Origin of the sequence: Shinella sp. WSJ-2 (assembly GCF_003432075.1) — a bacterium.
GTDB lineage: Bacteria > Pseudomonadota > Alphaproteobacteria > Rhizobiales > Rhizobiaceae > Shinella.
Window position 1 is genome coordinate 1 of the sequence record NZ_QWBU01000016.1, and the last position, 57671, is coordinate 57671.

The window sequence follows — 57671 nt, forward strand, 5'->3', positions numbered from 1 at the left end:
TCGAACGGGTTCATCGACATCTTCACATTCGCAAGCTCAACGCCTGACCCATCCGCCTTGACGCGGATCTTTACGTTGTAATCAACAACGCGCTTCACTGGGACCAAGATCTTCATGGCTTCCTTCCCACTCGTTACATGCGGCCGCGCAGGGCTTCAGGATCGTAGGGCGATTCCGCGATCACCCGCGCCTTGCGGCGTTCGCCGAGGATCGGCACTTCCAGCTCCGTGCCGGGCGTGCCGAGCGCAACGGGCAGCAGGGCGAAGGCGATATCGTGCCCGACCGTATAGGCATAGCTGCCGGAGGTAACGCGCCCGACAAGTTTGCCCTCGTGATAGACGCCTTCATGGATGAGCGAGCTAGCACCGTCCGTATCGATGGCGATCGTTACGGAGCGTTGTTTGACGCCCTCCTGCTGCTGGCGCACGAGCGCCGCCTTGCCGATGAAGTCACCCTTATCGAGCCGGATGAAGCGGTCGAGGCTGCTTTCCCACGCTGTCAATTCCGGATTCATGTCGCGATACATGGCGCGGTAGGACTTTTCGAGGCGAAGCGATTCCAGCGCATGGTAACCGATGAGGCGAAGGCCGTGCGGCTCACCCGCCGTAAGAATCGCCTGCAAGAGCTGCCGCTGATAGGGCAGCGGATGATAGAGTTCCCAGCCAAGTTCGCCTTCATAATTGACACGCAACATGCGAACGTCAGTCGCCAGGCTGACTGTGCCGGACTTGGCGCCGAACCACGGGAACGCCTCGTTGGAAAGATCCATCTCGGTCAGGCCCTGCAGCACGTCGCGCGCCTTGGGGCCGACGACCGTGAAGCAACCGCGCTCGTTCGTGACGTTGCGCAGCTGCACGCTGCCGTCCTTCGGCAGAAGCTTCGACAGGTCGTCAAAATTCCAGCGTTCGGCGCGCGGCGTGGAGATCAGGTAGAAGCTGCCGTCTTCAAGGCGCGCCACGACATATTCCGCCTGCACGCCACCGTTCTTCGTCAGATGATGGCTGAGGTTGACGCGACCGATTTTCGGCAGGCGATTGGCAAGAATAGTGTCGAGCCAGGCTTCGGCACCGGGGCCCGAGACTTCGAACTTCGTCATCGGCGTCATCTCGACGAGACCCACCGCCTCGCGCACCGCGCGTACTTCTTCGGCCACGTAATGGCCCTTCTGCGTCCAGCGCCAGCTATACTGGTCCTTGGCTTCCACCCCCTCGGGCGCAAACCAGTTCGGTACTTCCCACCCGTTCAGAACGCCCCAGACGGCACCGCGCTGCGATAGAATATCGTAGGAGGGCGCGGTCTTCTGCGGGCGGGCAGCAGGCATGTCCTGCCCCGGATAGTGCAATTCCGCATGCGTACCCCAGCTCTCCTTAACCTTGTGACGCGTCCATTCCTTGTTGGCGTAGGTGCCGAAGCGGCGCGGATCGAGTTCCGACGTATCGAGACTGTTGGCACCTTCGACGATACGTTCAGAGAGATAGTAACCGATGGCACCGCCCCACAGGATGCCGCCCGGAACACCCTCGGCGATCCAGACATTTTCCAGCCCCCAGGCCGGGCCGACGAGCGGCAGCTCGTCCGCCGTCATCTGGAAGGGGCCACGCACATTCGCCTTGATACCGACGCGGCCGAGTGCAGGCACCATTTCCATCGCGGCTTCCCAGTTCCAGGCGACCGCGTCGAAATCTTCTTCGACGAGATCGGCACCGAACCACTCTGGCACACCGTTTTCGGCGAAAAGCTTCAGGTGCTCGGTCTTTTCGTAAGGACCGAACATCAGGCCGTCGCCCTCCTCGCGCAGATAGCCCTCGAAACCTTCATCGCGAAGGATCGGCATTTCCGGCAAACCCTGGCGCTTGCGCTCGATGATCTCGGGCACCGCATCGGTAATCCAGTATTGGTGAAGGATCGGGATCGCGGGGATTTCAAGGCCAAGCATAGCGCCGGTCTGGCGGGCATAGTTGCCGGTCGCCGAGATGATATGCTCGCAGATGATCTCGCCATTGTTGGTGATGATCTTCCATTCGCCGTTGGCGAGGCGCTCGAAACCCTTGACCTCGGTGTTGAGATAGATCTTCGCGCCGCGGTCGCGCGCGCCCTTTGCCATGGCTTGCGTAACGTCGGCGGGGGCGATGTGGCCGTCGTCGGGATGGTAGAGCGCAGCCAGCATATCCTTGTTGTTTTCGAGCAGCGGCCAGAGCTCGCGTGCTTCCTGCGGCGTCACGAGTTCGGCGCGGATGCCCTGAACGGCGGCAACGCTCATATAGCTCTTGTATTCGTCCAGGCGGTCGCGCGTGTTGGCGATGCGCAGCTGACCGCATTTGTGCCATCCGACATGCTGACCGGTTTCAGCCTCGAGGCCTTCATAGATCTCGATGGTCTTGGCAATCATGCGGCCGATATTGATGCTGCGTGCATAGGAGGGGATGAGACCGGCAGCGTGCCAGGTCGAGCCGGCAGTAAGCTGCGTGCGCTCCAGAAGCGCGACATCCGTCCAGCCGCGCTTGGTGAGACCGTAAAGAATGGCGGCGCCGACGCAGCCACCGCCGATAACGACGGCGCGAGCATGAGTTTGCATGAAAAGGTTCCCTCGAATTGGTTTTCACCAACCTACAAACGCCCTTTCGGCCTGTAATCTTGCTAAAAATTGCCGAGGGGCATAACCTCAGATTATGCACAGACTCCGCTCCCTCATCCCGTCCGCCAACTATCTCTTCTGCTTCGAAGCCGCAGCCAGAAGGCGCAGTTTTACGGCCGCCGCACAGGAGTTGAATGTCAGCCAGCCAGCCGTCAGCAAGACCATCCGCCTGCTGGAAGAGGCGACCGGGCTAAAGCTCTTTCGCCGCGAACATACACGGCTGGAACTGACGGCAGAGGGACAGCGACTCTACAAGGAGACGCAGGAAGCCTTCGACCATCTGCACATGGTAATCTCGTCGCTGCAGAAAAAGCACTCCAACGATGTGGTGCGTGTTTCCTTTTCCGCATCGTTCGTGCAGCTGTGGCTTCTACCGCGACTGAAAGACTTCAAGGCCAAACACCCAGATGTTTCGTTGCGCATCGAAGAAAGCAGCCGCGACGATCAGGATTTGGTGGAAGAGGACATCGATCTTTCCGCTCGCCTCGGCAACGGCAAATGGCCGGGCATTCACTCCTGGCGTTTTGTGACGGAGGAAGTGCTGCCGGTGTGCAGCCCGGACTATCTGAGGGACCATGGGCCAATCCATGAGCCGGCTGATCTCCTTCAGCATACGCTGCTGAATTTCGAGGAAAGGCACCGCACCCGTCTTGGCTGGCGCGAATGGCTGGAGCGCCATGCAGTCCCAGTTGCCCGCCTGAAGCAGGATTTCGTCTTCACCGATGCACTGGGCTCCATCGAGGCGGCGGTGCTTGGCCAGGGTATCGCGCTCGGCTGGAAGCATCTCGTTCACGACCATATAAGGGCCGGACGGCTGGTTCTCCCCCTGCAGGAATCCTATCGGTCGGGGCACGCGATCCACATCATCATGCCGGCACAGCGCCCGCCGAAACGCGGGACGGAACTTTTCCGCGACTGGCTGATCGAGCAGGATGCCGATGCCGGCGTTCTGCAGCCCACGGGAAATGCTGATACCGGCTAAAACCTTTCACCCACGAAATGGGCAGCTTGCGCGCCCGCTTCGTAATAGAGCTCCTTCAGTGGACGCAAGCCCGGTTCCTTTGGATCGCTGAGCGGCAAGGGCAGTTCGGCTTCGGTCTTCTCGCCAAGGACCAACTGTGCCAGCGTGCGCCCGAATACGGTGCCCGGCGCGATACCGCGGCCATTGTAGCCGGAAAAGCCGACCACCTTGTCGGCGAAGCGATGGAAGCGCGGCAGGGCATTGTCGGTCATCCCGATCTTGCCGAACCATTCACATTCGAATTCGACGGGACCGAGTTGGGGGAAGAGCCTTTTCAGCGCACGTTTCGCCCACGCGACATGGATAGCGCGGCCGGTATTGCGCAGCGCACCGACACTGCCGAAAATCAGCCTGCCAGCCTGGTCCATGCGGAAGGACGACAAAATCTCTTTCGTGTCCCAGACGCCCTCGCGCCCCGGCAGGATCGACGACAGGAGGTCCGGTGACAGTGGCTGCGTTGCCAAATTAAAATATGGCAGATGCACCTGCTCTTGACGAACATCGCTCCAGGGACCTGTGCTGTAAGCATCCGTCGAGACGATCACCCAAGGCGCGGTGACGGAACCACGGTCGGTACGCACCCTCCAGCCATCCCCGGAACGTTCGCAGGCGACAACGCGCGAACCCGTATGGATGACAGCGCCGGCAGCAATCGCGACCTTTGCCAGACCGCGCACATAGGCGAGCGGTTGCAACGTACCTGCCCGCATGTCGAGCAGCGATCCGGCATACGCTCGGCTTCCGATGCGGCGCGCCGTCTCCGCCGCGTCGAGAAGCATGACGGGCGCGCCGCGTTTTTGCCACTGGTTCGCCCGTTCTGTGATCTCCTTGAGGCCTTCGGCACCTACCGCGCAGTGCAATGTCCCCTTGCGCTCCAGCTCGCAGGCAATTCCGTGTTTTTCGATGAGGTCCATGACCAGTTGTGGTGCATTACCCAACATATCGAGCAGACGTTCGCCGTGGATATCGCCGAGCGCACCGGGCAAATCGTCCGGCATCACCCACATGCCGGCATTGATCAGCCCGACATTACGGCCGGCCCCGCCAAAGCCGATTTCCGCCCCTTCGAGTACGACCACGCGGCGTCCTGCCTCGGCCAGATGGAGGGCCGCGGAAATCCCGGTAAACCCGCCGCCGACAATGACGACCTCTGCCTGCCGATCGCCCATCAACGGCTGTGTTGCCGGAGCAGGCGGTGCCGTTTTTTCCCAAAGGCCGTGGGAGTGCGGGTCGGTCAGCATGGTCTCGGTCCTTCCAGGTCCTTGCTATTTCTGATTTTTCGGCTGACCGAAAACATAGTCGGCCACCTTCGGCAGGAAGCTATCGGACCGATATGTCTTTGGCTTGTCGCCAACAGAGCTGCCGGTGTTGAGAATGCCCGCCTGATAGTCGTCGGCAAAGAGGCTGTAGGGGTAAGGCGCTTCGGTGGCGCTGGCTGCGTCGAGCGCGGCGCGTTGCTCGACAGCTAGCTCGAAGTCGAGTGACGCAATATTGTCTTCGAGTTGATCGAGCTTGCTCGCCCCAACGATCGCAGCAGCTACGCCTGGGCGATTGACGACCCAGTTGAGAGCCACCTGTGCCATGCTGCGTCCCACTTCCGCAGCCGTTTTCTCGAGAGTGGAGACGATGCGGGCATTGCGTTCGTTGAACAGGCCGAGGCCGGTGCCGGAGGCATCCAGCGCAAGGCGCCCTGCCTGTGCGCCGGCGCGGTATTTGCCGGAAAGCAGCCCCATGGCAAGCGGGCTCCAGGCGGTAATGCCAAGTCCAAGCGTTTCGGCAAGCGGCACGAATTCGTGCTCGATGCTGCGTTCGACCAGTGAATAGGGAAGTTGCAGGCTGATCGGCGTGGTCAGCGCATGGGCTTCCGCCCAGGTCTGCGCCCGCGCCGCATACCAGCCCGGCACGTCTGACAGGCCCGCATAGCGGATCTTGCCGGCGCGCACGAGATCATCGAGCGTGCGCATCACCTCTTCCACCGGGGTCATGCGGTCCCAGGTGTGCAGGAGATAGAGGTCGATGTAATCCGTCTTCAAACGCCGCAGCGAAGCCTCGACCGCGCGCATGATGTTCTTGCGCCCATTGCCGCCAGCATTCGGATTTCCGGGTGAAAGGTTGTTGGAGAACTTTGTCGCGATGACCACCTGGTCACGAAGCCCCGCATCGGCAACGAAACTGCCGACGAGGCTCTCGCTCATACCCCCCGCATAGGAATCCGCCGTGTCGATGAAGTTGCCGCCCGCCTCGACATAACGGTTGAAGATCGCACGAGCGCTCGCCTCGTCACTGCCCCAAGAGCCGCCAATACCGCGGATACCCGCATTGCCAAACGTCATGGTCCCGAGCGCAAGGCGGCTTACCCGCAATCCGGAACGGCCTAGAAGATAGTAATGATCGAGCGACATCGTCGGTCCTTCATTGTGCGTGACGCACCTGCGCTACATGGCGCCCATATAAGGGCGGCGTGCGGTACTCTGCTGCACATAGTTGATCATGGTGATGAAGTCGAAGACCGGTCGGCCGGTCGCCGCCTGCACGGCATGGGCATAGGGCGGCAAGTCACTGCACTCAAGCAGAATGGAGCGGACATCGGGATTGTCCTCCACGAGACGCCGGGCAACCTCCGTCACTTCCCGCTCGATCGCAGCGGAATCCAACGTTCCGCGCTCTTCCAGAATGGCCTCTCGAAATTCCGTCTGCTCTTCCATACCGGCAACCGCAAGAGGAACGTGGTCGGCGACGTTGCAGGCGGCAAAGTGGCGCGGGGTCAATCGCGTGGCATTGGCGGTAATGACGCCGACCCGCCCACCGCACAGAGCATGCATGAAAGGAATCTGCATCAGGCTCGAAAGGAAAACCGGAATTTCGACAGCGGCCGCGACTTCTTCCTGAAAATAGGCCATGAAACCGCAAGCGCCCGTGATTGCCTTGACACCTCGGTTCTGCAGTTCGACGGCAGCCTCGATGAAGACTTCCTTCAGCGCAGGATCACGCTGGTTGAGCAGGCGGTCGATCGACGCACCCCGCACCTCCTGGAAGCGCACGGGATAATCATAGGTCGTCGCATTGCCGACATTGCCGGGCACACAGGGATAAGCGGCATCGAGGATCAGGATGCCGATCTGCTCACCGTACCACGACTGCGTCTTCCGCGTGACCGTATAGACAGTCATCGTTGTTCTCTCCGATTTCCATGTCAGGGAAATGCGGGAGAGTTCCCTCTCCCGCCTTGTGGTTCGTTACTCGACGAGACGCGGCGCGCCCGTATCGGCGGCCGTGCCATCCAGGCCGTAGGACTTGAGGATGGTGACGATCGTGCCGTCCGCATGCATTTCGGCAATCGCGGCATCCAGTGCAACGCCGAATTCCTTGGCGTTCAGCGAATAGGGGAAGGCTGCCTGCGCAGCTTCCTTCGTCGCCTTCACACGCTCGTCCGGCGCAGCGACATTGACCTTCACGTCGCCAAGAGCGCCCTTCTGCGCCGCGACGACGCCCGTCGAATATCCATCGACCGCCACGTCGATGCGGCCCGACGACAGGTCCTGCTGCATGTTGACGGAGTTCGGATAAAGCTTCAGCGAACCGCCGAGCATCGCCTTCAGGTCGGCAACCCAGAGATAACCCTGCACCGTACCGACCTGCTTGCCTTCGAGATCGGAAACATTCTTGAAGTCTTCCTTCGAATAGATGCCCATCTGGTCAGTGTAGAGCGGAGCGGAAAGGCTCATCACCTTCGCGCGCTCGGCCGTGCGGTACCAGTCTCCGGTCGCGATGTCGGCTTGACCGGACAGGACATACTGGATAGCCGCGGCCGGATCGACCGCAACGGCCTTGACCTTCAAGCATTCGCGCTTGGCGAATTCTGCGGCGATGTCACCGTCGATGCCCTTCATGTTGCCGCTGTCATCGACGAAGGAATGGGGAACATAGGTGGTGACCGCCACGGTCAGCGTGCCCGCCTCGACCGTCGTGAACTGATGCTTGGGCGTGCACTCCTGGGCGGATGCGGCACCGACCGACAGGGCCAGACCGGCAATACCGGCAAGGAGGAACTGCGTGGTGGTTTTGGTTTTCGGCATGCAGGTATCCTTTCAGCTTGGTTTCAACGTTGCGCGTAGAGACCGGCACGCTTTTCGACGTGATTGACGAGAAACGCGGCGGGAATGGAAATGGCGGCGTAGAGCACCCCCGCGGCAAGCAGCGCAGGAAAATAGCGGAAGGTGGTCGAACCGATCTCGTAGGCCCGGCTCACCAGCTCCGGTAGCGCGATGGTGAAGCAGAGCGAAGTTCCCTGGAAAATAAGGATGGAGAAACCGAGCAGCGCTGGAAGCGCGACCCGGAGGCCCTGCGGCAGCAGTACGTAGCGCAGCTCGTCGAATCGGCTGAGGCCAAGCGCTTCGGCTGCCTCGCGCTGGCCAAGCGCGACGGACTGCAGGCTGGCGCGGATGATCTCGCTGGTATAGGCGCCGGTGTTCCAGGCGAGGGCGATGATTGCGGCCGAGAAGGAGCTAAGCGTCAACCCGGTCGAGGGCAGGCCGAAATAGATGAACTGCAGAAGCACCAGCGCCGGCGCGCCGCGACCAACCTCGACGAGAAAGAGGCTGACACCTTTCAGCAAGCGGTTCTTGGCGAGAACGCCCAACGCCAAAACAAGCCCGAAAGGAATACCGATCAGCAGGCTGAGGCCCGTTACCTGGAGACTGATGGAGAGGCCGCCCAGAAGGTCCGGGAGCCAGGCGGAGATTTCGTCTTGGGTCGGAAACATCAGCGTGCCACCTTTGCCCGGAGATAACCGTCTGCGACGCGCGAGAGCCAGGCGATCGGCAGGCTCAGGAGCACGTAGAACAGCCCGACCAGCGCGAAGACTTCGAGGCCGCGGAACGTCAGCTGCGAAAGCTGGTTGCCCTGATAGGCAAGCTCCGCCACACCGATGGTGGAGGCAACCGCAGTCTCCTTCATCAGGCCGATCAGATAGCTCGCCGCCGACGGCAGCGCGACGCGGAAGGCCTGCGGCGCAATGATATCGCGGAAAATCGACCAACGGCCGAGATCAAGCGCCGCGGAGGCCTCCCATTGACCGAAATGGATAGAAGCGACGGCGCCTCGGTAGATTTCCGCCATGTTCGCGGCCGCGATCAGCCCGAGGCCCATCAGAGCGGCATTGAAAGGGCTGATCGGCATCACGCCCATGCCGAGGCCAAAGAAGATGATGAAGAGCCATAGGATCGGCGGAATGGCGCGCACGATCTGGATAGCAGTCATCGCAAGGAAACGGAGCGGCCAGAGGCGGCTTTGGCGCGCCGCAAGCAGCGGGACACCAAGTACGGCGCCGATGAGAAACGCGCCAGCTGTGAGTGCGACCGTCCAGGTCAGACCTCGCAGGAGTGGCAGAAGGTCCGCCGCGCTCATCGGTCGTGTACCGCACGAAGGAAACGCTTCGTGCGTTCCTGTTGCGGATTGCGCATGACGTCCTTGGACGGTCCCTTCTCCACGATATGTCCGTCGGCCATGATCATGACCGTATCGGAAACGTTCTCGGCAAACCCCATCTCGTGGGTGACGACGATCATCGTCATGCCAGTCTCTGCGAGTTCCCGCATGACGGCGAGAACCTCGAGCCCGAGCTCTGGATCAAGCGCCGAGGTCGGCTCGTCGAAAAGCATGATCTCCGGGTCGAGGGCAAGAGAGCGCGCGATGGCGATGCGCTGCTGCTGACCACCGGAGCAACGGACCGGGAACTGTCCCGCCTTGTCCGCGAGCCCGACCCGCTTGAGAAGTTGCATGGAGCGTTCATCGGCTTCCGCGCGGCTGCGACCAAGAACACGCTCCTGCGCAAGGCTGACATTGCGCAGAACCGACATATGCGGGAAGAGATTGAAGGACTGGAACACCATCCCGACCCGCCGACGAAGACCGGAAAGCTCCGCCCGCGCAACCGGACGGGCAGCGTCGATCGTCATCGAGCCGATCGTTATGATGCCGCCATCCGGCGGTTCGAGATAGTTGATGCAACGCAGCAGCGTGCTCTTGCCAGAGCCGCTGGGCCCTATGATGGCAAGCACCTCGCCAGAACGCACATCGAGATCGATACCGTCAAGAACGATATGGGTGCCGTAGTGCTTGCTGAGAGACTTGAGGCGGATGAGGACATCGGTCGAGGCTGGCATCATCGCGGGTTGCACCCTGCCATGCAGCCGATCGTCTTCCCGCAGATAAAGGATGGCACCATCCATATCATCGTGACCCCCAATAGATCAGCACTCCGCGCGCCGCCTTTGCGGGCTGGTTATCGCCTGAGCTGCCTGGTTATGATTTGGCCGTCGGAATTTCCGCTTCCGGCCCTGTTCCCGTTGTTATTGAGAGAATGTTAGCATTCTACCGCGCGCTGAGCAGGGCGAAAAAATTGCCTCCTCACCAAACCTGAAGTTATGCACTGGTGGCGAGACATTGCGGAAAAACGGGCAGATCAGATAATTTGTCAAACGACGCGCGGGAGGCATAATCCAGTCTATATTTTCAGGTGTACCAGCCTCGAAATCTTTGGATCCCCTCGCGTGGGTCGTAGCCGCTCGGCCCTGGACTCGCCAACTTGGCCGAGGTTGGTCAATACTCCGTCGGCACGGTCAACAACTCTGCAGGAGGGCCGTCGAGGAAGCTCCGCACCGTTGGCGGCAACTGTCGCGCGTTCAGCGGTAGCACACCACAGCGGGACAGTGTCGCCCGCAGGTTGGGTTTCGTGCCGAGGTGGCGCCAGATCATGCGTGAGGCATAGGGCAGGTTTCCCTGTCTCCATGCGACACCTAGGGTAACACCACGCAGGTAGACGCGTTGGTGCGCCGCCTCGAAGGGAATAAGGATGGTCTGCGACAACATTGGATTCACCCCGAGGCTGCGTTCGGTGATGAAGATACGGTTACGCCAGAAAGCGGCGAGGCCGGTATATTTCGAATCCTGGCGAATCTCGCTGTCGCTGTCGCGAATGCGCTCCATGGACTTCACGCGCATTTCGCCATGCTCCTCGTAAATCCGGCTCAACGAGCAGATCACGAGATCGGGCCAGGAGGGAGAGCGATGATAGGTCTGGAAATAGCCAGTGTGCCGGCGAAGCGCTTCGATATCACCCGGAAACCCCTCGAGCAAACCGGCCCGTACCGCAACAGGTGGCTCCAGCTTCTGCAGGCGTTGGCGGAAAATCGCCGGCGGCAGCGAGAAATCGCCGGCCGCCAAACCGAAGTAGTCAGCTATACGGGCGAGATTATACGCGGAAGGTTGTGTGTCACCGTTGATATAGCGGTTGAATTGCTGACGATTGATCGCGACCTGCCGGCAAATATGCGAAATCGAGCGTTGCGTGGCGCAGGCCGACTTCAGGTTTTCCAGAAAATTCTCCAAGCATCAACCTATTTATCATAGCTTAAACTCGCTTAAAGTAGCATCAACTTGCGAAGTTGCACAACATTCCCGCAACGCTAGGCTCGGTTCCGACAACACCATAATGGGAACCACGAAAAAATGTCAGACTTCGGCAAGACTCCCAGTGCAACCATGCCCGCTGGCGCACTCGACCGTCGCGCATTCTTGGGCGCCACCGCTGCCTTTGGCGCCGCGATGACGTTGAGCCCAGGTGGCATCTTGATGCCGAAATCCGCCCTCGCGGCCGATGAGCCAAAGCGCGGCGGTAATCTCAAGCTCGGCATGAACGGCGGCGCAACCAGCGATACGCTCGACCCCGCGGGTTATAGCGCTTCCGTCCTCTTCGTTGTCGGGCGTCTGTGGGGCGACACGCTGGTCGAATCCGACCCGAAAACCGGCGCGGCACTCCCCTCCCTCGCCACCAGTTGGGAACCTTCGGCGGATGCCTCCGTCTGGACCCTCAAGCTGCGCGACGACGTCTCCTTCCACGACGGGACCAAAATGACGGTCGCTGACGTCGTTGCCACGCTGAAGCGCCACGCGGATGCCAACTCGAAATCCGGTGCACTCGGCCTTCTCTCCTCCATCAAGACCATAGAGGAGAAGGCGGGTGATCTGGTCCTGACACTTTCGGAAGGCAATGCCGACCTGCCGCTGCTTTTGACCGATTATCACCTCATCATCCAACCCAAGGGCGGGGTGGAAAACCTCAACGCTGCCATCGGCACCGGGCCCTATGTACTGAAGAGTTTCGAGGCGGGCGTGCGCACGACCTTCGAAAAGAACGCCGCCGACTGGCGTTCGGATCGCGGTTTCGTCGACAGTGTCGAAATCATCGTAATGAACGACACCACAGCACGCATTGCCGCCCTTTCCTCAGGCCAGGTGCACTTCATCAACACCATCGACCCCAAGACCGTGCCGCTGCTGGAGCGCGCACCAACGGTGGAGATCGTGCGTAACGCCGGCAAGGGCTTCTACGCCTTCCTGATGCATTGCGACACCGCCCCCTTCGATAACAATGATCTCAGGCTAGCCTTGAAATATGCCATCGACCGGCAGGCGATCCTTGACAAGGTGCTGGGCGGCTACGGCACCATCGGCAACGATTATCCGGTGAACGGCAACTATGCGCTGGCTCCGGACGACATCGAGCAACGGACCTACGATCCGGACAAGGCCGCATTCCACTTCAAGAAATCCGGCCATGAGGGTTCCGTCCTGCTGCGCACCTCCAGCGCAGCCTTCCCCGGCGCCGTGGACGCCGGCGTGCTCTTCCAGGAAAGCGCAAAGAAGGCAGGCATCGACATCGAGGTGCGACGTGAGCCGGAAGATGGCTACTGGACGAATGTCTGGAACGCCCAGCCCTTCTGCGCCACCTATTGGGGCGGCCGCCCGACGCAAGATTCCCGCTACTCGACCTCCTACCTCTCGACAGCGGAATGGAACGACACCCGTTTCAAGCGCGAGGATTTCGACAAGCTGGTACTGCAGGCGCGCTCCGAGCTCGACGACACCAAGCGCAAGGCTCTTTACCGCACCATGGCGCTTATGGTGCGGGACGAGGGCGGACTGATCCTGCCGGTCTTCAACGACTATGTCATGGCGCAGAGCCGGAGCGTTAAAGGCTATGTCAACGACATCGGCAATGACATGTCGAATGGCTATATCGGTAGCCGCGTCTGGCTCGACGCGTAAGCTCAGCAACCCAGTACCCTATAGGACTTCGGAGCGTTTGCGCGGCAAACGCTCCCGAATGGAGTATCCAGAACTATGTCTGGCAAACGCCCCTTCAGCATCATCGAGAATGAATGGATCACGCTTGCCGACGGCACGCGCCTCGCCGCCCGTATCTGGATGCCGGAGAATGCCGAGAGCGATCCGGTGCCCGCCGTTTTCGAATTTCTGCCTTATCGCAAGCATGATGGAACCTGCCTGCGAGACGATTCCACCTATCCGGAATTCGCAGCCGCGGGCATTGCGGGTGTGCGTGTCGATATCAGGGGCTCCGGCGAGTCCGACGGCATCATTGACGGCGAATATACCCCGCTGGAACTGGCAAACGCCTGCGAACTCATCGCCTGGATTGCTGCCCAGCCCTGGTCGAACGGCTCCGTCGGCATGATGGGCATCTCCTGGGGCGGTTTCAACTGCCTGCAGGTCGCAGCCCTGAGGCCGCCCGCGCTGAAAGCCGTCATTTCCATTGCCTCGACCGTCGATCGCTACAATGACGACATACACTACAAGAACGGCACGCATCTTTCCGCCCAGCTTTCCTGGGCTGCGACCATGCTGGCCTATCAGTCGCGCTCGCCGGACCCCGCACTTGTCGGTGACCGGTGGTGCGAGATGTGGCTCGAGCGGCTGGAAAAAGAGCCTTATTTCATGGAGGAGTGGCTGGCACATCAGCGCCGCGACGCCTTCTGGAAACACGGCTCCATCAGTGAGAATTTCAGCGACATAGAGATTCCGGCTATGGTTATCGCCGGTTGGGCGGACGGCTACCGCAACACGCCTCTGAAGGCGGTGGAAGGCCTCGGCGACAAAGCCAAAGCCCTGATCGGTCCTTGGGTGCATAAATATCCGCATTTTGCCTGGCCAAAGCCGCGTGCTGACTTCCTTGGCGAGGCGATCCGCTGGTGGAACCGGTGGCTACGCGGCGAGGAGAACGGCATCGAAACCTTGCCACAGGTGCGCGCCTATATCATGGACGATATCCGCCCTGCCCCTCGGCGCGATTTCGACAACGGCTTCTGGATCGGAAAACAGCACTGGAGCAAGCCGGAGGCAGCGCATTTCTACGTCGACCGGTTCGGCATGCTGAACCCTGGAAACCCGATCCCCGGCGCCCGTGGACATGACCGTTATATCCGCTCGCCCCTCGACACGGGCACGGCTTCGGGAGAATTCTTCACCCTCAAGCCCGATGCGGAAATGGCGCTCGACCAACGCGGAGATGACGCCGGCTCGATGGTCGTGGAAACGGCCGTGCTTGAAGAGGATACTGATATCCTCGGCCGCCCGGTGCTGACGGTCGAGGTCGCCTGCGATGAGGATTGGGCCAATCTCTGCGCGCGTCTTGTCGACGTGCACCCCGATGGCACCGCGACGCGTGTGTCATTCGGGGTCCTAAATCTTGCCCATCGCGATGGATACGAAAATCCGAGCGCCATTCCCCAGAAGGAGAAGACCAAGATTCGCATCGAACTCGATGCTTGCGGCTATCGTTTCCGTAAAGGCCACCGCATCCGCCTGTCGATCTCGACCGCCTATTGGCCGATGATCCTGCCTGCGCCGACGGATCCGGGTGTAACTCTCGATCTCGCCTCGCTCGGCCTTGCGCTTCCAAAGCTCGGCGCACACGAGAAGATCACGGTCAAGGAACCGGAAAACCCCAATCCGCTGCCGAAGTATACCGAGCATACACCCGGCACCACGCGGCGCTTGGTGACGAAGGATATGACGGCCAATCGCACCGACTATCACATCAAAGAGGACACCGGGCTTTCAGAGCGCCCCGGCACGGGTCTCTCGACCCGTCAGGTGCGCGAGGAAGTATGGTCGATCAGGTCAGACGACCCGCTGTCGATGAACGGTCAGTCCACGTGGACCTGTGACATGCAGCGCGACGGCTGGTTCCTGCGAACCATCTCCACCGCCCGTCTCTCCTGCACTGCGGAAGAATGGGTCACGACCGCCGAACTCGTCGCCTACGAAGGTGAAAACGAAGTCTTCCGCAAGACATTCGAAAAGCGCCTCCCCAGAGACTTCATGTAGGAAGCGAGGGCTTATAGTTTCATCGGAGAGGCAATTTCCCCTTCGACGGAACTCGATTGATTATTTTCCGCCCCGACGTTCGTGATGCTCGGCAGTTGCTGGCAGCCACACGGGTTTCTTGCAGCAGCGATATGCGGTTCAACCCTGTGCCCGCGATCTGGACGCGATTTCACCCCGCGCGAGAACCTTCGAATAGGAAGCAAGGCAAGCTGCCTAGCTCCAAGCGTGAAGCGGCGGCTTTTCATCGTTGAGGAAATAGTTGCCGAGAATGGCATATTTCCAGCGCACGGGATCGTGCAGCGTGTGGGTGCGGGCATTGCGCCAATGCCGGTCGAGATGATGTTCGGCGAGCGTCGAGCGCGTGCCGGCAAGCTCGAACAGCTTGTTGGTGGCGGAAATCGCGATTTCCGTCGAGAGGATTTTTGCCTCGGCGGTCACGATCTGGGCCTCTGCGACCGTGTCGGCATTAGGGTTCTCGATGGCCCGATCAATGGCGTAACCTGCCTTTTCGAGCAGCGCCTGGGCGGCGTGAAGGCGCAGCGTCAGGTCGCCGATGGCCTGGATTGTGTAGGGATCGTCTGAGGCGCGCTCCAGGCCGCTGTCCACCCAGGCGCGGCTCTTGGTGCGCACGAAGGAGACGGTCTCGTCGATCGCCGCCTGCGCGATACCAGTGTCGACCGCCACCTGGATGATCTGGAAGATCGCGCCATCGGCCGTCGGCACAGCATAGCCTTTGTAACCGGGCACGAGATGGGTCTTCGGCACCTTTACATTGTTGAGGATGACGGTGCCCGACAGCGTGGTGCGCTGACCGAAGGACGACCAGTCGTCGATGACGGTGAGGCCCGGCGCGTCGCGCTCGGCAATCGCATACCAGGCGCGGCCCTCCTCATCGAGCGCGACGATCGGCACCAGATGGGCGAGCAGTGCGCCGGAGGAATAGAATTTCTGGCCGTCGACGACGACATGGTCGCCGGCATCGGTGAACTTCGTCTCGAAATCTGCGGCGCGCTTGGAGCCGAATTCGGAGAAGGCGTTGCCGAAGCGCGTGCCGCGCAGCACCTCGGCGAAGAGCAGCTTCTGCTGCGCCTCGTCGGAGACCGTGCGGATGGCCGCAACGACACCGAGATGGTTCTGGGCGATCTGGCCGATGGACGAATCCGCCGCCGAGACGATCTCGATCACCTTGGCGAGCGTTGCATAGGAGACTTCCGGACCGCCGAATGCCTTCGGCACGTTGATCGACCACAGGCCGCTCTGCGAGAAGGCGTCGAGCTCCTTGACCGGCCAGATGCGGTCACGGTCGCGGATCGCCGCTCCCGGCGCGATTTCTGCCGCAAGCGCCTTCGCGACCGCGATCGCCTCGGCATCGCTTTTGATGATATGAGCCGGCTCGCTCGGCCGCGGCACGGCCGGAACGCCCTCGACGGCGCCCTTCGTGTTGACGTTCGAAATGGTCATCGCAAGTCTCCTCTTGAGTTGGGTTTCAATGGACAAAGGCAGGGGCAGCCGCGGCGGGTTTCTGCCCGAGATAGAAGGCCTTGACGTCGTCGCGCGCCTTGAGATCGGCAGCGCTGCCCGAGAGCACGCTGACGCCGTTTTCGAGAATGACCGCCCGGTCGGCATAGGTGAGCGCCACCGCCGAGTTCTGCTCGGCGACGAGGATCGACAGGCCTTCCTCCCGGTTGAGCCGTTTTAGCGTGCGGAAAATGTCCTGCACGACGAGCGGCGCGAGGCCCATGGAGGGCTCGTCAAGCACCAGCAGCCGCGGGCGTGACATCAGCGCCCGGCCGATCGCCGTCATCTGCTGCTCGCCGCCGGAGGTGAGACCTGACAGCACCCGGCGCTTCTCCTTGAGCCGCGGGAAATGGGCATAGACCTTTTCGAGATCGTCGGCGATTTCGGCGCGGGAAGCGCTGCGCCCAAGCCCGCCGGAAACGAGGTTTTCCTCGACCGTCAGCGACCTGAAGCAGTGCCGTCCCTCCAGCACCTGCACGAGGCCGCGCCGCACCAGGCTTGCCGGCGCCTCACGCGTCACGTCACGGCCTTCGAACCGTACGCTTCCGGCAAGGATCTGCCCGCGTTCGGCCGGCAGCAGGTTCGACACCGCCTTCAGCGTCGTCGTCTTGCCGGCGCCGTTCGCGCCGAGAAGGGCGACGATTTCGCCGCGGGCAAGCGACAAGGTCACACCATGCAGGGCGGTAATGGAATGATTGTAGGTCGCATGGACGCCCTCCACGGCGAGCAGCCGGTTCTCATCAGTCATGTCGAAGGCTTTCCTTGGTTTCCCGGGATGTGCGGCCGGGCATCCATCCGGTGCCCGGCCCAAGACATCAGTTCGTCGCAGCCTCGGCATCTTCGGCCGTGCGAAGCTTGATGCCCTTTTCGGCGGCATAGGCTTCGGAGGACTTTTCGATGATCGGCCGCAGCAGCGCCCAGTCCGGGGCGATCCAGTCGGAGACGACGTTCCACTTCTTGCCGTCCCATTGCTGGAAGGTCACGTAGCCGTTGCCCTCATGGTTGTCCCAGGTCACGTTGATAGAGTGGAACAGGCCCTTGGCGCCGAGCGCCTCGACGCGGGCCGGATCGAGCTGGAGATGCTCGAAGCCCCAGCGCACCTCGTCGCCGGTCAGCGTGCGCTTGCCGAACTTTTCCTGCGCGATGCGCACGGCCTCGACGTTCAGGATACCGTTGACGATACCGAGATTGTGGTAGACGGAACCGATGCGGTTCTTGTCCTCAAGGTTGCCCTTGCCGGCGTCATAGACCGTCTTCACGATCTCCTTGACGACTGGATATTCGGCACCCGACGCCTGCGTGGTGATGGCCGTATAGCCCTTGGCCGCATCACCCGCCGGGATGACGTCCTCTTCCGAGTTCGACCACACATTGCCGATGATGTGATCGACCGGGAAGCCGGTCTTTGCGGCCGTCTTCAGAGCGACAGGGTTCATCACGCCCCAGCCGCGCAGCACGACATAATCAGGCTTGGCGCGGCGGATCGTCAGCCACTGCGACTGCTGCTCGTTGCCCGGATGCGGCACTTCGATCTGCTGCAGCTCGAAACCGTATTTTTCGGCGAGCAGTTCGTAGATCGGGATGGTTTCCTTGCCATAGGGCGAGCCGTGATAGAGCACGACGATCTTCTTGCCCTTCAGGCTTTCGAGGCCGCCTTCCTTCGAGGCGATGTAGTTCACGATGCCCGAGGTCTCGCTGTAGGGGTTAAGCAGCAGCGGGAAGACATAGGGGAAGACGCGGCCGTCGGTCGAATCCGTGCGGCCGTGGTTGATGGTGATCAGCGGCACCTTGTCCTGCGTGATACGGTCGATCATGGCATAGGCGATGCCGACCGAAAGCGGGTTCCAGGCGGCGATGCCCTGGTTGCTCTTCAGGCGCTCATAGGCCTCGACGCCGCGCTCGACCTCGTACTGGGTCTCGGCTTCCGACCAGGTGAGCTTCACGCCGTTGACGCCGCCGTCCCTGGTATTGATGAGGTTGAGATAATCGATGAAGCCGCCGAAGAAACCGGTGCCGCCGGCCGCATAGGGGCCGACGCGGTAGCTCTGCAACGGGAAATGCTGCTCGTCTGCCGCCGCCGGAAAAGCGATGGCGGCAAGGCCGATGCCGGCGGCGAAAGCGGCGGCTCTGATCTTGGTGTAAAGGGTCATTCTGGACACACTCCGTCTGTCGGCGGCGCTCGGCCGTCCGGTTGCTGTCAGGGTTCAAGAGTTTTTGTTGTTGGAAGCCGGAAGCTTCGAGGTTTCACGCCCGCCGGAGGGCGGCCGTTATGCGTGATTTCAGGCGGTCCCACAGCGCGACGAGGCCATCGGGCTCAAGCACCAGGAACAGGATGATGAAGGCGCCGATGACGATGCGCTGCGTCATGTCGAGCACGCCGGAATCGAAGACGTCGCCGAGCAGGAAGGACCCGAGCCGGGAAAGCACCAACGGGAAGACCACGATCAGCGCCGCACCGAAGAAGGCGCCGCGGATCGAGGCGAGGCCGCCGATGATGACGATGAACAGGATCTGGAACGACCGGTCGAGATTGAAGCCGGCCGGCTCCACCGTGCGCAGATAGGCGAAGGCCCAGAGCACGCCGGCAACGCCGATGATGAAGGAGGAAACCCCGAAGGCGAGCAGCTTGGTGCGCAGCACCGGCACGCCGATGATGCGCGCAGCGGTCTCGTTGTCGCGTACCGCGATGAAGTTGCGGCCGGTCTGCGAGGAGACGAGGCGGTGGGCGAGGAAGGTGAGGACCGCCACGACCGTCAGCGCGAAGAGATAGCGGCCGACCGGGCCTTCGAAGGAAAGGCCGGCAAGCGACAGCGGCGGCGCATCGATGACGCCGGAGGCGGAATTGTTGGAGAACCAGCCGAATTTCGTCAGCGCCCATTGCACGAAGAACTGCGCGGCAAGTGTCGAGACGGCGAGGTAGAAACCGCGCAGGCGCAGGCTCGGCAGGCCGAAGACGATGCCGATCGCCGCCGCCGACAGGCCGGCGAGCACGATCGAGGCAATGAGCGGCAGCGCCTCGACGCGCAGGTTGAAATTATAGGCCGCGAAGGCGCCGACGGCCATGAAGGCGGCCGAGCCAAGCGAGACCTGGCCGGCATAGCCTGTCAGGATGTTGAGCCCGACACCGGCAAGGCTCAGCGCCAGGAAAGGCAGCAGGATCGCCTCGAAGAGATAACTCGAGCCGATGAAGGGCACGACCAGATAGGCGACGGCCAGCACCGCAAGCGTTCCGGCGCGGAACGGCAGCGAGAGGGGCGGAGAAAGATCGGCTGTGACGGCGGACATGTCAGACCCTTTCCACGAGCTTCTGGCCGAACAGGCCGGAGGGGCGGACAAGCAGGAAGGCGAGTGCCACGACATAGGCGAACCAGCCCTCGATGCCGCCGCCGAAATAATCGCCGATATAGACCTCGGCGAGTTTTTCGGATGCGCCGACGATCAGACCACCGACGATGGCGCCGAGAATGGAATCGAAGCCGCCGAGGACCAGCACCGGCAGCGCCTTCAGCACCACCAGCGACAGCGAGAACTGCACGCCGAGGCGCGCGCCCCAAAGCAGGCCGGCGACCAGCGCGACGAGGCCGGCCGCCGCCCACACGCTCGCCCAGATCCAGGGCAGCTTGAGACCGACGGCAAGGGCCGCGAACTGATCGTCCGCCACGGCGCGGAAGCCGAGGCCGATGCGGGTGTAGCGGAAGAAGGCCGAGAGCGCCGCCACCATGCCGGCCGCGACAAGGGCGGCGAAGATGTCGAACTGGCTGATGAACACGCCGCCGACATCGAAGGGGATATCCTCGATGCCGAGATCGAGACCATGAACCTGCGTGCCCCAGATGAGCTGCGCCGCCCCCTCGATGATGTAGGAAAGGCCGAGGGTGGCCATGAACAGCGTGATCGGCGGCTTGTTGGTGAGCGGCCGCAGCACCGTGCGCTCGATGGCGATGCCGATGACGACCATCGCCGCGAAGGTGATGGCAAAAGCCACGGCGAAGGGCACGCCCTTCTCTACGAGGCTGACGAAGGTGAGCGCAGCGAAGAGGAGCAGTGCACCCTGCGAGAAATTCAAAACGCCCGAGGTCTTATAGATCAGTACGAAGCCGATCGCGACGAGGGAATACATCACGCCGGAGAGCAGCCCGCCGATCAGCACCTCGGTAAAGAAAAGCCAGTCGAATTCGGCCATCAGATGCCCTCCCCGTCTTCGTTTTCCGGCGGTACGCCGAGATAGGCGTCGATGACACGCTGGTCGCTCGCGATCTCCTGCGGCGTGCCGTCGGCGATCTTGCGGCCGTAGTCGAGCACGGCGATACGGTCGGACAGGCCCATGACGACCCCGATATCGTGCTCGATCAGCACGACGGTGATGGCGTATTCGTCGCGGGCGAGGCGCACGTAGTCGGCAAGCTCGTTCTTCTCCGTCGCCGTCATGCCCGCCATGGGTTCGTCGAGCAGCAGGATGCGCGGTTCGGCAGCCAGCGCACGGGCGAGCTCGACGCGCTTCTGCAGACCATAGGGCAGCGTGCCGGCGAGCCGGTCGACGTAAGGTGCCAAGTGCAGGAAATCGATGACGCGGCGCGCCCTTTCGCGCGCATCCGCCTGTTCGCGGCGCGCATTCGGCAGGCCGATGATCTGGCTCAGGAAATTCGAGCGCCCGGCATAGGCACGGCCGGCGGCGACATTGTCGAGCACGCTCAGCCCCTTGAAGAGGGCGAGATTCTGGAAGGTGCGGGCGACGCCGAGCTTGGCCAGCTTCTGTGTCGGCACTGGCCAGTAGGCGGCGCCGTTGATGGCGACATGGCCGCGGTCCGGCTTATAGACGCCCGAGATGACATTGATCAACGAACTCTTGCCGGCGCCGTTCGGGCCGATGATCGCGCGGATCTCGCCATGACGAACCGAGAGATCGACATCCTTGAGCGCCACCACGCCGCCGAAGGACAGATCGATGCCGTGCAGTTCCAGCGCAAGCGCCGCGTCCGTCCGGGGGCCGGGCGCCTCCGCAGCCGCACCCCGCAGAGCAAGATGCTCCGCGATGTCGGGCGGGACAGCCACCTCGCTGCTGAGGCCGACGAGCAGAAAATTCGATGCCGACATGGTCCGTTCCGTCCATTGCCCACCGGGCACAGGATTCCCTTCGCGGACACGATCGCGCCCGCGTTGCAGGGAGCGGCGGCCGAGCCGCCGCTCCGTTTGTTCGTTTGGCTTATTCAGCCGCGATGGCGGCGCTCTCCTCGGCCTCTTCCAGCGCGCGCACCAGCGGAATGACGTGCTTGCCGAAATACTCGACCTCTTCCTGGAAATGCAGGAAGCCGAGCAGGATGAGATCGGCGCCAGCGCGTTTCAGGCGCACGATACGCTCGGCCACCTGCTTCGGCGTGCCGATGAGGTTGGAACGGAAGCCGTCATTATACTGGACGAGGTCCTCGAAGCTCGATTTCGCCCAGTTGCCCTCGCCCTCAGGCGAAGACTTGCCGGCATTCTTCACCTCGTGGCCGAAGGCGTTGACCGCTTCGGGATTGGCCTTCTCGATGATTTCGGCAAGAACGGCCTTCGCCTCTTCCTCGGTCTCGCGCACGATGGCGAAAGCATTGACACCGACCTTGACCGAATGGTTGTTCTCCCGCGCCTTCGCCCTGATATCGTTGACCTGCTTGGCGATTTCCTCCGGCGTGTTGCCGTTGGTGAAGTACCAGTCGGAGACGCGCGATGCCATGTCGCGTGCAGCGCGCGATGAACCGCCCTGGAAGATTTCCGGCTGCGGATCGATCGGCTTAGGCTTCAGCGAATAGTTGTTGAAGCGGTAGAAATCGCCGCGGAACGTAAAGTTGTCTTCCGTCCAGATACCGCGCAGCGCGCGGATGAACTCTTCCGAGCGGCGGTAGCGCTCGTCATGGTCGAGCCAGGGCTCGCCGATGGCGTGGAATTCGCCGCGGAACCAGCCGCTGACGACGTTGACGGCGACGCGACCGTTCGTCAGGTGGTTGATCGTGGCGATCTGCTTGGCGGCGAGCGCCGGATTCCAAGGGCCGGGCAGGATCGCCGCGATAACCTTCAGTGTCGTCGTCGATTCCAGCAAGGCATGGCTGAACGAGACGGATTCATGTTGGAACTCCGCGCCGTATCCGGCCGTGAAGCGGATCTGGCTCAGCGCATAGTCGAAGCCGCTCGCTTCCGCGATCTGGGCGAGCTTGCGATTGTAGTCGATCGTCCAGCTGGTGCGCTGCTCGATATTGGAAATGACGAGACCGCCGGAGACATTCGGCACCCAATAGGCGAATTTCACGGCGTCCCTGCTCTGTTCAGTCATGGGGTACTCCTCTCTTCCTGTGTCAGTTGGCGGCCGTTTCGCGCGCAACGACGCGAAGGGCCGGATGGGTGTCGCCGGCGGCAAGGACCGTGGCGGGCAATAGATCGAACAGGTCGGCGACGGCGCGCTCGATGCGGGCTTCGACGGCCGGGTTCGAAAGCGTGTATTCGGTGAAATCGGCCTCGACGGCGTAAACCGTCGTCGGCACGGTGACGGCGCCGAAGAAGCCGAGCAGCGGGCGAAACTGGTGCTCCAGCATCAGTCCGTGCAGTGGCGTGCCGCCGGTCGCAGCAAGGACGACGCGCTTGCCCTGCAAGGCCCGAAAATCGACGAGATCGAAGAGATGCTTGAGCGCGCCGGTATAGGAGGCACGATAGACCGGCGAGCCGACGACGAGCACGTCCGCACTTTCGACGGCATCGATCAGCGCCCTTCCGGCGTCGTCGAGCTGGTCGGCACGCAGCGCCCGGAACAGCACCGGCGCGGCATCGGCAAGGTCGATTACCTCGGCCGATACATCGGCCACCCGCCCGATCGCGGCCACAATGCGCTCGACAACATGCGCCGTGCGTGATGGCCGCTTGACGCTGCCGGAAATTCCCAGGATCTTCATGACGCCCTCACACTTTTATAATTTATATTTTCCATGGATTTTGTGGATTATCAAAGACGGCAATTCCAATATTTGCGTCATTCGTAAAATGCATTGGCGTTCATGCCCGCGCAGGCAAACGATCTCGCATCACCGAGGGACGGTGACGAGAAGGGACAAGGTCCCTCCCTGGCTCCCGATACAGCATTGGACGGTCGTCTAGCCGCCTGGCATCCTGGGCGTGCTGGCAAGCAGTTTTTGGGTATAGGAATGCTTAGGGCGGGCAAGGATTTCCCGGGTCGCGCCTTGCTCGACGATCCTGCCTTTTTCCAGCACCACCAGTCTTTCACACAGCAGAGCCACGAGGGCGATATCGTGCGAAACAACGATAAAAGTCATTCGTTCAGAAAGCGTGCGCAGCAGATCGATGATGCGGGTGCGCGTGGTCAGATCCAGGGCACTCACCACCTCGTCGGCGATGATCAGATCGGGTTTCGCGACGATTGCCCGCGCGATGGCGATCCGCTGGCGCTGGCCGCCGGAAAATTCGTGGGGGTAGCGCACGGCGGCATCGGCGGGCAGATCGACATCCTTGAGGGCCTGCATTACCGCCGCGGCGATGTCGGTGTCGACCTTGAGGGAGCGCAGCGGTTCCGCGATGATGTCGAAAACACGCTGGCGCGGATCGAGCGAGGAATAGGGATCCTGGAAAACTGCCTGCACGCTGCGCCGGAAGCCGCGCATGAAGGCGCGATCGGACGTATCGAGAGGATTGCCGCGAAACGCGATCGCACCGGTGGAGACGCGCTCCAGCCCAATCAACAGCTTCAGCAGGGTCGTCTTGCCGGAGCCGGATTCCCCAACGATGCCGAGATTGTCGCCGGCGGTCACGGTGAGGTCGATACCATGCAGCACCGGCTTCGTCTTCGTGTAGCCGAAGGAAACACCGGAGAGGTCGAGCAGCGTCACAGGGTGGTCTCCAGGGCTTTGTCAAAGGCGCGAGCGGCCGCGACCAAACCTTGCGTATAGGGATGGGCGGGGTGCTGGAAGAGCGGACCGACCAAGCCGGCCTCGATCAGCTCGCCATGGCGCATCACCAGCGCCCGTTCCGCGATGGTGGCGACGACCGGCAGGTCGTGACTGATGAACAGAAGCCCCATCCCCTCGTCACGCACCAGCCCCTCAAGCAATTTTAGCACCTCGGCCTGGGTGGTGACGTCGAGCGCCGTCGTCGGCTCGTCCGCGATCAAAAGTTTCGGCCGGCAGGCAAGCGCCATCGCGATGGCCGCGCGCTGACGCTGCCCGCCGGAAACGCCATGCGGATAGGCTCGTGCGATGCGCTCGGGTTCCGGCAACGCAACACGATCGAGAAGTGCGAGGACACGCCTCCGCACCTCGGCCTTGCCTGGCCTTTCGCCATCACGGAGCGCGCGGCGGCGCACCACTTCCCCGACCTGATCCCCGATCCGCATCAGCGGATCGAGAGCGGTGATCGGTTCCTGGAACACGGCGGCGATGCTGACGCCGCGCAACGGCACGAGATCGCGGTCGCGCGCGCCGATCACCTGATGCCCGTCGAGGCGGATCGAGCCGCCGACGCGCATGGTGTCCGGCAAAAGGCCGAGCACGGCGAGCGCCGTCAGCGACTTGCCGGAGCCGGATTCGCCGATCAGACCGACCCGCTCCCCGGCGCCGATCGAGAAGGACACGCCGGAGACGAGCGTGCGCCCGGCGGCGCGGATGTCGAGGTTCTCGACGGACAACAAGGCGCTCACCGGCTTCTCCTTCGGGTCGGGTCGGCGACGTCACGCAGCCCATCGGCAAAGAGATTGAGGCCGATTACCAGCGAAACCAGCGCAAGACCGGGCGCGATAGCGCCAAAGGGGGCGGTATAGACGGAGGCCTGCGCCTCCTGCAGCAACCGTCCCCAGGAGGCATTCGGCGGCGGGGCACCGAGGCCGAGATAGGAGAGCGACGCCTCGGCGATGACGGCAAGCCCGAACTGAAGCGCGAAATTGACGATCAGCGTCGGCCAGATATTGGGCAGGACATGGATGCGCACGATGGCGGGCCAGGACGTGCCGGAAATCCGCGCGGCGGTGATGTAGTCCATCGCGAGAATGCGCTTGGCGAGAATGCGCGTCAGCCGGGCGACGATGGCAGAACCGGCAATGCCGATGGCGAGGATCGCGGTGCCGAGGCTTGCGCCATCGCTGGAGGCGACGATCAGCATGGCGAGCAGCAGCGTCGGGAAGGCGATGAGAATATCGAGGGCGGCGGCCAGCACATCGTCGAGCGTGCGCGTGGCAAAGGCGGCGAACACGCCGACGGTAACGCCGATCAACGCGCCAAGGAAGACCGCACCGCAACCGACGACGAGCGCGATACGCGAACCGATCATGATCTGCGTCATCAGGTCACGGCCGAGCCGGTCCGTACCGGCCCAATGAAGGAACGACGGCCCCTCGAGCCGGCCGCCCACCATGTCGCCGACACCATAGGGCGTCCAGACGAGCGAAAGCAGCGCCACGACGACGTGCAATCCCACCAGCAGACCGCCAACGACGAGCGGCCACGGCAGCGCGGACTTTTGCGGCACATGTGCGTCAAGCGTTTCCGGCACAGTCATGCCGCACCTCCGGCCATGCGGCCACGCAGGCGCGGATCGATCAGGCGCTGGAGAAGATCGGCGGCAAAGCCGAGCAGCAGGACCAGCAGCGTCGAGACGAAGAGCAAGCCCTGCACATTGGGATAGTCGCGCTGCTCGATGCCGAGCAGAAGCATGGAGCCGAGGCCCGGCAGCGCAAAGACCCGCTCCACCACGACAGCACCGAGCAGCGTCGAGGCCAACTCGATGCCGAGCACGGAAATCACCGGCACCGCGCCGTTGCGGATACCATGGCGGATCAATGCCTCGGAAAAGGTCGCACCCAGCGCCCGCGCCGTGCGCAGGTAATCGCTGCCGAGCACGTCCTGCGTCGCCGAGCGCACATAGCGGATCAGCGAAGCCGACATGACGATGGCGATGGTCGCGACCGGCAGGACGAGCGCCTGCAAAGCGACACCGGGCGATTGCCAGCCGCGCGAGGGAAATCCGCCGGAGGGGAAGAGCCGCAGATTGACCGCGAAGAGAGTGACGAGAAGGATGCCGATCCAGAACACCGGCACCGCGATGCCAAGCTGCGAGACGACGGAGATCAGCCCGCCATACCAGCGGTTCTGGCGCACCACCGAGAGGATGCCGAGCGGCACGGCGACGGCGATGGCGACGATGAAGGCGAGCAGCGTCAGCGGCACGGTAACGATGAGGCGCTTGCCGATCTCAGCCAGAACGGGTGCGCCCGAGACGAAGGAATTGCCGAGATCGAAGCGGGCCAGGCTGCCGGCAAAACGCAGGAACTGCTCATAGAGCGGCAGGTCCGAGCCGACCTGCTTGCGCGCCGCCTCGATCTGCGCGGCATCCGCCCCGACGGAGACCAGCGCATTTGCGGGATCGCCCGGCAGGAGGCGCAGCAGCACGAACAGAATGACGGCGGCAATGACGACCGACAGCGCCAGAATTGCCGAGCGGCGGATTATGTAGGAAAATATGGTGGTTACCTCTCACAAGCGCGGACGCCGCCTGAAAATAGGTCAGGCGGCGTCCGGTGTCGAGCTTGCCTTTGCGGGACAGTTTATTCTGCTTTGGTGATACCGTAGGCGAAGAACTGCGAATTGAGACCGTTCACCGGGTAGCCGCTGACCGTTGCCTTCGACACGACGATCTGCGGATAGAGATAGAACCAGTTGCTGGCCGCATCTTCCGCGATGAGCGTGTTGGCTTCCTTGAGCTTCTCGGTCTGCTCGGCCTCGGTGGCGCTCGCTTCGGCTTCTTTGATCAGGTCAACGACCTTGGGATTGTTGTAACCCCAGTAGAAGTCCGGATTGCCGTAGAAGACGATGTCGCGGTGGTTGACGTGTTCCTGTAGCGTCGCCTGGAAATCGTGCGCCTTGTAGATCTTCGTGTACCACTCGTTGGCGGTGATGACGTTGATCTCGACCTTGACGCCGATCTTGGCCAGTTCGCTCTGGATGAACTGCGCGGCGATCGGGTGCGGATCGTAGTTCGGCGTATCGATGGTGAAGGTGAAACCATCGGGATAACCGGCTTCCTTCAGCAGGGCCTTGGCGCTTTCCGGGTCATAGGCGTCGGTCTTGGTAAGATCGGCATACCAGGCATCCGTCGGAGGCACGAAGGAGCCGATCAGCGTGCCGTAATCGCCCCAGACGGCCTTCAGCAGCTTCTCGTCGTCGATGGCGCGGGTGAGCGCCTTGCGGACCTTCACATTGTCGAAGGGCGCGACGCGGTCGTTATAGGCGAGCAGCAGCTTCGTCGTCGACTTGCCTTCGCTGACGGTGAATTCCGGGTTGTCCTTGAACTGCGCCAGCGAATCCGGGCTCTGCACGGAGGTGATGATATCGACCGAGCCGGTAAGCAGCGCGTTGTTCAGCGCCGTCGCCTCGGTGAAACACTGGAAGACGACCTCGCCGTTTTTCGGCTTCGCGCCCCAGTATTTGTCGAAGCGGGCAAGCGCCAGCGACGAGCCGCGGCGCCATTCCTGCAACGCATAGGGACCGGTGCCGTCTTCCTTCGCCTGGAAATCCGTCGCCTCGTCATTGGCGATCCAGACATAGCTGAGGTTATAGGGCAGCGAGATCGAGCGGGACGCGAGCTTCACCACGACCGTCGCGTCGTCAGGCGTTTCGATGCCGGCGATGGACTTCAGGCTGTTCTTGCGCGAACTCTTGGAGGCCTCGGCCGTCACGCGTTCGATGGAGAATTTCACGTCCTTCGCTGTGAGCGGCGCGCCGGAATGGAAGGTGACGCCCGGCTGCAGCGTGAACGTATAGGTCAGGCCGTCCTCGCTGACCTTGGTGTCCTTGGCAAGAACCGGCTCGACCGCGCCCGCATCCGTCAGGCGGAACAGCGCTTCATAGACATTGCCGTTGAAGGCTTCGTTGATGCCCTGGCCCGCACCCGCCGTGTTGTCGAGGTTCTGCGGCTCGTAGAGCGAACCGATATTGATCGTGGCGTCCGGATTGGCCTCCTGGGCCAGCGCGGGGCTAAGGACCCCGGCGGCAAGGACGGCCACAAGCGCCGTCGTCAGTGCCCGGTTGCGGATTTTGGAACCGCTCATGTCATTCTCCTGTTTGGCGATCGCCGTCTGCCGGCGTTCTGGTGGCGATTGTATTTGCCCTTGCGGGAGCATGACATCCTCGCCCACTCCAATTTGCGGAAATTAAAGGGAATTGTCTTTCAACGAAGGCTAAATCCATGGATAGTTTTCGCGCCCGCGATGCGGCCATTACATAAGAGCATGAGGACGACATGAGCGACATCGATCGCGCAAGAGCGGAAAAGCTGCTGGCAGCGGAAGGGCTGGAGGGCATGGTCCTCTTTCGGCCGGAGGCGTTTCGCTATGCGACCGGCCTTGCCGCCGGGGTCGCGACGATGTGGGGCCGTGCCGGCTCGGCCATCGCGCTGGTTCCGGCCGATGCGGACGCGCCGCTCGCCGCCGTCATGAGCGACCATGCCGCCGGCAACGCCCGGCCCATCGATATCCGCACGCACCGCATCTGGATCGACGGCGTCACCGTCGCGAACGCCACGTCCATCGATCAGGTCGATGCCGCCTACCGCGCCGGCGGCAACACCGGACCCCGGCCGGAGACGTTCGACCAGGATGCCTGTTTCCGCCTGCTCGCCGATCTGCTTGCCGAACGCGGCCTCTCCCGTGCGACTCTCGGCGTCGATCTCGATTTCATGCCGGCCGCCGATTTCGCGCGATTGAAGAGCCTGTTGCCCGATATAGACTGGCGGGATGCTTCCGACGTGCTGCGGCGGCTGCGCCTCATCAAGAACCCGCGCGAGATCGAACGGCTGCGCCGGGCGGCCGCCTGCGCCGAGGCCGGGCTGGAAAACCTCGCCCAAGCTGCCCACCCCGGCCTGCGCGCCGCCGATCTTTCGGCCGCCTGGCTTTCCGGCGCACGGAACGAAGCGGCGCGCAACGGACACGCGCTCTCAGGCCACTGGGATTACATCTCTGTAGGTGCCGACCTGCAAGATGCTGGCGCAGCACTCGGCGACGGGGATCTCATCAAGGCCGATGTCGGCACGCTGGTCGATGGCTATTCCTCCGACGGTGCCCGCACCTTCGTCTGGGGCAAGCCCTCGCCGCTTGCCGCGGATATCTACAAGGCGCTGCTGGAAACCTTCCTGGTCGGTGTCGAGGCTTTGCGGCCCGGCCTGCGTTTTGGCGAGGTTCACGAAACGATGCTCGCCGCCATGCGCCGGCGCGGCTTCAACGAGTACTATCGCGGCCATTTCGGCCATTCCGTGGGGGCCGCCGCCGGAATCGAGGAATGGCCGTTCCTCTCGCATGACAATGCCATCGTTATCGAACCCGACATGGTGCTGGCACTGGAGGCGCCCTTCTATGCCAATGGCATCGGCGCGCTGATGATCGAGGAACAGTTCGTTATCACCAGGGATGGCGCGCAGACGATGAACCGGCTGCCCCGTGAACTCATCTCGCTCGGCTAGGACCGCTCCCATCCGACAGGTAGGACACTAACTAAAATCTCCTAATACGCCAATTGATGAGCCGCCTAGAACATCTGGCAAATCCTCATGTGAAGTTTGGGAAACGATCGCTGTCAGGCGCATTTGCCCAGCTTTGCAGCGTTTGGCCGCCGTCGATCAGCCAGTCGACACCCGTCACATGTTTGGCATCGTCGGACGCAAGAAAGGCGACAGCAGCGGCAACATCCTCGGGCTGGCCGATGCGGCGCAAGGGAATGCGGTGGGCAAAGCGCTCGATGCCCGCGGAGTAGGCCGCTTCGTCCTCTGCCGGAACACCCAGACGAGTTTCGATGACGCCGGGGCAGATGGCATTGACGCGGATACCGTAAGGCGCCGCATCAAGCGCTGCGATACGCGTGATGCCGACGACACCGTGTTTGGTTGCGGCGTAGCCGACCCCACCGGACAGAACGTCCCAGCCCGCCATCGACGACCCCATATTGACGATGGCACCCTGTCTTTTGCCGGCAATCATGGCGGCGAGGGTCGCGCGGAGAACATAGAAGATACCGTTGAGATTGATGCCAACAATCTTCTGCCAGTCTTCAATCGACAGCTCGTGCACGGGCGCGACCGTGCCGGAGATGCCGGCATTGTTGAACAGGACATCGATGCCGCCGAAATGAGCGGTGACGGCGCCGACCATGGCTTCGACCGCAGCCGGATCGGCCACATCGACAGCGAACGCCTTGGCACGATCGCCGAATTCAGCCGCAACCTCCTCCGCCTTGGCACCGTTGAGATCGGCTATGGCGACGCGGGCACCTTCCGAAAGAAAACGACGCACCGCGGCAGAGCCGATAACGCCGGCAGCACCGGTCACGAGCACGGTCTTGTTTTCAAAACGCATCGTCATTCCTTCTCAAATCGTGGCCGGGCGCCGGCGGGTAGTCGCGCCAGGAACATCGTGGAACAAATCCGAGAGCATCGCGCGCGACGCCGGTATCGATGAGCGACGCAAACCCGACAAGAGGCTGGCGATGGGCGACGCCCGGATAGGCCGCCTCGGCTAGCCCGGCCGATGGCTGGTCCATATAACTGTCCGCAGCGCTCAGGAACGCGCGAAGATGTCCCTCCACCGGCCGCTCAACGGCGGACAGGAAAGCAGAAGCGGCATCGCGCGCATCGAGATACGCCCAGAGATCACGGGCGGCTTCAGCCTGCGCGCGCCGCGGGCCGATCTGGGCGTGAAAGCTCTCCGGTGTCTGGATCCAGGGCATGCGCAGACTGACAGCCGAGAATACCCCGCGCCGGACCGAGGCATCGACCATTTCTTCACCGAGCCATTTCGTAATGGCGTAAATATCCTGCGCTCCCACGGGATGCCCCTCGTCGATCGGCAGGTAAGGCGGCACGACAGGCTTTTCAAAAAAGGGATAACCAAGCACGCTGAAGGACGAGGCATAGACAAACCGCCGTATACCAGCGATACGCGCAGCCTCGGTCGCCGCGTACATGGCCCCCATATTGACCCGAAACACGTCGGCAGCAGCACGCCCCGTGGGTCTCGGGATCGCGGCGATGTGCACCAGCACATCCTTGTCGGCCGCCAGTTCGGCAAGCACGCCGAGATCGCCAGCGTCCGCCGTGATATGCGCCCAGCCGCAGTCCGGCGGCGGGGCCATCATATCGAGACCGGTTACGACGTGTCCCGCATCCCGCAATGCCGTAGCGACGTGCCGGCCCAGGAGGCCGCTCGATCCGGTGACGAGGATGCGGCTCATGCCTGCCCTCCCTTCGGCCTTACGGGCAGTGCCCTGATGATGCGCTCGGCCAACTCGAGATCATCGAGCCCCCCCTGAAGCGGTGTGATAGGTGCGGCCTTTCCTTTAACGCAGGCGATGAAATGCCGCCATTGCCGGCGGAACGCGGTTTCCGGCGTGCCGGGCAGAATGCGCTCGCTCGGCCCCTCGCCGGCAGCCTCGCGCAGACGCACCGTCGCCGCGGCATTCCGCACATAAGGGTTCTGGAAATCGATGCGCACTTCGTCCTTCTCGCCGTGAACGGTCATCCATTCGTCCCACCATTCATACTGCGCGCCGAACGCCACTTCCAGCAGCGCCGGAACACCATCGGGGAAACCGAGCACGGCCATGATATGTGTCGGTCCCACCGCCTGCGCATAATCGACGCGCTCCGCGACGCCGAAAGCACCGCGCAGAACCGCAAGATCATGACTGCCGAGCATCAGAAGCGTCATGTAGAGGTCAGCGTAACCGGCATGGTCCTGTCCGAGTCCGGCTGCGACGCGCGCAGCCACATCCGCCTGGGTCGCCTTGATAAGCTCGATATCGCCGTCCTTGCCGCGCACCTGCGTATAAAGCTGCTGATAGCGATCGAAACGGCCCGCGAAATCATGCACCTGGATCATTTTCGGCCGGCCGATCTGGCCGATCTTTTCGAGGCCGAGCCGATAGCCGGGATCATAAAGCTTCATGTAGCCGACAAGACCGACCAGCCCGCTTTCATTCGCCGCCTTCACAAGCGGACGCGCCTCCTCGGCTGTGAAGGCCAGCGGCTTTTCGACGATGAAATGTTTGCCGGCCTTGATGGCGGCCTCGACAACCGGGCCATGATCGAAGGTGCAGATGACCACAGCATCGACGGCCGGGTCGTCAAGCAGCGCCTGGTATTCCCGGTAGCAGGCGGCGACGCCATATTGCGCGCTCAGCGTCTCGAGAACCGTCCGGGAAAGATCGCAAAGCGCTGCCAGACGCAGCTCCGGAAGTTCGTGAATAACAGGAAGGTGCATCAGCTGCGCGATTTCGCCGCAACCGATCACGCCGACGCCGATCGGCGTTATGGGGTTGGAAGCCGTCATTGTGAACTCCTTATATTCCGGTCACGACTTGACCGCGCCGGCGGTCAATCCGGCGATGAATTGTTTCTGCATGAGCACGAAGACGATGATGACCGGCAGCGTCGTCATCGCCAGTGCCGCGAAATAGAGGTTCCACATCGATCCATACTGCTGGAAGAACGCGACGAGGCCGAGCGGTATCGTTTGCAGGGCAGGATCGCGCAGCAGGAGGAAGGCGAGGAAGAAATCGTTCCAGATTTCGATGAAGCCGAAGATCGTCACCAAAGCGAGGCCGGGCCGGATCAGTGGCAGCATGACCTTGCCGAGAATCTGGAGCCGACTGGCGCCGTCGATCCGCGCGGCATCCTCCAGCTCTGCGGGCAAGGACAGAAAGAAACTGCGCAGAATGAAAATGGAGAGCGGCAGGTTGGAAGCCGCGTGGATGATGGCAATGCCGATCCGGCTGTTGACCAAACCGAGATCACGCGCCGTCATGAAGAGCGGGATCGCCATGACCTGCGGCGGTATCAGCATCGCCGCTACGACCAGCGCGAGGATGACGTTGCGGCCACGAAACCTGAGGCGAGACAAGGCATAGGCGGCCGGGGTCGCAACCAGCAGCAGAAGCGCAAGTGCCGTTGCCGTCACGACGACGCTGTTGAGGATGCGCGCACCGATGCCCGCAACCCGCCACGCCTCGGTATAATTTTGCCAGGCAAAGCCTGACGGCAATCCCCACACATTGGCGATGACCTCTTCTTTCGTCTTCAAGGAGCCGGAAAGCACCCAGAGGAGCGGATAGAGTGTTTCGACAAGCACGATTGCCAACAGGCCGTAAACGAGAACCAGCTCACTAACGGTACGGCCGGCGAGCAAGCCCTTCCAGAATAGGTGGCTAGAGAATGGCGGCTGGGCACGGGCGGGGCGAATAGAGCTGTGGTGTTCCATGACTACATCTCCACCTTGCTGCGCCGCATGAGGCCCAAAAGCAGGACGCAGGACAGTGCGACAATGAGGAACAGCGCGTATCCCATGGCGCTGGCATAACCCATATTGCCGTCCTGGAAGGCAGTCTTGACCATATAGGTCATCACCACTTCGGTGGCGTGGTTCGGCCCGCCCTGCGTCAGCACCTGTACGATATCGAAGTTGCGGACAAAGGCACCGGACAGGCCCAGAATGATGTTGATCAGCACGACCGGCATCATGAGTGGGAGGGTGATATGCCTGAAACGCTTCACCGCGCCGGCACCATCGATACGGGCGGCCTCGTAAAGCTCGTCCGGTATGGTCTGCAGGCCGGCGAGATAGATGACGGCGTGAAACCCCAGCCATTTCCAGACATCGACCACGATAATCGAATAGAGCGCGATATCGGCATCCCCCAGCCATGACAACTTCAGTGCTGAAAGGCCGAGCCCGTCTAGTGCCGCGTTGAGGAGGCCGAACACCGGATTGTAAATCCATGACCACAGAAGGCCGGTGGCCGCGAAGGAAAGCGTGACCGGAATGAAAACTGCGGCCCGGATCGGCCCACGCAGGAAAATTGCCCGGTCCAGCAGGATGGCCAGACCAAGGCCCAGCACGTTCTTTAGAAGCAGGATGAGGACAACGAAAATCAGATTGTTCTCGAGCGCACCGAGAAACAGCCTATCACCCAAAAGCTTAGCGTAGTTGGCGACGCCGATGAAAACCGGCGCCGAAAACCCGTCCCACCGCGTCAGGCTGATCCAGAGCCCGCGCAGGAACGGCCACAGAAAGAACAGCGAAAACAGGACGGCGGCAGGCGCGAGCATGAAAGCCGCGACCGTCGCGTCGTCATCCCGCCGGATGATCCTCGTTATACGCGTGAGCATCCCAAACCCCTTCAGCGCTTGCTAGGGTTCAGCACAAGTCCAAGCGTTTCAGTGAGATAAGCAACACTTTCTCTTGCGCTCTGCTCTGCGGTCTTCTGCGAGGCATCGAGCTCCACGATCGCAAGACCGTCATACTCGGCGTCCAGGAGAACGTCGACAAGCCCGGGCATATCGACCACGCCTGCACCGAGTTCGCTGAACGCAGCATAGCGCTCAGGGCCGACGAGGCTGTCGTCCACCCGCGTATCCTTGAGGTGGATGTATCGCACGGCGGACATGTAGGTGCGGAGCGCGTCCACCGGATCCGAATGGGTCTGCGCCAGATGGGCGGGATCGATGCAGAGCCCCGCATGCCGCGTATCCAGCTCATCCATCATCCGGTCGAGCTGTTCGCGCCGCTCGATGAAGGTGTCGAGATGCGGGTGGTATACTGTGGCAATGCCAAGATCGGCCGTACGCCGGCCGATATCCTCAAGCGCACGGCAGAAGGCCTTGTAGTCTTCCGGGAGATGTTTGTTGCCCGACGCTTCCGACGGCCCCCCGCCGAGCACCAGAACCGGAGCATCGAAACCCTTCAGGATGCGCGCAAGAGAAATAAGGCAGGCACGCTCCTGCTCCCACAGCACGGGATTGACGAAGGTCGCGTTCACATAGAGCGAGGACAGGCGGATACCCAGATCGCTCTGTGCTTCGGAAAGTAGCGCGTAGCGCCGCAGGATGTCGGTATCCGTCGTTACGCCCGGAGGCGGCAGATCGCCAAGCTGCATGTATTTGCGGGCAAACTGGTCGGAGAGGCTGGTGAAGGCGAGAATTTCAAACCAGCCAAAACCTTCCTGTGCAAGAAAATCGAGCGCCGGGCGCAAGGGCTGTCCGGTCAGGTCCCAGCTGTTTAGATGATAGCCGATGGAAAAACGTTGGCGTGCAGAACGGGTCATGGCTTTCTCTTTCGAACGGACGGATGATCAGGCGCTCTGCAGAGCGCACGGCAATGTCGGGGGGAAATTTCGGCGGCGCGCTGGAGAAGGGCGCGCCGCCGTGCGGCGCCGGCTTAGTCCTTCGGCGGCCAGTTACCTTCGTCGACAAGCGACTTGAACGTCGCCTGCACGCTCTGCGCGGCCTCTTCCGGTGTCGCGGTGCCCCCCACGACCCCGGCAATGCCGGATGCCACTGCCGTCGTCACTTCGCTCGGCCAAATCCAGTCGAGGAACTTGATCGTGTTGGGGAACGCGGTGGCGCGCAGATCCTTGGCATATTGTTCGTCGACACCCTCGACACCCTTGATGGACGTCGCGATCGGCTGCTCCGCATCGAGATAGATCTTTGCCACCTCCGGCTTCGTCAGATAGGCGACGAAGTCGAGTGCCGGTTTGACCTTTTCCTCCGGAATGGAAGCAGAGAGGCACATGCCGTTATCGGCACCGCCGCCGTGCTTGGCTTCACCCGGCGTTCCCTCCATCTTGGGGAACGGGAAAACACCCCAGGAGAAGCCCTTTACGTTTTCCTTCAGGGACGGAACCTCCCAGGTGCCGCCGTAGTACATGGCGCTCTTGCCACTGGCGAAGGCGGCGCGCATGCCCTCCATATCGACGGAGAGAGAATCCTTGGAAAGGATGCCGTCGTCGACCCACTGCTTGATCAGTCGGAACGCTTCGACGCTGGCAGCATTGTCGAACTTCTCTTTGCTTTCAAGCTGCGCCTGCGTGACGCCAACAGGGTCACCGCTTGCTTGCGAGAAGGTCTCGAAATACCACATCGGCCACATGACGCTGTTCGATCCCTGATGCAGCAGCGGGATGACGCCCGCTTCCTGCAGCTTCGGCACCGCGGACTTGAGGTCCGCATAGGTCGGCGGCGTGGGAATACCGAATTTCTTGAAAAGGTCGACATTGTAGAAGATCGTCGAGGTCGACAGCGACGTGATCGGCACGCCATAAACCTTGCCGTTCACATTGAACGCGCCGAGGCTGGCCGGATCGACATTTGCGACGAAGGGCTGGATCTCGTCCGTAATCGGCCGCAAGAGCCCGCGGCGCACATACGCGCCGTTGACCCAATAGGCAGAGCAGGCGATCAGATCCATCTCTTGGCCGGAAAGCTTGGCGGTCATCAGGCGTTGGAGCGAACCTGACTGGGGACCCTGCGCATCCCATTCGACGGCAGAGACTTCGGGGTGTTCCTTCAGAAAACCGGCAACGATTTCCTCGCGGATCTTCGTTTGCACCTCCGGCGTCTCCCGTGGGGCAAGAACGTCGAGGGAGGAACCGCCGAACACTTTCAACGTAACACCATCGGCGTTTGCCGAAGCCGGCATGAAGGCTGCCGAGAGGCTGAGGGCGACCACAAGCAGGCGCAAGGCCGACCGGCGGCGGGCGTTTTGGGGAATACGGGCATGAACTGGCTGAGAAAACGGCATAGCGAACCCCTTGTATTGCTACGCTCGGCGCTTGTGCACCGTCGACCATATCGTTGATGGTCATACAAGTAAGGATCAGCTTTTCCGTCTTGTCAAGCGGCTACATGCCCTGACTATCGCGACAAAAAATTGCTGAGAACGCGCCATAAACACCCCTATTTTATCGATTTCGCGCAAAAAATCTCAGAAAGCCCTTGACTTTGAACCACCGGACTTGATTGTTTGATTATCAAATAAAAGCCGCATCAGCGAGCAACAAAGGGAACCTGATCGATGTCACTTGATGTCTTTTCCGCGCACCGCAACGAGCAAGAGGTACGCCTCGACGCGAAAAGAACAGCGATCATCGTGGTCGACATGATCAACGAGTTCTGCAAACCGGGCGGTAAAATGGTTCTGCCGGGATATGAAGCGCTCGTCGGACCGCAGCGCGCCATCATCGATGCGGCCCGCTTAAACGATGCGCCCGTGATCTGGATCCACGACGCTCACCGCCCTGGTATGCGACACGAGCACGAATGGGCCAAACGCACACCGCACTGCCTTGAAAACACATGGGCAGTTGAGATCATCGAGGATCTCGGCGCCCGCCCTGATGAGATTCATGTGACGAAGCGCCGTTACTCGGCCTTCTTCCAGACGGATCTCGATCTCGTTTTGAAAGACATGAAGATCGATCAGCTCGTCGTGTTCGGCGTCGTGACAAACATCTGCGTCCGCTCCACGGTGCATGACGCCTTTTTCAACGGCTACGAAGTTGTCGTTCCTGCCGATGCCTGCGCGGCGACCGGAAAACGGGAGCAGGATAGTTCACTCTATGACATCGGCACCCATTTCGGTGTCGTCTCGGATTCTAAGGCTGTTGTTGCAGCCCTGAGCGGAGGCGCTACCATCGCCAATCAGATTGCGGCGTGAACCGGTGGGGCAGGACTTGAGCAATATCGAAACGATGGAAGACGAAACGCACGTTGAAACGGGCGTCGAGCAGGGATCGGAGCCGCCGGAACTCGGGCGCGACGAAATTCTGGCCTATGTCGCCCGCACCGGCTACTCGCTGGAACATCACCCGGCACACATCATCCGCCGGGCACACCAGCGAGCAACGGCCTGCTTTCAGGAAATCATACCGGTCAGCGATGTGACACCCACGCAACTTGCCGCGCTGGTGACGTTGCTAAAGGCAGGTGAGCTTTCGCAAAACCATCTCGGACGCATCAGCCAGATGGACCCATCGACGATAAGCCTTGTGGTGAAAGCGCTCCTGAAGCGCGGCCTTATCGCGCGAAAGCGCTCGGAAACCGACCAGCGCATGACGATGATCACCCTGACCAACCGCGGCGTGCATTACACCCTGCCACTGCTGGATCACAGCATGCAGGTCGCGCGCACGCTTTTGGAACCGTTGACCCCGGCCGAACAGGCAACACTTCTTGAACTTCTCAACCGCATCAGCGGACCGGAACCGACCGAATAAACCGGACGCAGCCCACCATGCACATGGTTGCCGCCCGGACTCTGACCATACCGACAGATTGTAAGGACAACCCATGTCAAATGCTGCCGTTCAAGCCGACCGCCTTCTGATCCGAAACCTGGGCGCCGTGCTCACCGGTGAGCTCTCCGCGCCTTTGGCGGACGCGGATACGATCCTTATCGAGAATGGAAAGATCGCTGCCGTGGGCCGCGAGGCCAATATCGATGCCAGCGGCGTCAAGCGTGTGATCGATGCCAAAGGCTCTTCGGTCATGCCCGGCATGATCGACAACCATTCCCACCCCGTCATGGGTGACTGGACGCCGCGCCAGAACCAGCTCGGCTGGATCGATTCAACGCTGCATGGTGGCGTGACGACCCTGGTCTCCGCCGGCGAGGTGCACCTGCCGGGCCGCCCGCGGGACGTGATCGGAGTCAAGGCACTGGCGATCACCGCACAACGCGCCTTCGCAAACTTTTCCCCGACCGGCATGAAGGTTCTGGCCGGAGCCCTCATCCTCGAGCATGGCCTCGAGGAGAAGGACTTCAGCGAACTTGCCGATGCCGGCGTCACACTCGTCGGCGAAGTGGGCCTCGGCACGGTGAAGGATGGCCCGACGGGCCGCAAGATGATCGACTGGGCCCGCAAATACGGCATGACGTCGATGACCCATACCGGCGGGCATTCCATCCCGGGATCCTCGCGGATCGGCGCCGACGTCGTGCTGGAAGTAGATGCGGATGTTGCCGCCCACATGAATGGCGGACCGACCTCCCTTTCCTTCTCCGACCTCGAACTGATCTGCCGGGAAAGCAAGCGCGGACTTGAGATCATCCATAACGGGAATATGAAGGCAGGGCTCTTCGTGCTCGACGTCATCAAGGACGTCGGCGCCCTCGACAGGCTCGTGCTGGGTACGGACGGACCCGCCGGGTCCGGCGTTCAGCCGCTTGGAATGCTGCGCCTCGTAACAATGCTCGCCTCGCTCGGCGGTGTCTCCCCTGAAGTCGCCGTCTGCTTTGCGACCGGGAACGTGGCGAAGCTGCGCGGTCTGAACGACCGCGGCCGTATCGCGCCCGGCCTTGCGGCCGATCTCGTCTTCATCGATCAGGCGATGGGTGGCGCCGGCGATGGCGTGCTCGACAGCATGGCCCTCGGCAATCTGCCCGGCATCGGCATGATCCTGGTCGACGGGGTCCAGCGCACGGCACGCAGCCGCAACACGCCCCCCTCCGTTCTTGTGCCTGAAACCCAGGCGGCCTGACCTCAACCTCCCAAACGAAGAAGGCCCGCTTTTTGGCGGGCCTTCTTCGTTTCATCCGAGCGGACAGGACGATTAGACCAGGCCATCCCTGCCCACAACCTTGTCCACCGTCAGGCCGCCCACCCGCGGATGCGGACGACCGGAATCGGTAACCGCAATCGCCACGGCGATTTCGTTTGCGCGCGGCGCATCGGCAACGCGCACCTCCATGCCATCGAAATGGGTTCTGACCCGCGCGGCATCCTTATGACCGAGCGGAATATCGAACGGAGCGCCGGGCGCACCACGTTTTTTCGACGACGGTATGAGAGCCGCACCGCCCCCCAGCACATCCCGAAACGGCGCCCCAAGCTCCGGATGCAGCAAGGCGGCGGCGTGCTCAAGCTCGCCATCCTCGCCGACCAACGCCGCCTTGCCGAAGCTCTCGACCTTTTCGGAGGCTACGCCGAGGGCGGCAACCGCCCGCTCCGGCAGGATGCGCCCCAGTGTACGGCCAATCGCCATGAGCGGCGCAAGGTCCTCGACATATCGGCCCGAGAAAGGGTTTTCGATAATGGCCACGGAAGCGGCGCGACGGGTCGGCTTGTCCAGTACCATGCCGCCTTCCGAAAAGGTTTCCTCCACGACCGTTACGATGCGGCGAATACCCGCGGTTCCGATGTCGCTCATCGCAGGCCGTCCTCCCCCTTGATGTCGCTGGCTTTTAAGCCCCCCACACGCGCATGAATACGCGGACCAGTCGTCATGGCGAGAACGACCACCATTTCATTGGCACGCGGCGCGTCGTTGATGCCGACCTCGATCGCATCGAAGTGGCTGCGAACATAGGATGCGTTGACATGCGTGATCGGAATATCCAGGTGCGTTCCAAGCCCGCCGACTTTCTTCGTGGACGGCACGATCGCCTTCGCGTCTCCCAGGAGCTCGCGCATCGCATAGCCACCGGGATTGTGCCAGAGTGCGGCGTGTTCGAGCTCACCGGCCGCGCCGACAATTGCCCCCTTGCCATATCCTTCGACTACGCCCGGATCACCCCCGAGGGCATCGATCAGCCGCTTGGCCATGTCCAGGCCGAGAGGACGCAGCGCATCCATGAAAGGCGCGATTTCCTCGACATAACCGCCGGCGAACGGATTTTCGATAACCGCAAGAACGGCTGCCCGCTTCAGCGGGACTGTCGCCGCCGGTCCGCCTTCGTGGAAAATCTCGTCGACCGAAACGACAATCTTGCGTACTTTCACGTCCGCCATATCATGCTCCCAAAACTTGTTAGAGTGGAAACAATTCTATTCGTTCCGGGAAATGTCAAGCCGATGCCGGCAAAATCGCGCCACCTTGAAAAAAACTGCCAGTTATTGGGCATTACTCATCACATCATCACAAATTTTTGGCCGGGCCTTGGCTCAAAACACCATTGACAACAAAAAATAGGATGCGCAATCTTTTGTACGACCATCAATGAAATCGGCACTGAAGACCGATGCGATGGAATCGCCTGTTGACCATCAGAGGGATTGAACCGCCATGAAGAATTTCAAGCAGATTTTGGCAGCCGGCGTTGTGCTCGCTGCATCCGCAATGCCGTCCTTCGCTGCCGAAAAGGTTAACGTCGCCGCCATCTCCGGCTACTTTGCCCAGGGTTTCGGCGTATCGATCGTCGAAGGCTTGAACAAGGCAAAGGCCGATTTCGGCATCGACCTGAAGCTCGTCGATACCGGCAACCGCGCGCTCGACTATGAGGAGCAGTTCAGCAACCTTGCCAAGACAGGTGAATACGACCTCATCTTCGTCATGGGCTGGGAACTGGTCGATGCATTGCAAAAAGTCAGCGCCGCCTATCCAAACCAGCGCTTCGTCTTCATTGACGGCGTGCTCGACAGCGACAAGATCATCTACGCCAGCTTTGCTGAAGAACAGGGATCGTTCATTGCCGGTGCGCTTGCCGCATTGGTGGAAAATCTCGGCCCCGAATTCGACAAGATCGGTGACGGCAAGGCCATCGGCTTCGTCGGCGGTCGCGACATTCCCGTCATCCGCAACTTCCTTGGCGGCTACGAACAGGGCGCGAAATATGCGGTTCCCGATGTGAAGGTGAACTCCGTCTTCGCTGGCACCTTCGATGACCCGGCGAAGGGTAGCGAACTGGCCATGGCGCTCTACGGCCAGGGCACCGACATCGTCTACAACGTCGCCGGTCCGACCGGTGAAGGCGTAATGCAGGCCAGTGCCGCCGCCGACAAATATTCACTCGGCGTCGATGTCGACATGTGCGCCAGCGCGCCGGGCAACGTGCTTGCCAGCATGTTGAAGCGCGGCGACATCGCGGTCTATTCGATCATCAAGGACGAGGTCGAAGGCAAGCCCGTCAAGGCGGGCGTGCGCACGTTCGACCTCGCCTCGGGCGGGGTCGAAGTGAAACTCTGCGAAGACGTTGCCGCCAAGCTGCCGGCCGAGATTCCGGCCAAGATCGAGGAGATCCGCAAGGAAGTCGTCGACGGCAAAATCGCGATCACCAAGGCAAAATAAGGCTTGAGCCGGCGGACAGGACGGGGGAACCTGCCCTGTCCGCCATTGAAAGCCCCGCCCTTTTCCCTTGAAAGGCTGCTTTTCGGCGCAAGCCCGGCTGCACGCCTGTTATGATCGCTTGAAACATGACTTTTGCTGTCGAACTTAAAGGCATCACGAAACGCTTCGGCGCTTTTACGGCCAATTCCGGCATCGACCTTGCCGTCCGGCAAGGCGAGATTCACGCCATCATCGGTGAAAACGGTGCCGGCAAGACGACGCTGATGAACGTGCTTTTCGGCCTGTTGCAGCCGGATGAAGGCACGATTTCGATCAATGGCAAGACCATGGCGATCGACAGCCCCGCCGTTGCCATCAATGAGGGCCTCGGCATGGTGCACCAGCACTTCAAGCTCGTGCCCTCGCTGACGGTTGCCGACAATATTTTCCTCGGCATGGAAATCCGCCGCAGCGGATTGATCGATCGCGCTGCGCAGGTCGAGCGTACACGCGCTCTATCGCAAAAGTTTGGCCTCAAGGTCGATGCCCAGGAGCGCGTTGCCGGTCTTTCCGTCGGCATCGAACAACGCATTGAGATTCTCAAGGTGCTCGCTCGCAACGCGCGCACCATCATTCTCGACGAACCGACAGCCGTGCTGACGCCGCAGGAAAGCCGTGACCTTTTCGAGACGCTGCGCAGCTTTGTCGACGACGGCATGACCGTCATTTTCATTTCCCATCACCTTGAAGAGGTCATGGCCGTTTCGGATACGATAACTGTTCTCCGCGACGGACGCGTGGTTGCGACCCGCCCCAAGCAGGAACTCACCAAGCGCGAGCTCGTGCGACTGATGGTTGGCCGCGATGTCAGCTTCGACCGCCGCCCGCGCGAGGCAACGCAGGGTGACGCCGTACTGGAAGTCAACGACCTGTGGGCGCGCGACGACCGCCGCCTTGCTGCGCTGAAATCCGCCAGCTTCTCCGTTCGTGCCGGCGAGATCGTCGGCATTGCCGGCGTTGCTGGAAACGGCCAGACCGAGCTTGCCGAAGTGCTCTCGGGCTTGCGAGAGGCAAGCCATGGCAGCGCAAAGCTTTACGGTCAGGAGATCACCGGCCACACGCCCGCCGAAATCCGCGCCCGCGGACTGGCACATGTTCCCGGCGATCGCCTTGCCCGCGGCGTCGATCGCAATGCCTCGCTGTCGACGAACATCCTGATGGGCCGCCAGAGAAAGGCACCCTTCGCAAAAAACGGCATCATCAACTGGAGCGTCGTTCAGGACGAGATGCGCGCCCTCATCAAGCGCTTCGACATCCGCGCGCGAGGTCCGAAGGATGTGGCGAAAAGCCTGTCCGGCGGCAATATCCAGAAGGTCGTGCTGGCGCGTGAGTTCACCGCGGGCGGCGACATGCTCCTGATCGACCAACCGAGCCGCGGCGTGGACATCGGCGCGCAGGAAGCGATCCACGACGAGATCATGCAGCAACGCGCGGAAGGCCGTGCGATCCTCCTCATCTCCACCCAGCTCGACGAATTGAAGGCGCTCGCCGACCGCATCATCGTGATGTTCGAGGGGCGCATCATGGGCACCGTCGAGGGAAATACCATGGATGAAGACACGATCGGCCTGATGATGGCCGGCGTGGATCCATCAGACGTGAAGGAACACGAATGAAAACGGCCCTCTTGCCAGACGGCCTGACCCGCACTCTCGCCGGGCAGGTCCTTGCCTTCGCCGTCGCGCTATCGCTCGGCGCCGTGATCATCCTGCTGATCGACGAGAACCCCGTGACGGTGTTCATGACGCTGATGCGCGGCGCCTTCGGCGATGCCGAGAAAATCGCCGGGACCCTGTTGCAGACGACGCCGATCCTGATCTGCGGCATTGCCGCCTGCATCGGGCTTCGTGGCGGCATGTTCAATGTCGGCATCGAGGGCCAGCTTTTCTTGGGCGGTTTTGCAGCCGCTTGGGTCGGCTTCGCCTTTGCGCTGCCGCCGGTCCTGCATGTCGTCGTCGCCATCGCCTGCGCCATTCTTGCCGGTGCCGCTTGGGTCGCGATCCCCGCCTTTTTCCGCGTTCGCTACGGCACCAATGAAGTGGTCTCCACGATCCTCGCCAATTACATCGCGATCCTGCTCACCTCCTATTTCACGATCTTCCTCTTCAAGCGCCCGGGTGGATGGTCGGAAACGCCGCCAATCCTGGCGACTGCCTATCTGCCAGAGCTTTTCAGCTTCTCGCGACTAAACGTCGGGTTGTTGATCGGCCTGTTCCTGGCGATCGCAACCGCTGTTTTCTTCCGCTGGGCCTCCACCGGTTACGGGGTGACGATGGTCGGCTCCGCACCGAAATTCGCGGAATATGGCGGCATTAACGTTCGTAAGGTCGGCTTCGGCGTGCTCCTCGCCTCGGGCGCGGTGGGTGGCCTTGCCGGCGGCGTCGAAACGCTCGGTGTGCACCACCGCTTCATGGAAGGCTTCGCTCCCGGTTTCGGCTTCGACGGCCTGATTGCGGCTCTTCTCGCCAACGGATCACCGATCGGCACGATTTTCACCGCGCTGTTCTTCGGGGCACTCCGAGCCGGATCCTTGCTGCTTGAAGTCGATACGACGGCCTCGCGCGAGATCATTACGGTCATCCAGGCCTTGATCATTCTTGCGGTCTCCGCGGACCTTATGATGCGCCGGCGCGGCGATCGCACGGGAGAGCGTCGATGGAAGTTCTAAGCACCATTTTCAATGTCGCGCTGATCGTCGCGACGATCCGTACCACGGCACCGATCCTTCTCGTCGCCCTGGGTGGCTCCTTCACCACCAAGGCCGGCATCTTCAACATCGGACTTGAAGGACAGATGCTGATCGCCGCCTTCTTCGCGGTGCTCGGCTCGATCTGGACCGGCTCCTCCCTCGGCGGACTGGTGATCGGCGTGGCGGCAGCGCTCGTCTTCGCCCTGGTCTTCGCAGTGCTGGTCATCAGCTTCCGCGCGAATGAGGTGGTGGTTGGCCTGGCGCTCAATATTCTTGCGGGCGGCATGACCATCTCCCTGATGAAGGCGATCTTCGGCACGCGCGGATCGATCGTCGGCCGCGGCATCGTGGGTCTGCCGAAGGTGCAGATTCCTGGCGCTCGCGATATCCTCGGGCCATACGCCCAGCTGATCTCCGGCTACACACCGCTGATCTATGTGGCGTTCATCGCCGTGCCCCTCCTCATCCTCATCTATGGACGCACGCGTCTCGGCCTCTATATACGCGTGGTCGGCGAGAAGCCGGAAGCTGCCGAAGCACTCGGCATTTCGATCGCCAAGGTCCGCTACACCGCCGCCCTGCTGTGCGGCCTGCTCGCCGGACTTGCGGGTGCGCATATGTCGCTCGGCTACATCACGATGTTCACCGAGAACATGTCTTCCGGACGCGGCTTCATGGCTGTCGCGATTCTGATCTTCTCGGGTGGCGATCCCTGGCGCGTGCTGGCGGGCTGCCTGCTGTTCGGTTTTGCCGACGCGCTGTCGCTGCGCCTGCAGACCTTCGGCTTCCCGTCCTATCTTGTGCTGGCGGTTCCTTATACCGTTGCTCTCACGGCGTTGTTTGCACTCTCCTGGAAGGCACGGCCGAAGCTCATCCGCGAAACGATAGAGACGATGCAGCGCGCGCTCTCCGTTCATCCGGCGAAATCCGAAACGCCGGACACCCGATCCAACCGTTCCTGATCTCACATCAATCGAAGGCTTGTCATGCAACGCATCATCCTCGACGTCGATTCCGCTGGCGACGATATTCTCGCCGTTCTCTTCGCTGCCGCCCACCCCGATATCAAGCTCGAGGGTGTCACGACGGTAACCGGCGCCGCCGGTCCGATCACGCAGGTCACCAATGTCGTGCTCAACACGCTCTCGCTCGCGGGCCGCGACGACATTCCCGTCCATGCCGGCGCCTGGCGTCCGATGGTCGGCAATTCCAAGACAGATATGGAAGCTCCGGTCCATTTCGAAAAGCGGTTGACCGCCCGCTTCGGCGACCGGCTGAAAACGTTCAATCCTCCTGCCCCAATACCGAAACGTGCGGCAACGCAGGGCCATGCCGTCGATTTCATCATCGAGACGGCCAAGGCGCATCCGGGCGAATTGACCCTCGTCACGACAGGCCCGACGACCAATGCCGCCATGGCCATTCTGCAAGAGCCGGCACTGCCTTCGCTCCTCAAGAACATGCTGGTCCTGGGCGGCAATTTTTCGACGCCCGGCAACATGACGCCCCTGTCGGAATACAATATCTGGGCGGACCCGGAAGCCGCACGCATCGTGCTCAATGCCGATTGCCCGAAAATCCTCGTGCCCCTCGATATCTGCGAAGACAATCGCGTCGCCGACAGCATGCTGACGCGTGACGATCTCGCCGACATGGCCAGCGTCTCGAAGGACAACGCCGTCGTCGACATGATCCGCGAGGTCTTCCCGATCTATATCGATATCTGGCGCGAATTCTTCGGTCTTGTCGGCTTCCCGATGGACGACGTCATCACCGTCGCGCTCGCCATCGACCCCGATCTCGTCACCACCACCGCTCCGCTGTTTGCCGATGTCGTGATCGAAAAGGGCATCGCGCGCGGCCAAACTGTCGCCTATCGCGGACACCAGATCCTGCCCGGCGGCGATGGCCCGAAGACCACCCGGATCGGCACGGGCCTTGACGGTCGCCGCTTCCTCGAAATGTTCAAGACGACAATGGCGCGCTACGGCCGCGCTGCAGCCTGAAGGATCAGACCCATGGCCACTCCTATCCTCTATGACTGCGACCCCGGTCACGACGACGCCATTGCGCTTGTCATGGCGCATCGCTCGCCGGAAATCGAACTTCTCGGCGTTACGACGACCTGCGGCAATGCCGAACTCGAACGCACGACGGCCAATGCCATCCGTGTTCTCGACTTCCTGGGCGCAACCGATGTGCCTGTTGCCGCCGGCTGCGCCCGCCCGCTTGCCCGTCCTCTGGTTCTCGGCACGGCCGATGGCCCGAGCGGTATGGACGGTTCTCCCTACCTACCCGAGCCCAAGCGCGGCCCCATCGCCCAGCATGCCGTCGATTTCCTGGCAGAGAAGCTTGCCGCCGCAGCCGAACCCATGACCGTCGTTGCTACGGGGCCGCTCACCAATATCGGTCTGCTCGTATTGAAGCATCCCGACGTCTTGTCCAAGATCAAGGAACTGATCTGGATGGGCGGCGTCTTCTATCGCAAGAGCGAGATCATCACGCCGACGGAATTCAACGCCTTCTGCGATCCGGAATCACTGAAGATCGTGCTCGACAGCGGCGTGCCGATTACGATGGTCGGTCTGGATGTCACCATGCAGGTGCTGATCGAGGCCGAACAGTATGAGGAGCTTGGCAAGATCGACACGCAGCTCGGCAAGCTGGTGATGGACTGGCTGCGTTTCTATGAGAAACTGCACCGCAACTCGATGGGCGTCGGCGGCGCCATGCACGACCCGCTCGCGCTCGCCCTCGTAATCGATCCGACGCTGGTGCGCACCAAACCCGTTCACATCGGCGTCGACCTCAATGGCACCTACACATTCGGCGCAACCGTTGCCGATTTCTGGAAGGAGCGCGGTGAGCCGGACAATGCACGCATTGCCTACGAGGTGGATGCCGACCGATTCTTCAAGCTGATGTTCGATCTTCTGAGGTAACGCGGCTACGGACGTCAACATGGAGACAAAAGCATGACAGGGCTGGTTCTCAAGGATATCCGCAAGTCCTACGGTGCGGTGGACGTGATCCACGGCATCGATCTCGACATCAAGCAGGGCGAGTTCATCGTCTTCGTCGGCCCGTCCGGCTGCGGGAAGTCGACGCTGTTGCGCATGATCGCCGGTCTGGAGGAGATCACCGGCGGTGACATGACGATCGATGGCGAGCGCGTCAACGACGTGCCGCCCTCCAAGCGCGGCATCGCCATGGTGTTCCAGTCCTACGCGCTCTACCCCCACATGACCGTCTACGACAACATGGCCTTCGGCATGCGGATCGCCGGCGAGAGCAAGGAGGAGATCGACCGCCGCGTGCGCTCGGCCGGCGAAATCCTCCAGCTCACGAAGTATCTCGACCGCCTGCCCAAGGCGCTCTCGGGCGGCCAGCGCCAGCGCGTCGCCATCGGCCGCGCCATCTGCCGCAACCCGAAGGTCTTCCTGTTCGACGAGCCGCTGTCGAACCTCGACGCTGCCTTGCGTGTCGCCACCCGCATCGAGATCGCCAAGCTCAACGAGCAGATGGCCGATACGACAATGATCTACGTGACGCATGACCAGGTGGAGGCAATGACGCTCGCCGACCGCATCGTCGTGCTCTCGGCCGGTCATATCGAGCAGGTCGGCCCGCCGCTGGAGCTTTACGAGCGTCCCGCCAACCTCTTCGTCGCCCGCTTCATCGGCTCGCCGGCGATGAACATCATTCCGGCGAAGATCACGGCGGCGGGTGCGGCGACCTCGGTCGAACTGACGGGCGGCCGCGTCTCCAGCGTCGATATCGCGACGGCCGCCTCCGAAGTCGGCAAGACCGCAAGCTTCGGCGTGCGGCCGGAGGATCTTCAAATCTCGACCGGCGACGACTTCCTGTTCGAAGGCACGGTGTCGATCGTCGAGGCGCTCGGCGAGGTGACGCTGCTCTATATCGATGGCCTCGTTGCCAACGAGCCGATCATCGCCAAGATCCCCGGCATCCTCGACATCAAGCGTGGCGAGAAGGTGCGTTTCACGGCGGAGAGGGCCAAGCTCCACCTCTTCAATGCGGCGGGGCAGAGCTATCGCTTGCCCCCGCTTGAAGCAATGTAAACCACGCGGTGGTGGCGCGAGAGTTGAGCAATCGAGAGCGTTTGGCATGATCTTCGACTATTGCGTTATCGGGGGTGGTATTGTCGGCCTCGCAACTGCCATGCGACTTCTCGAAACCAGGCCGGGCAGCAGTCTCGTTGTCCTGGAAAAGGAAAATCGGCTCGCGAAGCATCAGACCGGGCACAACAGCGGCGTCATCCATGCCGGCATCTACTACCCGCCGGGAAGCCTGAAGGCAGAACTTTGCCGCAAAGGCTCTGTGGCAACCAAAACATTCTGTGCTGAAAATGGCATCCGTTTCGATGTTTGCGGCAAGCTCCTTGTCGCGACATCCGCTGCCGAAGTTTTAAGGATGGAGGCACTCTACGAACGCTCGAGACAAAACGGCATCGAGGTTGCAAGGGTTGGTGCCGAGGAATTGAAAGAGCGGGAACCGAATGTCCGTGGTCAGGGCGCACTTCTTGTTCCCTCTACCGGTATCGTCGACTATTCCGAAATATGCCGCGCCATGGGCTGCCGTATCGAGGCCCTAGGCGGCGAGATCCACTTGTCGACCCGGGTATCCGGCATCCGCGAGACGGCGGCCGCCGTGGATATAGACTGCGAAGGCAAAAGCTGGCGGGCGAAAAAACTGATCGTGTGCGGCGGGCTGCAATCGGACCGGTTGGCGATGTCGGCCGGCCTCTCGATCGACCATCGCATCATCCCATTTCGCGGCGAATACTACCGCCTCTCGCCCGAGAAGAGCGCCATCGTCCGCCACCTCATATACCCCATCCCCGACCCGGCCTTGCCGTTTCTGGGCATACATCTCACGCGCATGATCGATGGCGGCGTGACGGTGGGGCCGAATGCGGTCATCGGTTTTGCGCGCGAAGGGTATCCACGTCTTTCCGTTGATCTTTCCGACACGGTCGATATCGTGCGCTTTCCCGGGTTCTGGAAAACCGCTTTTTCCCATCGAAAGTCGGCCCTTCAGGAATTCCGAAACTCCTTCTGGAAGGCCGGGTATCTGAAGGAATGCCAGAAGTACTGCCCAAGCCTCGACCTGGGCGACCTTCTTCCATATGAGGCCGGTATCCGCGCGCAAGCGGTGCACAAGGACGGCACCCTGATCCACGACTTCCTCTTCGCCGAAACGGACAGGATGCTGCATGTCTGCAATGCCCCGTCCCCCGCGGCCACCTCGGCCTTGCCGATCGCAGAAATGATCATCTCGCGCATGGCGGCCCGCTAGGCAGGCCGCCGAACGCGCGTCGGCTATCGCATCATCGCCGGCACATTGCCGCCATCGACCGTGATGACGGCCCCTGTCGAAGTGCGGGCGGTGGCAAGGTGAAGGACAGCATCGGCGACGTCGTTTGCGGTAACCTCACGCTGAAGCAGGTTGCCGCGCATGTAGACCTCGGGTGTGACACCGCGTGCCTGGGCCCGCTCTTCGACCATCGCATCGGTCATGAGGCGCGTTCTGATCCGGTCGGGATTGACGGCGTTGACCGTAATCCCGTCCGCGGCATGTTCCAGCGCATATTGGCGCATCAATGCCATCAAGGCCGCCTTGGAGGTGCCATAGGGACCAAAGTCCGATCCCGGATTGACCGCCTGTTTGCTGACATTGAAAACAATCGAACCACCGGTCTTCTGCTTGCGCATCACTTTCACCGCTGCGCGGGCGATATAGTGATGGCTCCAGAAATTCAGGTCGAAGGCGGCCTTGAAAGTGCTGTCGGCAACATCGAGCAGTGCGCCCTGGAAAGCCGCTCCGGCATTGGAGACCAGAATATCGATCCCGCCATAGGTCTCGGCTACCTTTGCGATCGCGTCAACGGCCGCTTTCTCATCCGTCAGGTCGCAGGCAACGGCAAGCGCGCCGAGACGCCGCGCCTCACTCTCGGCACGGTCCGCGTCGACATCGATCAGGGCCACTTCTGCACCCTGTGCACGGAGAGCTTCCGCGACGGCAAGCCCGAGGCCGCCGGCTCCGCCGGTGACAACCGCGACCTGGCGTGTCAGAGGCTTCTCGACCTGCTTGGCCAGCTTCACCTGCTCCAGCGACCAATATTCGATATCGAACAGGTCTTCTTCGGAAAGCGCCTCGAACCTGTCGATCCCCTCAGCGCCTCGGATGACCTCGATGGTGGCTTCGGCAACGTCGGCACATATCCGCGCCGCCTTCTGCGTCGGGCCAGCAGCAAACAGGCCAATACCCTCGATATAGAAGACCCGCGGCATCGGATCGAGCATTGTCTTGCCGCCGCCGCAGCGGGCATTGTTGCGCTCGAAATAGGCCTTGTAGTCGGAGATGTAGGCCGAGACCGCAGCGGTCACCTTCTCACCCCACGTTTCAAGCTCGTTGGCCTGCGGCGCCGGAAGCGCGATGCCGAACCGCTTGATATGGATGACATGTTCGGGCGTCGCATTCCCGCGCCGAACGAGATCCGCGACATTCGGAGCGCCGCAGAAATCCAGGATGCGATCGTTGGCGCGACGTTCGAGCACGAAGCGCCGGAAACGCCCCTCCTCCTGTCCCGGCAGCGCGATCGCGCCGCGCAGGATCGGCGCAATATCGGAAACGGATGCAAGCGGCTCCGCCTTTGCAATGAAGCGTCCGAACGGAGAGGCCTCGCCCTCGGCAATGCGCTTTTCCGCCCGGTCGATGGCCGCGATCATGTTTTCGTAAGCTTCGCGTGGATCGTCGGACCAGGTGAAGATGCCATGCTTCAACAGGATCATGCCGGGTGCATCCGGTCGTTTGGAAAACGCTTCGAGGCAGGCCTTCGAAAGATCGAAGCCCGGCATCACATAGGGCACGATGATCATCTCGGGAAACAGTTCCCGGATGATTGCTTCACCGTTCGGCTGGTTCGTCAGGGCGACGATCGCGTTGGCATGGGTGTGATCGACATGCTTGAACGGCAGGATGGCGTGAAGGATTGCCTCGACCGACGGGTTGGGTGCAGCAGGGTCGAGCAGAAGACGGCGCTGCAGCATGACCATATCGTCATCGCTCAGTGTCTCGTATTCGACCATGGCCTTCAGCGGCGCGAGGCGAAGTGCCGGAAGACCCGCGGGCTCGATCTTGCCCATGTCCCAGCCGCTGCCCTTGACGCAAAGAACCTCGACTGCTGTACCGTCATGGTCGATCAGCGTGGTCTTGACCGACGTATTGCCGCCGCCGTGCAGCACCAGCTGAGGCACCGAGCCGAGAAGGCGTGTCGTATAGGTTCGGATTGCAACATCACGATTCACGCCTGCCTGCTCATAAGCACCGACGACTGCATCAAACTCCGCTTGCGACCATTTCGACTGCATAAGAACTCCCTTGCGGACGACGTACGCGCCCTGTCAGCGGGGCAAAGTCGCAACGCGCCATCCCCAAATCAACTCGAATTACAATTGCCATCATGTTATGACATTAGTCAATGGACCATGTCGCATGGTTGATCAACTCTGCAATTCGTGTCAGTCAATCGCGGAGACCTCACTGGAAACGCTTCATGAAACGGGACGACCTCGCGCCGACTGCGCAACCAACTCCGGCGGAATTCGACGATGCCGTCGTGTGGGCGACGTGGCTCTACTACGAGGATCAACTCACCCAGAACGAGATTGCAAAACTTCTGGGCGTTTCGCGTGCGACCATCGTCAATTACCTCCAGGAAGCGCGAAAACGCGGGATCGTGCGCATTCTGATGAATGCGGAAGTGGCCACCCGCACGGACATTTCCCGCAGGCTCGCGGAACGATACGGCCTCGAACAGGTCATGGTGCTTCCAGGTACGGAGGATAAAAGCCCGACGGCGATGCTCAAGGCGCTCGGCGCCGGCGGCGCCCGCCTGATCGAACGCCTGACGAAGCCCGGCGATACGATCTGCGTTTCCTGGGGACAAACGGTTCTCGCCGTCGCAGAAGCCCTCGATCTGCCGCGCCCGCTTGAAGGGCTGAGCGTGGTGCAGGTCACCGGCGCGTCGACCGGCAACAAAGCATTCTCGGCTGAATTCTGCACCGCCATCATGGCGCGCAATCTGGGAGCCGTCAGCGTCAATATGGTGGCTCCCGCGGTGTTGAGCTCGGCAGGATTGCGGGATGCGCTGATGGCCGAACCGGTGCTGCGCCGCCAGTTCGAACGCATAGGCCAAGCCGATCTGATCGTGTTCGGCGTCGGCGCGCTGGGGCCCGACAGCACGATGCGCATCGCCGATGTCACCGACAATACCGAGATCGATGAATATGCCGCAGAAGGCGCGGTCGCGGTGCTCATCTGCCGGTTCCTCGACAATATGGGCCAGCAGATCACCCGCGATTTCGACAGTCGGGTCATCGGCATCGAGCTTGACGAGTTGCGCAGACTGCCGCGCCGCCTGTGCGTGGCCGGCGGCGCCAACAAGACGGATGCGATCCGCGCCGTCCTGAAGGGCGGCTATGCCACCCATCTCGTCACCGACATGGCGTCCGCCGAGCAATTGCTTCGGGACTAGGGCGGCGGCAGGCGCCGCCCTATGAGCCGCTGTCATGCAGCCTTGCGCGGGGCGCTGTTCATGAAGGCCAGCGTTTCATCGAACGAGCGGATGCCCGCATCCGAGCCCAGACCGGTGGCGACGAGCGCAGCACTCGCCTGTGCAAAATTCAGCGCTGTCGTAAGATCCATCTTGTGGTGAAGCGCCGTGATGTAACCGGCATCGAAGGCGTCGCCGCAGCCGGTCGTGTCGACCACCTCGATTTCGAAAGCCCGCTCGCGCACGACGGCGCCCGCCGCATCCATGAAGCAGACGCCATCTCCCCCGAGCGTGAAGACGCAATGCTTCACGCCGCGATCGAGGAAGAACCGCCCGGCACTTTCAACATCGGCCGCACCGGAAATCTGCTTGGCCTCCTCGATGGACGGCATGAAATAATCGATATGCGGGAACAGCGGCTCGATGAGGCCGAGCGTGCCATCATTGGCGCCAAGCAGGTCGAAGGTTGTGATGCGACCACGCTGCTTGGCCGCGGCCAGTAGCCTGCGGCTCGGTTCGCCGTCGAGTTTTGCCAGAAGCCCCGTACCGCCGAGATGCACGATGGGCGCGGCCAGCACCGCATCGAGGCGGTCGGCAGGAACGTCGAAATGGTCCGATGCGCCGCGGGCGTGCAGCGCGGGACGATCGCCGTTGCGGCGAATGTTCAGGATGGTGGCTGACGTCGGCACGCCCTTGAGGCGCTGCATTTCCGTGGTATCGACCCCGAAGCGCTGCAAGGTGGCCAGAACGAAATCGGCTTTTTCATCCTCGCCGACGGCGCCGACCGCCAGGCAGTTCAGTCCGAGCTTCGCCAGATCGACGACCGTTCCACCCGCCGTACCGGCAACCGTCAGACGGATCTCGTCGATGAATTCGACATTGCCGCCTTCCGGTATCGCATCGACCGGCCGACCAAGCACGTCCAGAATGTAAAGCCCGACGACGGAAACATCATGAGCCACGAAAACCTCCCATTTTCAAATATATTCACCCGCGATTGCGCAGCGTGAAGATCGTGCCGGCGATCAGGATGAACAGGCCGACGATAAAGAGCTGCAACGTGCTGGGAATGCCGACAAAGATCAGGACGTTGCTGACGAGGGTGATGAGCAGAACGCCAAGGAGCGTCCCGATCACCGAGCCGGATCCGCCCGTGATGCGCGCCCCGCCCAGAACCACGGCTGCAATGATTTCGAGCTCCATACCGGCGAGATCGAAGGGGTTCGCCAACCGGTTGCTCGCGACATGAACGACACCGGCGACGCCCGCCAGCAGGCCCGCATAGGCGAAAACGAAGACGCGCACAGTGAAGAGCTTGATGCCGAGCCGCTCGGCGATCTGCGGATTGCCGCCGACCGCGAAGATGGCGCGCCCCATCAGTGTCCGCTCGAGGATGAACCACGTCACGAGGGCGGCGACGGCAAGCACCAGCACCGTCGCCGGCAAGGCCGAGGCGACCCCATTCGACGAAACATGGGTGTAGAGCGACGCCTTGCCCAAATTGTCCATCGCCGCCGGAATGTTCATGAACAGCGCAGTGCCGACGAAGGTCAGCAGGAAGCTGCGATAAACGTATTGCGTGCCGATCGTGACGATGAGCGATGGCGCGCTGAGCTTGTGCACCAGAAGGCCGTTCAGTGCGCCGAGCCCGGCACCACCGGCTGCGGCGATGACGAGAATGGCCACCAGCGGCATATCAGGCGCGACATTGATGACGAGCATCGTCAGCGCATACATGACGAATGCGGCAATGGCGGTGAACGAGACGTCGATACCGCCCGCGGCGAGAACCACGAGCACGCCCATGGCAAACAATCCGCGCACCACGGAGGCGCGCAGGATATCCACCAAATTGCTCATCTGCAGGAAATCGGGATTGGCGATGATGACGACAACGCATGTCGCCACCACGAGCATGAGTGTGAACAGTTCCGGGCGCGCACCCAGAATGTCCCACAATCGCCGACCGAGGCTCCGTTGCTGATCACTTGCACCGGAAACGGAAATCGCGTCGCTCATCAGATGGTTTCCTTCGTATGTCCGGCCATGGCGCGATAGATGCTGTCTTCATTGAGGTACACGGCACTGTCGTCGGAAATGATCCGGCCCTGGCGCATGATGAGAATGCGGTCGCAGTTCTGCAGCAGTTCGGGCAGGTCGTCGCTGATGATGATGACCGACATGCCGCCATCGGCGAGCCGCTGGATAATGCGGAAGATCGTGTCCTTCGATCCGACATCTACGCCCACCGTCGGGCCATGCAGGATCAGAAGCCGCGGATCGATGGTCAGCCAACGACCGATGAGAACGCGCTGCTGGTTGCCGCCCGAAAGGGATTGCACCGGCGCCGAGACTTCAGGCGCGACGATCTGGAGATCACGTACACTTTCCTCGGCGGTGCGGCGTGCCCTGCCGGCACTGATAATGCCGAAAGCATTCTTCAGGCGATCCAGGATCGGCAGCGTGATGTTGTCCTGGATCGGCTTCTCCAGGAACAGACCTTCAGTCAGTCGGTCCTCCGGCACGTAACCGATGCCGTGGCCGATCGCCTCGGCAGCCGATTGCGGCGCAATCGTCTTGCCGTCCAGCCGGATCGTGCCATGAGAAGCGGGTGAAATACCGGCCAGTGCAAGAGCAAGCTCGTTCCGGCCGGAATCGAGCAGGCCGGTAATGCCGAGAATTTCGCCACGACGGAGTTCGAAGGTCGCATCCGCGAAGGCGACGCCCTTGGAAAGGCCTTCGACCTTGAGCAGCACGTCACCCAGTTTCGGGTCGGTGCGGTAACGCGTTTCGCTGATCTCGCGGCCCGTCATCCAATGGCTGAACTTGGCCTTGCTGTGCGTGGCGACGTCCAGCTCGGTCACCTTCATACCATCGCGCATGATGACGGCTCGCCCGCCGATCTGTTTGCATTCATCGAGCTTGTGCGTGACAAAAAGCACGGCGACGCCGCGCTCCTGAAGGCGGGCGACGACCTTGATCAGGTTCTCGACCTCCTGCCGGGTGAGCGAGGTGGTCGGTTCGTCCATGATGACCAACCGCGCATCGGATGCGATCGCACGCGCGATGGCGACGAGCTGCCGGGTGGCGAGCGGCAAAGTGTCCGTGCGCCGCGTCAGGAAACTGCGGTCTGTCGGCAAGTGCACGTCTGCCAGCGCCCGGCGCGCCGTCGCATGCAGCGTAGCGAGATCGAGGCGCCGGGCAAGGCGCCCGGACGACGCCACAAGCTGCTCCGTAAAGGCAACGTTTTCGGCAACCGAAAGATTGGGAAGCAGGGAGAGATCCTGATAGACCGTCTCGATACCGGCGCCCAAGGCGCCGATCGCGCCGAGATCGCCGGCAACGGCACCAGTCGGCTTGCCGTCTATCAGGATTTCCCCCTCGTCGGCCTTCTGCGCGCCCGAGAGGATTTTGATCAGCGTGCTCTTTCCGCAGCCGTTCTCGCCCATCAGATGATAGATTTTGCCGGCCTCGATGGTCAGGCTGACGTCCTTGAGGGCGCGCACGCCGCCAAAGGATTTCTTGACGTTCCTGATCTCGAGGAAGGGCGGTTTTTCGGCCGATGCTGATGGCGGGACGGCATTCATCGAGAAATCCTGAACGGCTTAAGACTGAAAGGCGCGACAATGCGGACGCGGCGACTGAAGCCGCCGCGTCCGCACACGATCTTAGAACGGGTAGTTCTTGTAGTTGGACTTATCGACATCAACCCAGGCCTGGCCCTGGATGATGATGCCCTTGCCCGGACCCTTGGTGACAGTCATCTTGTTGTAGCCGGTCACGCCGAGATCCATGCCGTCCTTGATCTCTTCGCCCTTCAGGACGAGATCGGCGACCTTGTTCATGACATAGCCGGCATCCTTCGGATCCCAGAAGAAGATCTGGTCGACAGCACCGGTTTCGAGATACGGACCGGTGTCTTTCGGCAGGCCGAGACCGTAGACGCAGGTCTTGTCCTGAAGACCGGCTTCCTCGACCGCACGGCCGATGCCGATGACGTCGATAGCGGAAGAACCCTGGAAGCCCTTGATGTCAGGGTATTTGCGCAGGATTTCCTTGGCCTTTTCATAGGCGCGGTTAGCGTCGTTGAAGGATTCGTTCTTCTCGGCAACCAGTTCCATTTCCGGATACTGCTTGGCATTTTCCGCAC

52 protein-coding genes and 1 pseudogene (1 of these 53 running past the window's edge) are annotated in these 57671 nt (G+C 61.8%); 16 read left to right on the forward strand and 37 right to left on the reverse strand.

What is annotated here, in order from left to right; translation table 11 throughout:
* Together D0Y60_RS22115 and D0Y60_RS22120 are read right to left on the reverse strand one after the other, a co-directional pair.
* A pseudogene (locus tag D0Y60_RS22115) lies at positions 1–116 on the reverse strand (electron transfer flavoprotein subunit beta/FixA family protein); the annotation flags it as partial.
* Positions 117–133: 17 nt separating this feature from the next.
* A complete protein-coding gene (locus D0Y60_RS22120) occupies positions 134–2575 on the reverse strand; it encodes an FAD-dependent oxidoreductase (RefSeq protein ID WP_117372114.1) in 2442 nt (813 codons plus the stop codon).
* Positions 2576–2669: 94 nt separating this feature from the next.
* Between D0Y60_RS22120 and D0Y60_RS22125 the strand changes: the two genes are divergently transcribed.
* A complete protein-coding gene (locus tag D0Y60_RS22125) occupies positions 2670–3617 on the forward strand; it encodes a LysR substrate-binding domain-containing protein (RefSeq protein WP_117372115.1) in 948 nt (315 codons plus the stop codon).
* On the opposite strand, the gene D0Y60_RS22130 is transcribed toward D0Y60_RS22125, so the two are convergent.
* From D0Y60_RS22130 to D0Y60_RS22165, 8 genes are all read right to left on the reverse strand, one after another.
* Positions 3614–4897, reverse strand: coding sequence for an FAD-binding oxidoreductase (locus D0Y60_RS22130; RefSeq protein ID WP_117372116.1), 1284 nt, complete (start codon positions 4895–4897; stop codon positions 3614–3616). The genes D0Y60_RS22125 and D0Y60_RS22130 overlap by 4 nt on opposite strands.
* Before the next feature lie 24 nt (positions 4898–4921).
* Positions 4922–6058 (reverse strand): aldo/keto reductase, encoded by a 1137-nt coding sequence (locus tag D0Y60_RS22135; RefSeq protein ID WP_117372117.1) that lies wholly within the window; start codon positions 6056–6058, stop codon positions 4922–4924.
* A gap of 33 nt (positions 6059–6091) precedes the next feature.
* Positions 6092–6826 (reverse strand): aspartate/glutamate racemase family protein, encoded by a 735-nt coding sequence (locus D0Y60_RS22140; RefSeq protein WP_117372118.1) that lies wholly within the window; start codon positions 6824–6826, stop codon positions 6092–6094.
* Positions 6827–6892: 66 nt separating this feature from the next.
* Complete coding sequence (locus D0Y60_RS22145) at positions 6893–7732, reverse strand: transporter substrate-binding domain-containing protein (RefSeq protein ID WP_117372119.1); 840 nt, start codon at positions 7730–7732, stop codon at positions 6893–6895.
* Between the two features lie 23 nt (positions 7733–7755).
* A complete protein-coding gene (locus tag D0Y60_RS22150) occupies positions 7756–8418 on the reverse strand; it encodes an amino acid ABC transporter permease (RefSeq protein WP_117372120.1) in 663 nt (220 codons plus the stop codon).
* The gene (locus D0Y60_RS22155; protein WP_117372121.1) at positions 8418–9062 is read right to left on the reverse strand and encodes an amino acid ABC transporter permease; all 645 of its coding nucleotides are present in this window, start codon (positions 9060–9062) and stop codon (positions 8418–8420) included. Before D0Y60_RS22155 ends, D0Y60_RS22150 begins: the two co-directional genes overlap by 1 nt.
* The gene (locus tag D0Y60_RS22160) at positions 9059–9820 is read right to left on the reverse strand and encodes an amino acid ABC transporter ATP-binding protein (protein ID WP_199564251.1); all 762 of its coding nucleotides are present in this window, start codon (positions 9818–9820) and stop codon (positions 9059–9061) included. The genes D0Y60_RS22155 and D0Y60_RS22160 overlap by 4 nt, the downstream gene beginning before the upstream one ends.
* A 436-nt stretch (positions 9821–10256) precedes the next feature.
* A complete protein-coding gene (locus D0Y60_RS22165; protein ID WP_117372122.1) occupies positions 10257–11045 on the reverse strand; it encodes a helix-turn-helix transcriptional regulator in 789 nt (262 codons plus the stop codon).
* A gap of 120 nt (positions 11046–11165) precedes the next feature.
* Here D0Y60_RS22165 and D0Y60_RS22170 point away from each other — a divergent pair, with 120 nt between their 5' ends.
* Positions 11166–12764 (forward strand): ABC transporter substrate-binding protein, encoded by a 1599-nt coding sequence (locus D0Y60_RS22170; RefSeq protein WP_117372123.1) that lies wholly within the window; start codon positions 11166–11168, stop codon positions 12762–12764.
* A 75-nt stretch (positions 12765–12839) separates the two neighbouring features.
* On the forward strand, positions 12840–14843 hold the full coding sequence (locus tag D0Y60_RS22175) for a CocE/NonD family hydrolase (protein WP_117372124.1): 2004 nt from the start codon (positions 12840–12842) through the stop codon (positions 14841–14843).
* 213 nt (positions 14844–15056) lie between these two features.
* Here the strand turns inward: D0Y60_RS22175 and D0Y60_RS22180 are convergent, their stop codons facing one another.
* From D0Y60_RS22180 to D0Y60_RS22240, 13 genes are all read right to left on the reverse strand, one after another.
* Positions 15057–16304 (reverse strand): SfnB family sulfur acquisition oxidoreductase, encoded by a 1248-nt coding sequence (locus D0Y60_RS22180; protein WP_117372125.1) that lies wholly within the window; start codon positions 16302–16304, stop codon positions 15057–15059.
* Between the two features lie 25 nt (positions 16305–16329).
* Positions 16330–17109 carry an ABC transporter ATP-binding protein gene (locus tag D0Y60_RS22185; protein ID WP_117372126.1) on the reverse strand — a complete coding sequence of 260 codons (780 nt, stop codon included), beginning with the start codon at positions 17107–17109 and terminating at the stop codon, positions 16330–16332.
* A 67-nt stretch (positions 17110–17176) separates the two neighbouring features.
* Positions 17177–18511 (reverse strand): ABC transporter substrate-binding protein, encoded by a 1335-nt coding sequence (locus D0Y60_RS22190; RefSeq protein ID WP_117372127.1) that lies wholly within the window; start codon positions 18509–18511, stop codon positions 17177–17179.
* Positions 18512–18605: 94 nt separating this feature from the next.
* Positions 18606–19646, reverse strand: coding sequence for a branched-chain amino acid ABC transporter permease (locus D0Y60_RS22195; protein WP_117372128.1), 1041 nt, complete (start codon positions 19644–19646; stop codon positions 18606–18608).
* A gap of 1 nt (position 19647) precedes the next feature.
* Positions 19648–20544 (reverse strand): branched-chain amino acid ABC transporter permease, encoded by an 897-nt coding sequence (locus D0Y60_RS22200; RefSeq protein WP_117372129.1) that lies wholly within the window; start codon positions 20542–20544, stop codon positions 19648–19650.
* Positions 20544–21455 (reverse strand): ABC transporter ATP-binding protein, encoded by a 912-nt coding sequence (locus D0Y60_RS22205; RefSeq protein WP_117372130.1) that lies wholly within the window; start codon positions 21453–21455, stop codon positions 20544–20546. The genes D0Y60_RS22200 and D0Y60_RS22205 overlap by 1 nt, the downstream gene beginning before the upstream one ends.
* Positions 21456–21564: 109 nt before the next feature.
* Positions 21565–22668 (reverse strand): dimethylsulfone monooxygenase SfnG, encoded by a 1104-nt coding sequence (gene sfnG, locus D0Y60_RS22210; protein ID WP_117372131.1) that lies wholly within the window; start codon positions 22666–22668, stop codon positions 21565–21567.
* Between the two features lie 22 nt (positions 22669–22690).
* Positions 22691–23281 (reverse strand): FMN reductase, encoded by a 591-nt coding sequence (msuE, locus tag D0Y60_RS22215; RefSeq protein ID WP_117372132.1) that lies wholly within the window; start codon positions 23279–23281, stop codon positions 22691–22693.
* A gap of 198 nt (positions 23282–23479) precedes the next feature.
* Positions 23480–24229 (reverse strand): ABC transporter ATP-binding protein, encoded by a 750-nt coding sequence (locus D0Y60_RS22220; protein WP_117372133.1) that lies wholly within the window; start codon positions 24227–24229, stop codon positions 23480–23482.
* A complete protein-coding gene (locus tag D0Y60_RS22225; protein WP_117372134.1) occupies positions 24226–25035 on the reverse strand; it encodes an ABC transporter ATP-binding protein in 810 nt (269 codons plus the stop codon). Before D0Y60_RS22225 ends, D0Y60_RS22220 begins: the two co-directional genes overlap by 4 nt.
* Complete coding sequence (locus D0Y60_RS22230) at positions 25032–25889, reverse strand: ABC transporter permease (RefSeq protein ID WP_117372135.1); 858 nt, start codon at positions 25887–25889, stop codon at positions 25032–25034. The genes D0Y60_RS22225 and D0Y60_RS22230 overlap by 4 nt, the downstream gene beginning before the upstream one ends.
* A complete protein-coding gene (locus tag D0Y60_RS22235; RefSeq protein ID WP_281048173.1) occupies positions 25886–26836 on the reverse strand; it encodes an ABC transporter permease in 951 nt (316 codons plus the stop codon). Before D0Y60_RS22235 ends, D0Y60_RS22230 begins: the two co-directional genes overlap by 4 nt.
* A gap of 98 nt (positions 26837–26934) precedes the next feature.
* The gene (locus tag D0Y60_RS22240; protein WP_117372137.1) at positions 26935–28437 is read right to left on the reverse strand and encodes an ABC transporter substrate-binding protein; all 1503 of its coding nucleotides are present in this window, start codon (positions 28435–28437) and stop codon (positions 26935–26937) included.
* Between the two features lie 191 nt (positions 28438–28628).
* Here D0Y60_RS22240 and D0Y60_RS22245 point away from each other — a divergent pair, with 191 nt between their 5' ends.
* On the forward strand, positions 28629–29843 hold the full coding sequence (locus D0Y60_RS22245; protein ID WP_117372138.1) for a Xaa-Pro peptidase family protein: 1215 nt from the start codon (positions 28629–28631) through the stop codon (positions 29841–29843).
* A gap of 85 nt (positions 29844–29928) precedes the next feature.
* Here the strand turns inward: D0Y60_RS22245 and D0Y60_RS22250 are convergent, their stop codons facing one another.
* The 7 genes from D0Y60_RS22250 to D0Y60_RS22280 all read right to left on the reverse strand — a co-directional run bounded on the left by D0Y60_RS22250 (position 29929) and on the right by D0Y60_RS22280 (position 36951).
* The gene (locus D0Y60_RS22250; RefSeq protein WP_117372139.1) at positions 29929–30738 is read right to left on the reverse strand and encodes an SDR family NAD(P)-dependent oxidoreductase; all 810 of its coding nucleotides are present in this window, start codon (positions 30736–30738) and stop codon (positions 29929–29931) included.
* Complete coding sequence (locus D0Y60_RS22255) at positions 30722–31606, reverse strand: NAD(P)-dependent oxidoreductase (protein WP_117372140.1); 885 nt, start codon at positions 31604–31606, stop codon at positions 30722–30724. Before D0Y60_RS22255 ends, D0Y60_RS22250 begins: the two co-directional genes overlap by 17 nt.
* A complete protein-coding gene (locus D0Y60_RS22260) occupies positions 31603–32703 on the reverse strand; it encodes a Gfo/Idh/MocA family oxidoreductase (RefSeq protein WP_117372141.1) in 1101 nt (366 codons plus the stop codon). Before D0Y60_RS22260 ends, D0Y60_RS22255 begins: the two co-directional genes overlap by 4 nt.
* Before the next feature lie 21 nt (positions 32704–32724).
* A complete protein-coding gene (locus D0Y60_RS22265) occupies positions 32725–33630 on the reverse strand; it encodes a carbohydrate ABC transporter permease (protein WP_117372142.1) in 906 nt (301 codons plus the stop codon).
* A 2-nt stretch (positions 33631–33632) separates the two neighbouring features.
* Complete coding sequence (locus D0Y60_RS22270; RefSeq protein ID WP_117372143.1) at positions 33633–34538, reverse strand: sugar ABC transporter permease; 906 nt, start codon at positions 34536–34538, stop codon at positions 33633–33635.
* An 11-nt stretch (positions 34539–34549) separates the two neighbouring features.
* Positions 34550–35473: a sugar phosphate isomerase/epimerase family protein gene (locus D0Y60_RS22275; protein ID WP_117372144.1), complete on the reverse strand. Its 924-nt coding sequence runs from the start codon at positions 35471–35473 to the stop codon at positions 34550–34552.
* A gap of 113 nt (positions 35474–35586) precedes the next feature.
* Positions 35587–36951: an extracellular solute-binding protein gene (locus D0Y60_RS22280; protein ID WP_117372145.1), complete on the reverse strand. Its 1365-nt coding sequence runs from the start codon at positions 36949–36951 to the stop codon at positions 35587–35589.
* A gap of 273 nt (positions 36952–37224) precedes the next feature.
* On the opposite strand from D0Y60_RS22280, the gene D0Y60_RS22285 reads away from it, so the two are divergent.
* The 3 genes from D0Y60_RS22285 to D0Y60_RS22295 all read left to right on the forward strand — a co-directional run bounded on the left by D0Y60_RS22285 (position 37225) and on the right by D0Y60_RS22295 (position 39689).
* Complete coding sequence (locus D0Y60_RS22285) at positions 37225–37866, forward strand: isochorismatase family cysteine hydrolase (protein ID WP_117372146.1); 642 nt, start codon at positions 37225–37227, stop codon at positions 37864–37866.
* On the forward strand, positions 37856–38425 hold the full coding sequence (locus D0Y60_RS22290) for a MarR family transcriptional regulator (RefSeq protein WP_245409274.1): 570 nt from the start codon (positions 37856–37858) through the stop codon (positions 38423–38425). The genes D0Y60_RS22285 and D0Y60_RS22290 overlap by 11 nt, the downstream gene beginning before the upstream one ends.
* Positions 38426–38498: 73 nt before the next feature.
* Positions 38499–39689 carry an amidohydrolase family protein gene (locus D0Y60_RS22295; RefSeq protein ID WP_117372147.1) on the forward strand — a complete coding sequence of 397 codons (1191 nt, stop codon included), beginning with the start codon at positions 38499–38501 and terminating at the stop codon, positions 39687–39689.
* A gap of 72 nt (positions 39690–39761) precedes the next feature.
* Here the strand turns inward: D0Y60_RS22295 and D0Y60_RS22300 are convergent, their stop codons facing one another.
* Both D0Y60_RS22300 and D0Y60_RS22305 read right to left on the reverse strand, forming a co-directional pair.
* Positions 39762–40358: an amino acid synthesis family protein gene (locus D0Y60_RS22300; protein ID WP_117372148.1), complete on the reverse strand. Its 597-nt coding sequence runs from the start codon at positions 40356–40358 to the stop codon at positions 39762–39764.
* Complete coding sequence (locus tag D0Y60_RS22305; protein ID WP_117372149.1) at positions 40355–40939, reverse strand: amino acid synthesis family protein; 585 nt, start codon at positions 40937–40939, stop codon at positions 40355–40357. The genes D0Y60_RS22300 and D0Y60_RS22305 overlap by 4 nt, the downstream gene beginning before the upstream one ends.
* A 274-nt stretch (positions 40940–41213) precedes the next feature.
* Between D0Y60_RS22305 and D0Y60_RS22310 the strand changes: the two genes are divergently transcribed.
* The 8 genes from D0Y60_RS22310 (at position 41214) to lhgO (ending at position 50262) form a co-directional block, all read left to right on the forward strand.
* Positions 41214–42215 (forward strand): BMP family ABC transporter substrate-binding protein, encoded by a 1002-nt coding sequence (locus D0Y60_RS22310; RefSeq protein WP_117372150.1) that lies wholly within the window; start codon positions 41214–41216, stop codon positions 42213–42215.
* A 125-nt stretch (positions 42216–42340) separates the two neighbouring features.
* A complete protein-coding gene (locus D0Y60_RS22315; RefSeq protein WP_117372151.1) occupies positions 42341–43870 on the forward strand; it encodes an ABC transporter ATP-binding protein in 1530 nt (509 codons plus the stop codon).
* A complete protein-coding gene (locus D0Y60_RS22320; protein WP_117372152.1) occupies positions 43867–44922 on the forward strand; it encodes an ABC transporter permease in 1056 nt (351 codons plus the stop codon). Before D0Y60_RS22315 ends, D0Y60_RS22320 begins: the two co-directional genes overlap by 4 nt.
* Positions 44910–45905 (forward strand): ABC transporter permease, encoded by a 996-nt coding sequence (locus D0Y60_RS22325; RefSeq protein ID WP_117372153.1) that lies wholly within the window; start codon positions 44910–44912, stop codon positions 45903–45905. Before D0Y60_RS22320 ends, D0Y60_RS22325 begins: the two co-directional genes overlap by 13 nt.
* 24 nt (positions 45906–45929) lie before the next feature.
* Entirely contained in the window at positions 45930–46949 is a 1020-nt protein-coding gene (locus tag D0Y60_RS22330) for a nucleoside hydrolase (RefSeq protein WP_117372154.1), read from the forward strand.
* Between the two features lie 12 nt (positions 46950–46961).
* Positions 46962–47885 (forward strand): nucleoside hydrolase, encoded by a 924-nt coding sequence (locus D0Y60_RS22335; RefSeq protein WP_117372155.1) that lies wholly within the window; start codon positions 46962–46964, stop codon positions 47883–47885.
* Positions 47886–47918: 33 nt separating this feature from the next.
* Positions 47919–49025: a sn-glycerol-3-phosphate ABC transporter ATP-binding protein UgpC gene (gene ugpC / locus D0Y60_RS22340; protein WP_117372156.1), complete on the forward strand. Its 1107-nt coding sequence runs from the start codon at positions 47919–47921 to the stop codon at positions 49023–49025.
* 46 nt (positions 49026–49071) lie between these two features.
* The gene (gene lhgO / locus D0Y60_RS22345) at positions 49072–50262 is read left to right on the forward strand and encodes an L-2-hydroxyglutarate oxidase (protein WP_117372157.1); all 1191 of its coding nucleotides are present in this window, start codon (positions 49072–49074) and stop codon (positions 50260–50262) included.
* Between the two features lie 23 nt (positions 50263–50285).
* Here lhgO and D0Y60_RS22350 read toward each other — a convergent pair whose 3' ends face one another.
* Positions 50286–52337, reverse strand: a complete 2052-nt coding sequence (locus D0Y60_RS22350; protein WP_117372158.1) for a bifunctional aldolase/short-chain dehydrogenase — start codon at positions 52335–52337, stop codon at positions 50286–50288.
* 185 nt (positions 52338–52522) lie between these two features.
* On the opposite strand from D0Y60_RS22350, the gene D0Y60_RS22355 reads away from it, so the two are divergent.
* Complete coding sequence (locus D0Y60_RS22355; RefSeq protein WP_117372159.1) at positions 52523–53503, forward strand: sugar-binding transcriptional regulator; 981 nt, start codon at positions 52523–52525, stop codon at positions 53501–53503.
* 32 nt (positions 53504–53535) lie between these two features.
* Here the strand turns inward: D0Y60_RS22355 and D0Y60_RS22360 are convergent, their stop codons facing one another.
* From D0Y60_RS22360 to D0Y60_RS22375, 4 genes are all read right to left on the reverse strand, one after another.
* Entirely contained in the window at positions 53536–54483 is a 948-nt protein-coding gene (locus D0Y60_RS22360) for a sugar kinase (RefSeq protein WP_117372160.1), read from the reverse strand.
* 25 nt (positions 54484–54508) lie between these two features.
* Positions 54509–55540 carry an ABC transporter permease gene (locus D0Y60_RS22365; protein WP_117372161.1) on the reverse strand — a complete coding sequence of 344 codons (1032 nt, stop codon included), beginning with the start codon at positions 55538–55540 and terminating at the stop codon, positions 54509–54511.
* Positions 55540–57108 (reverse strand): sugar ABC transporter ATP-binding protein, encoded by a 1569-nt coding sequence (locus D0Y60_RS22370; protein WP_117372162.1) that lies wholly within the window; start codon positions 57106–57108, stop codon positions 55540–55542. Before D0Y60_RS22370 ends, D0Y60_RS22365 begins: the two co-directional genes overlap by 1 nt.
* Before the next feature lie 81 nt (positions 57109–57189).
* Positions 57190–57671, reverse strand: partial view of an autoinducer 2 ABC transporter substrate-binding protein gene (locus tag D0Y60_RS22375; RefSeq protein ID WP_117372163.1) — the final stretch only. Its footprint extends 517 nt past the window's final position; the window shows 482 of its 999 coding nt (coding positions 518–999); the start codon falls outside the window, past its right edge; the stop codon is at positions 57190–57192.

Excerpts from the sequence above, each read along its gene's own strand:
- D0Y60_RS22120 (WP_117372114.1), bottom strand. The coding sequence starts at position 2,575 with ATGCAAACTCATGCTCGCGCCGTCGTTATCGGCGGTGGCTGCGTCGGC.
- D0Y60_RS22125 (WP_117372115.1), top strand. The coding sequence starts at position 2,670 with ATGCACAGACTCCGCTCCCTCATCCCGTCCGCCAACTATCTCTTCTGC.
- D0Y60_RS22130 (WP_117372116.1), bottom strand. The coding sequence starts at position 4,897 with ATGCTGACCGACCCGCACTCCCACGGCCTTTGGGAAAAAACGGCACCG.
- D0Y60_RS22135 (WP_117372117.1), bottom strand. The coding sequence starts at position 6,058 with ATGTCGCTCGATCATTACTATCTTCTAGGCCGTTCCGGATTGCGGGTA.
- D0Y60_RS22140 (WP_117372118.1), bottom strand. The coding sequence starts at position 6,826 with ATGACTGTCTATACGGTCACGCGGAAGACGCAGTCGTGGTACGGTGAG.
- D0Y60_RS22145 (WP_117372119.1), bottom strand. The coding sequence starts at position 7,732 with ATGCCGAAAACCAAAACCACCACGCAGTTCCTCCTTGCCGGTATTGCC.
- D0Y60_RS22150 (WP_117372120.1), bottom strand. The coding sequence starts at position 8,418 with ATGTTTCCGACCCAAGACGAAATCTCCGCCTGGCTCCCGGACCTTCTG.
- D0Y60_RS22155 (WP_117372121.1), bottom strand. The coding sequence starts at position 9,062 with ATGAGCGCGGCGGACCTTCTGCCACTCCTGCGAGGTCTGACCTGGACG.
- D0Y60_RS22160 (WP_199564251.1), bottom strand. The coding sequence starts at position 9,820 with ATGCCAGCCTCGACCGATGTCCTCATCCGCCTCAAGTCTCTCAGCAAG.
- D0Y60_RS22170 (WP_117372123.1), top strand. The coding sequence starts at position 11,166 with ATGTCAGACTTCGGCAAGACTCCCAGTGCAACCATGCCCGCTGGCGCA.
- D0Y60_RS22175 (WP_117372124.1), top strand. The coding sequence starts at position 12,840 with ATGTCTGGCAAACGCCCCTTCAGCATCATCGAGAATGAATGGATCACG.
- D0Y60_RS22180 (WP_117372125.1), bottom strand. The coding sequence starts at position 16,304 with ATGACCATTTCGAACGTCAACACGAAGGGCGCCGTCGAGGGCGTTCCG.
- D0Y60_RS22185 (WP_117372126.1), bottom strand. The coding sequence starts at position 17,109 with ATGACTGATGAGAACCGGCTGCTCGCCGTGGAGGGCGTCCATGCGACC.
- D0Y60_RS22190 (WP_117372127.1), bottom strand. The coding sequence starts at position 18,511 with ATGACCCTTTACACCAAGATCAGAGCCGCCGCTTTCGCCGCCGGCATC.
- D0Y60_RS22195 (WP_117372128.1), bottom strand. The coding sequence starts at position 19,646 with ATGTCCGCCGTCACAGCCGATCTTTCTCCGCCCCTCTCGCTGCCGTTC.
- D0Y60_RS22200 (WP_117372129.1), bottom strand. The coding sequence starts at position 20,544 with ATGGCCGAATTCGACTGGCTTTTCTTTACCGAGGTGCTGATCGGCGGG.
- D0Y60_RS22205 (WP_117372130.1), bottom strand. The coding sequence starts at position 21,455 with ATGTCGGCATCGAATTTTCTGCTCGTCGGCCTCAGCAGCGAGGTGGCT.
- sfnG (WP_117372131.1), bottom strand. The coding sequence starts at position 22,668 with ATGACTGAACAGAGCAGGGACGCCGTGAAATTCGCCTATTGGGTGCCG.
- msuE (WP_117372132.1), bottom strand. The coding sequence starts at position 23,281 with ATGAAGATCCTGGGAATTTCCGGCAGCGTCAAGCGGCCATCACGCACG.
- D0Y60_RS22230 (WP_117372135.1), bottom strand. The coding sequence starts at position 25,889 with ATGACTGTGCCGGAAACGCTTGACGCACATGTGCCGCAAAAGTCCGCG.
- D0Y60_RS22240 (WP_117372137.1), bottom strand. The coding sequence starts at position 28,437 with ATGAGCGGTTCCAAAATCCGCAACCGGGCACTGACGACGGCGCTTGTG.
- D0Y60_RS22245 (WP_117372138.1), top strand. The coding sequence starts at position 28,629 with ATGAGCGACATCGATCGCGCAAGAGCGGAAAAGCTGCTGGCAGCGGAA.
- D0Y60_RS22250 (WP_117372139.1), bottom strand. The coding sequence starts at position 30,738 with ATGACGATGCGTTTTGAAAACAAGACCGTGCTCGTGACCGGTGCTGCC.
- D0Y60_RS22255 (WP_117372140.1), bottom strand. The coding sequence starts at position 31,606 with ATGAGCCGCATCCTCGTCACCGGATCGAGCGGCCTCCTGGGCCGGCAC.
- D0Y60_RS22260 (WP_117372141.1), bottom strand. The coding sequence starts at position 32,703 with ATGACGGCTTCCAACCCCATAACGCCGATCGGCGTCGGCGTGATCGGT.
- D0Y60_RS22265 (WP_117372142.1), bottom strand. The coding sequence starts at position 33,630 with ATGGAACACCACAGCTCTATTCGCCCCGCCCGTGCCCAGCCGCCATTC.
- D0Y60_RS22270 (WP_117372143.1), bottom strand. The coding sequence starts at position 34,538 with ATGCTCACGCGTATAACGAGGATCATCCGGCGGGATGACGACGCGACG.
- D0Y60_RS22275 (WP_117372144.1), bottom strand. The coding sequence starts at position 35,473 with ATGACCCGTTCTGCACGCCAACGTTTTTCCATCGGCTATCATCTAAAC.
- D0Y60_RS22280 (WP_117372145.1), bottom strand. The coding sequence starts at position 36,951 with ATGCCGTTTTCTCAGCCAGTTCATGCCCGTATTCCCCAAAACGCCCGC.
- D0Y60_RS22285 (WP_117372146.1), top strand. The coding sequence starts at position 37,225 with ATGTCACTTGATGTCTTTTCCGCGCACCGCAACGAGCAAGAGGTACGC.
- D0Y60_RS22295 (WP_117372147.1), top strand. The coding sequence starts at position 38,499 with ATGTCAAATGCTGCCGTTCAAGCCGACCGCCTTCTGATCCGAAACCTG.
- D0Y60_RS22300 (WP_117372148.1), bottom strand. The coding sequence starts at position 40,358 with ATGAGCGACATCGGAACCGCGGGTATTCGCCGCATCGTAACGGTCGTG.
- D0Y60_RS22305 (WP_117372149.1), bottom strand. The coding sequence starts at position 40,939 with ATGGCGGACGTGAAAGTACGCAAGATTGTCGTTTCGGTCGACGAGATT.
- D0Y60_RS22310 (WP_117372150.1), top strand. The coding sequence starts at position 41,214 with ATGAAGAATTTCAAGCAGATTTTGGCAGCCGGCGTTGTGCTCGCTGCA.
- D0Y60_RS22315 (WP_117372151.1), top strand. The coding sequence starts at position 42,341 with ATGACTTTTGCTGTCGAACTTAAAGGCATCACGAAACGCTTCGGCGCT.
- D0Y60_RS22320 (WP_117372152.1), top strand. The coding sequence starts at position 43,867 with ATGAAAACGGCCCTCTTGCCAGACGGCCTGACCCGCACTCTCGCCGGG.
- D0Y60_RS22325 (WP_117372153.1), top strand. The coding sequence starts at position 44,910 with ATGGAAGTTCTAAGCACCATTTTCAATGTCGCGCTGATCGTCGCGACG.
- D0Y60_RS22330 (WP_117372154.1), top strand. The coding sequence starts at position 45,930 with ATGCAACGCATCATCCTCGACGTCGATTCCGCTGGCGACGATATTCTC.
- D0Y60_RS22335 (WP_117372155.1), top strand. The coding sequence starts at position 46,962 with ATGGCCACTCCTATCCTCTATGACTGCGACCCCGGTCACGACGACGCC.
- ugpC (WP_117372156.1), top strand. The coding sequence starts at position 47,919 with ATGACAGGGCTGGTTCTCAAGGATATCCGCAAGTCCTACGGTGCGGTG.
- lhgO (WP_117372157.1), top strand. The coding sequence starts at position 49,072 with ATGATCTTCGACTATTGCGTTATCGGGGGTGGTATTGTCGGCCTCGCA.
- D0Y60_RS22350 (WP_117372158.1), bottom strand. The coding sequence starts at position 52,337 with ATGCAGTCGAAATGGTCGCAAGCGGAGTTTGATGCAGTCGTCGGTGCT.
- D0Y60_RS22355 (WP_117372159.1), top strand. The coding sequence starts at position 52,523 with ATGAAACGGGACGACCTCGCGCCGACTGCGCAACCAACTCCGGCGGAA.
- D0Y60_RS22365 (WP_117372161.1), bottom strand. The coding sequence starts at position 55,540 with ATGAGCGACGCGATTTCCGTTTCCGGTGCAAGTGATCAGCAACGGAGC.
- D0Y60_RS22370 (WP_117372162.1), bottom strand. The coding sequence starts at position 57,108 with ATGAATGCCGTCCCGCCATCAGCATCGGCCGAAAAACCGCCCTTCCTC.